Source organism: Streptomyces sp. NPDC051020 (assembly GCF_040683105.1).
In the GTDB taxonomy this organism is placed as follows: Bacteria; Actinomycetota; Actinomycetes; order Streptomycetales; family Streptomycetaceae; genus Streptomyces.
The window spans coordinates 1-57671 of record NZ_JBFBCG010000049.1; the positions used below are offsets into that span (position 1 = coordinate 1).

General features: G+C 70.0%; 45 protein-coding genes and 2 tRNA genes (1 of these 47 running past the window's edge). 29 read left to right on the forward strand and 18 right to left on the reverse strand.

The window, feature by feature from the left end:
- Positions 1 to 246: 246 nt before the first annotated feature.
- Positions 247 to 1707: an AarF/ABC1/UbiB kinase family protein gene (locus tag AB0N06_RS24755; protein ID WP_366136858.1), complete on the reverse strand. Its 1461-nt coding sequence runs from the start codon at positions 1705 to 1707 to the stop codon at positions 247 to 249.
- A 41-nt stretch (positions 1708 to 1748) separates the two neighbouring features.
- Positions 1749 to 2894: a ThiF family adenylyltransferase gene (locus AB0N06_RS24760; protein WP_366136859.1), complete on the reverse strand. Its 1146-nt coding sequence runs from the start codon at positions 2892 to 2894 to the stop codon at positions 1749 to 1751.
- A 263-nt stretch (positions 2895 to 3157) separates the two neighbouring features.
- Between AB0N06_RS24760 and AB0N06_RS24765 the strand changes: the two genes are divergently transcribed.
- From AB0N06_RS24765 to AB0N06_RS24780, 4 genes are all read left to right on the forward strand, one after another.
- Positions 3158 to 3781, forward strand: a complete 624-nt coding sequence (locus AB0N06_RS24765; protein WP_366136860.1) for a M48 family metallopeptidase — start codon at positions 3158 to 3160, stop codon at positions 3779 to 3781.
- A 107-nt stretch (positions 3782 to 3888) separates the two neighbouring features.
- Positions 3889 to 5463, forward strand: a complete 1575-nt coding sequence (locus AB0N06_RS24770; protein WP_366136861.1) for a TerD family protein — start codon at positions 3889 to 3891, stop codon at positions 5461 to 5463.
- A gap of 11 nt (positions 5464 to 5474) precedes the next feature.
- Positions 5475 to 6155 (forward strand): AIM24 family protein, encoded by a 681-nt coding sequence (locus AB0N06_RS24775; protein ID WP_366136862.1) that lies wholly within the window; start codon positions 5475 to 5477, stop codon positions 6153 to 6155.
- 19 nt (positions 6156 to 6174) lie between these two features.
- A complete protein-coding gene (locus tag AB0N06_RS24780) occupies positions 6175 to 6930 on the forward strand; it encodes an AIM24 family protein (RefSeq protein WP_366136863.1) in 756 nt (251 codons plus the stop codon).
- A gap of 84 nt (positions 6931 to 7014) precedes the next feature.
- Here AB0N06_RS24780 and AB0N06_RS24785 read toward each other — a convergent pair whose 3' ends face one another.
- The gene (locus AB0N06_RS24785) at positions 7015 to 7563 is read right to left on the reverse strand and encodes an NUDIX hydrolase (RefSeq protein WP_366136864.1); all 549 of its coding nucleotides are present in this window, start codon (positions 7561 to 7563) and stop codon (positions 7015 to 7017) included.
- Entirely contained in the window at positions 7560 to 9002 is a 1443-nt protein-coding gene (locus AB0N06_RS24790) for a zinc-dependent metalloprotease (protein ID WP_366136865.1), read from the reverse strand. The genes AB0N06_RS24785 and AB0N06_RS24790 overlap by 4 nt, the downstream gene beginning before the upstream one ends.
- 190 nt (positions 9003 to 9192) lie before the next feature.
- On the opposite strand from AB0N06_RS24790, the gene AB0N06_RS24795 reads away from it, so the two are divergent.
- The 4 genes from AB0N06_RS24795 (at position 9193) to AB0N06_RS24810 (ending at position 12544) form a co-directional block, all read left to right on the forward strand.
- The gene (locus tag AB0N06_RS24795) at positions 9193 to 10335 is read left to right on the forward strand and encodes an SDR family oxidoreductase (protein WP_366136866.1); all 1143 of its coding nucleotides are present in this window, start codon (positions 9193 to 9195) and stop codon (positions 10333 to 10335) included.
- A gap of 215 nt (positions 10336 to 10550) precedes the next feature.
- Positions 10551 to 11012 (forward strand): molybdenum cofactor biosynthesis protein MoaE, encoded by a 462-nt coding sequence (locus AB0N06_RS24800; protein WP_366136867.1) that lies wholly within the window; start codon positions 10551 to 10553, stop codon positions 11010 to 11012.
- 128 nt (positions 11013 to 11140) lie between these two features.
- Positions 11141 to 11311 carry a hypothetical protein gene (locus AB0N06_RS24805; protein WP_366136868.1) on the forward strand — a complete coding sequence of 57 codons (171 nt, stop codon included), beginning with the start codon at positions 11141 to 11143 and terminating at the stop codon, positions 11309 to 11311.
- A gap of 144 nt (positions 11312 to 11455) precedes the next feature.
- The gene (locus AB0N06_RS24810) at positions 11456 to 12544 is read left to right on the forward strand and encodes a PDZ domain-containing protein (RefSeq protein WP_366136869.1); all 1089 of its coding nucleotides are present in this window, start codon (positions 11456 to 11458) and stop codon (positions 12542 to 12544) included.
- 52 nt (positions 12545 to 12596) lie between these two features.
- Here the strand turns inward: AB0N06_RS24810 and AB0N06_RS24815 are convergent, their stop codons facing one another.
- Positions 12597 to 13166, reverse strand: coding sequence for a PPA1309 family protein (locus AB0N06_RS24815; RefSeq protein ID WP_366136870.1), 570 nt, complete (start codon positions 13164 to 13166; stop codon positions 12597 to 12599).
- Positions 13167 to 13293: 127 nt separating this feature from the next.
- Here AB0N06_RS24815 and AB0N06_RS24820 point away from each other — a divergent pair, with 127 nt between their 5' ends.
- The 4 genes from AB0N06_RS24820 to AB0N06_RS24835 all read left to right on the forward strand — a co-directional run bounded on the left by AB0N06_RS24820 (position 13294) and on the right by AB0N06_RS24835 (position 18923).
- Complete coding sequence (locus AB0N06_RS24820) at positions 13294 to 16155, forward strand: UPF0182 family protein (RefSeq protein ID WP_366136897.1); 2862 nt, start codon at positions 13294 to 13296, stop codon at positions 16153 to 16155.
- Between the two features lie 54 nt (positions 16156 to 16209).
- A tRNA-Met gene (locus AB0N06_RS24825) sits at positions 16210 to 16283 on the forward strand.
- Between the two features lie 212 nt (positions 16284 to 16495).
- Positions 16496 to 18577: a sel1 repeat family protein gene (locus tag AB0N06_RS24830; RefSeq protein ID WP_366136871.1), complete on the forward strand. Its 2082-nt coding sequence runs from the start codon at positions 16496 to 16498 to the stop codon at positions 18575 to 18577.
- 272 nt (positions 18578 to 18849) lie between these two features.
- Positions 18850 to 18923 (forward strand) — tRNA-Met (locus AB0N06_RS24835).
- A 198-nt stretch (positions 18924 to 19121) separates the two neighbouring features.
- Here the strand turns inward: AB0N06_RS24835 and AB0N06_RS24840 are convergent.
- The gene (locus tag AB0N06_RS24840) at positions 19122 to 19541 is read right to left on the reverse strand and encodes a Fur family transcriptional regulator (protein WP_366136872.1); all 420 of its coding nucleotides are present in this window, start codon (positions 19539 to 19541) and stop codon (positions 19122 to 19124) included.
- A 151-nt stretch (positions 19542 to 19692) separates the two neighbouring features.
- Between AB0N06_RS24840 and AB0N06_RS24845 the strand changes: the two genes are divergently transcribed.
- Positions 19693 to 21162 carry a catalase gene (locus AB0N06_RS24845; protein ID WP_366136873.1) on the forward strand — a complete coding sequence of 490 codons (1470 nt, stop codon included), beginning with the start codon at positions 19693 to 19695 and terminating at the stop codon, positions 21160 to 21162.
- A gap of 191 nt (positions 21163 to 21353) precedes the next feature.
- Here AB0N06_RS24845 and AB0N06_RS24850 read toward each other — a convergent pair whose 3' ends face one another.
- Together AB0N06_RS24850 and hisN are read right to left on the reverse strand one after the other, a co-directional pair.
- Positions 21354 to 21755 carry a CBS domain-containing protein gene (locus tag AB0N06_RS24850; RefSeq protein WP_366136874.1) on the reverse strand — a complete coding sequence of 134 codons (402 nt, stop codon included), beginning with the start codon at positions 21753 to 21755 and terminating at the stop codon, positions 21354 to 21356.
- A 182-nt stretch (positions 21756 to 21937) separates the two neighbouring features.
- Positions 21938 to 22774: a histidinol-phosphatase gene (gene hisN / locus AB0N06_RS24855; RefSeq protein WP_366136875.1), complete on the reverse strand. Its 837-nt coding sequence runs from the start codon at positions 22772 to 22774 to the stop codon at positions 21938 to 21940.
- 122 nt (positions 22775 to 22896) lie between these two features.
- On the opposite strand from hisN, the gene AB0N06_RS24860 reads away from it, so the two are divergent.
- Positions 22897 to 23505, forward strand: coding sequence for a TetR/AcrR family transcriptional regulator (locus tag AB0N06_RS24860; RefSeq protein ID WP_366136876.1), 609 nt, complete (start codon positions 22897 to 22899; stop codon positions 23503 to 23505).
- Positions 23506 to 23595: 90 nt separating this feature from the next.
- Here AB0N06_RS24860 and AB0N06_RS24865 read toward each other — a convergent pair whose 3' ends face one another.
- The 4 genes from AB0N06_RS24865 to AB0N06_RS24880 all read right to left on the reverse strand — a co-directional run bounded on the left by AB0N06_RS24865 (position 23596) and on the right by AB0N06_RS24880 (position 27325).
- Positions 23596 to 23919, reverse strand: coding sequence for a multidrug efflux SMR transporter (locus AB0N06_RS24865; protein ID WP_037689010.1), 324 nt, complete (start codon positions 23917 to 23919; stop codon positions 23596 to 23598).
- 90 nt (positions 23920 to 24009) lie between these two features.
- On the reverse strand, positions 24010 to 25026 hold the full coding sequence (gene rsgA, locus AB0N06_RS24870) for a ribosome small subunit-dependent GTPase A (RefSeq protein WP_366136877.1): 1017 nt from the start codon (positions 25024 to 25026) through the stop codon (positions 24010 to 24012).
- Positions 25027 to 25029: 3 nt separating this feature from the next.
- Positions 25030 to 26346 (reverse strand): 3-phosphoshikimate 1-carboxyvinyltransferase, encoded by a 1317-nt coding sequence (gene aroA, locus AB0N06_RS24875; protein WP_366136878.1) that lies wholly within the window; start codon positions 26344 to 26346, stop codon positions 25030 to 25032.
- A gap of 265 nt (positions 26347 to 26611) precedes the next feature.
- On the reverse strand, positions 26612 to 27325 hold the full coding sequence (locus AB0N06_RS24880) for a M50 family metallopeptidase (RefSeq protein WP_366136879.1): 714 nt from the start codon (positions 27323 to 27325) through the stop codon (positions 26612 to 26614).
- A gap of 52 nt (positions 27326 to 27377) precedes the next feature.
- Between AB0N06_RS24880 and AB0N06_RS24885 the strand changes: the two genes are divergently transcribed.
- From AB0N06_RS24885 to AB0N06_RS24945, 13 genes are all read left to right on the forward strand, one after another.
- Complete coding sequence (locus AB0N06_RS24885; protein ID WP_366136880.1) at positions 27378 to 28193, forward strand: SOS response-associated peptidase; 816 nt, start codon at positions 27378 to 27380, stop codon at positions 28191 to 28193.
- Between the two features lie 9 nt (positions 28194 to 28202).
- Complete coding sequence (locus AB0N06_RS24890) at positions 28203 to 28862, forward strand: alpha/beta family hydrolase (RefSeq protein ID WP_366136881.1); 660 nt, start codon at positions 28203 to 28205, stop codon at positions 28860 to 28862.
- Positions 28863 to 29205: 343 nt separating this feature from the next.
- Positions 29206 to 29862, forward strand: a complete 657-nt coding sequence (locus tag AB0N06_RS24895; protein WP_266990480.1) for a sigma-70 family RNA polymerase sigma factor — start codon at positions 29206 to 29208, stop codon at positions 29860 to 29862.
- Positions 29859 to 30170 (forward strand): mycothiol system anti-sigma-R factor, encoded by a 312-nt coding sequence (gene rsrA / locus AB0N06_RS24900; RefSeq protein ID WP_366136882.1) that lies wholly within the window; start codon positions 29859 to 29861, stop codon positions 30168 to 30170. The genes AB0N06_RS24895 and rsrA overlap by 4 nt, the downstream gene beginning before the upstream one ends.
- 200 nt (positions 30171 to 30370) lie before the next feature.
- Positions 30371 to 31849, forward strand: a complete 1479-nt coding sequence (locus AB0N06_RS24905) for an HD-GYP domain-containing protein (protein WP_366136883.1) — start codon at positions 30371 to 30373, stop codon at positions 31847 to 31849.
- On the forward strand, positions 31846 to 33117 hold the full coding sequence (locus AB0N06_RS24910) for a metal-dependent phosphohydrolase (RefSeq protein WP_366136884.1): 1272 nt from the start codon (positions 31846 to 31848) through the stop codon (positions 33115 to 33117). The genes AB0N06_RS24905 and AB0N06_RS24910 overlap by 4 nt, the downstream gene beginning before the upstream one ends.
- 92 nt (positions 33118 to 33209) lie before the next feature.
- Entirely contained in the window at positions 33210 to 34202 is a 993-nt protein-coding gene (locus AB0N06_RS24915) for a hypothetical protein (protein WP_366136898.1), read from the forward strand.
- Between the two features lie 124 nt (positions 34203 to 34326).
- A complete protein-coding gene (def, locus tag AB0N06_RS24920; RefSeq protein WP_366136885.1) occupies positions 34327 to 34965 on the forward strand; it encodes a peptide deformylase in 639 nt (212 codons plus the stop codon).
- A 476-nt stretch (positions 34966 to 35441) separates the two neighbouring features.
- A complete protein-coding gene (locus AB0N06_RS24925) occupies positions 35442 to 36809 on the forward strand; it encodes an extracellular solute-binding protein (RefSeq protein WP_366136886.1) in 1368 nt (455 codons plus the stop codon).
- A gap of 4 nt (positions 36810 to 36813) precedes the next feature.
- A complete protein-coding gene (locus AB0N06_RS24930; RefSeq protein ID WP_366136887.1) occupies positions 36814 to 38199 on the forward strand; it encodes a sugar ABC transporter permease in 1386 nt (461 codons plus the stop codon).
- Between the two features lie 97 nt (positions 38200 to 38296).
- Positions 38297 to 39172: a carbohydrate ABC transporter permease gene (locus AB0N06_RS24935; protein WP_366136888.1), complete on the forward strand. Its 876-nt coding sequence runs from the start codon at positions 38297 to 38299 to the stop codon at positions 39170 to 39172.
- 182 nt (positions 39173 to 39354) lie between these two features.
- Positions 39355 to 41688 (forward strand): bifunctional glycosyltransferase family 2 protein/CDP-glycerol:glycerophosphate glycerophosphotransferase, encoded by a 2334-nt coding sequence (locus tag AB0N06_RS24940; RefSeq protein WP_366136889.1) that lies wholly within the window; start codon positions 39355 to 39357, stop codon positions 41686 to 41688.
- 72 nt (positions 41689 to 41760) lie between these two features.
- Positions 41761 to 43962, forward strand: coding sequence for a bifunctional glycosyltransferase family 2 protein/CDP-glycerol:glycerophosphate glycerophosphotransferase (locus tag AB0N06_RS24945; RefSeq protein ID WP_366136890.1), 2202 nt, complete (start codon positions 41761 to 41763; stop codon positions 43960 to 43962).
- 44 nt (positions 43963 to 44006) lie between these two features.
- On the opposite strand, the gene AB0N06_RS24950 is transcribed toward AB0N06_RS24945, so the two are convergent.
- The 5 genes from AB0N06_RS24950 to AB0N06_RS24970 all read right to left on the reverse strand — a co-directional run bounded on the left by AB0N06_RS24950 (position 44007) and on the right by AB0N06_RS24970 (position 53121).
- Positions 44007 to 44381 (reverse strand): hypothetical protein, encoded by a 375-nt coding sequence (locus AB0N06_RS24950; protein WP_366136891.1) that lies wholly within the window; start codon positions 44379 to 44381, stop codon positions 44007 to 44009.
- An 82-nt stretch (positions 44382 to 44463) separates the two neighbouring features.
- Positions 44464 to 45981: a bifunctional glycosyltransferase/class I SAM-dependent methyltransferase gene (locus tag AB0N06_RS24955; RefSeq protein ID WP_366136892.1), complete on the reverse strand. Its 1518-nt coding sequence runs from the start codon at positions 45979 to 45981 to the stop codon at positions 44464 to 44466.
- Positions 45982 to 46011: 30 nt separating this feature from the next.
- The gene (locus AB0N06_RS24960) at positions 46012 to 47253 is read right to left on the reverse strand and encodes a hypothetical protein (RefSeq protein WP_366136893.1); all 1242 of its coding nucleotides are present in this window, start codon (positions 47251 to 47253) and stop codon (positions 46012 to 46014) included.
- Positions 47254 to 47491: 238 nt separating this feature from the next.
- Positions 47492 to 51034 (reverse strand): bifunctional glycosyltransferase family 2 protein/CDP-glycerol:glycerophosphate glycerophosphotransferase, encoded by a 3543-nt coding sequence (locus tag AB0N06_RS24965; protein WP_366136899.1) that lies wholly within the window; start codon positions 51032 to 51034, stop codon positions 47492 to 47494.
- Between the two features lie 95 nt (positions 51035 to 51129).
- Complete coding sequence (locus AB0N06_RS24970) at positions 51130 to 53121, reverse strand: bifunctional glycosyltransferase family 2 protein/CDP-glycerol:glycerophosphate glycerophosphotransferase (RefSeq protein ID WP_366136894.1); 1992 nt, start codon at positions 53119 to 53121, stop codon at positions 51130 to 51132.
- Positions 53122 to 53223: 102 nt separating this feature from the next.
- On the opposite strand from AB0N06_RS24970, the gene AB0N06_RS24975 reads away from it, so the two are divergent.
- Positions 53224 to 56679: a CDP-glycerol glycerophosphotransferase family protein gene (locus AB0N06_RS24975; protein WP_366136895.1), complete on the forward strand. Its 3456-nt coding sequence runs from the start codon at positions 53224 to 53226 to the stop codon at positions 56677 to 56679.
- On the opposite strand, the gene AB0N06_RS24980 is transcribed toward AB0N06_RS24975, so the two are convergent.
- Positions 56666 to 57274, reverse strand: a complete 609-nt coding sequence (locus AB0N06_RS24980; protein WP_366136896.1) for a TetR/AcrR family transcriptional regulator — start codon at positions 57272 to 57274, stop codon at positions 56666 to 56668. The genes AB0N06_RS24975 and AB0N06_RS24980 overlap by 14 nt on opposite strands.
- A gap of 219 nt (positions 57275 to 57493) precedes the next feature.
- Here AB0N06_RS24980 and AB0N06_RS24985 point away from each other — a divergent pair, with 219 nt between their 5' ends.
- A protein-coding gene (locus AB0N06_RS24985; RefSeq protein ID WP_366136900.1) for an ABC transporter permease crosses the window boundary here: on the forward strand, positions 57494 to 57671 show its 5' end (the start). Its footprint extends 701 nt past the window's final position; the window shows 178 of its 879 coding nt (coding positions 1-178); it begins with the start codon at positions 57494 to 57496; its stop codon lies beyond the right edge, outside the window.

Here is a 57671-nt window from a genome sequence, read left to right on the forward strand (position 1 = left end):
ACGCTCGCTGCGTTGTCGGGCTCGCCCCGATACGCCCAGTATCGGGGCGACCCTCCGCCTTGCGATCGCACGCACCAGACGCCGCCCGGCCCGCCTTACGGGCGGACGACGCTACTTTCGAAACACGCCCTAGGAGTGCGCTGACGATCTTGGAATCGCGCCCGACTTGCATCAGATTGCCCCGATCAACATTTACTGGCGAAGCGGGGCAAGTCAGGCAGTCGAAGCAAGATCTTCAGCAAACTCCTAGGCCGGCCGGTCGTCGAGCAGCTCATCCGCGGTCAGCTCCTGGCCGGTCAGTTCCTGATCCGGGAACTCCAGATCCCGGTGCTGCTGATCGGGCAGGTCCTCGATGGGCCGGAACCCCGGGACCCAGGATTCCAGCTCGTCCCGCAGCCGCACCGTCGCACCCAGCTGGCACAGCACCCCGATCGTGCTCAGCGTCACCCGGTGTATCAGCAGATAGGCGGGCGGTAGATTCAGCTGCTTGCCCAGCTGGTGGGCGGGGGAGCGGGGATCCGCTATCCGGGCCGCCTGATTGCGCATCCAGCTGCGGGTGAAGGTGAACTCCTCCACCTGTGCCGGCTCGATGATGGGCAGGAGGTAGTCGAGTACCTCATCCGGGTCGAGGGCGATGGATTCCTTGACGAAGCCCTCCTCGCGCAGCAGTTCGTACACTGCTTCCGCGTCACCCGCCAGCGTCAGCCGCAACGAGTCCCCGATGGGCTGAGGCAGGCCGCCCGGCAGCCGGTCCACCGTGCCGAAGTCCAGCACCCCGAGCCGCCATGGCCCGCTCCCACCGCCTTCCGCCTCCCCGTCCGCTTCCCCGCCCCCGGGCAGGAGCCGGAAGTTGCCGGGATGCGGGTCGGCATGCAGCAGATTCGTGCGCGCCGGACCCGAGAAGAGGAATCGTGCCAGCAGCTGACCCGCCCGGTCCCGTTGCTCCTGGGTGCCCTCGGCGATCACCTCGGCCAGCGGGACACCGTCGATCCACTCCGTCACCAGCACCTGGTCGGACTGGTGCACCACGCCGGGAACCACCACATCGGGGTCGTTCGCGAACTCCTCGGCGTGTTCCCGCTGCGACTGCGCCTCCAGTTCGTAGTCCAGCTCCTCCGAGACCCGGTCGCGCAGCTCCGCGATGAGCGGCTTGATATCCATTCCGGGGATCAGCGGGCCGAGCAGCCGGGCGAAGCGGCTGAGTTGGGTCAGGTCCGAGAGCAGGGCCTCCCCGGCGCCCGGATACTGCACCTTCACGGCGACGGCCCGCCCGTCGTGCCAGACAGCCCGGTGCACCTGCCCGATCGACGCGGCGGCCGACGGCTTGTCGTCGAATTCGAGGAACAGCTCCCGCCAGTCCTCACCGAGCCGCTCCGTGAGCACCGCGTGGACGGTGCGGGTCGGCATGGGGGGAGCGGCTTCCTGGAGTTTGGTGAGCGCCGCCCGATACGGCCCGGCGACATCGTCGGGCAGCGCCGACTCGAAGACGGACAGGGCCTGACCGAGCTTCATGGCACCCCCCTTCAGCTCGCCCAGCGTGCGGAACAGCTGGTCCGCCGTGCGCTGCTGGAGTTCACGGGCCACTATCTCCGCGGACTTGCCGCCGATCCGCTTGCCCAGCCCCCACGTGGCACGACCGGCGAAGCCGAGTGGCAGTGCGGCCAACTTTGCTGTACGGGTGACCGCTTTCCGGGGAAGATCAGACATACGCCCCTCCAAATCCCAGACTGCCGTGCCGCGTGCGGCGGTTACCCGGCCATTGTGTCCTGCGCCGCACCGAGCCCGGAGGTGCGCTCCCTCCCAGTGTGCCCACTCGCCCCGCAGGAACAGTCGAGGTGTGGCCCGATCCGCTCCGACCGCCAGTCCAACAGCGGCAGGGCGGCCTCGCATCTGGCTCCCGTGCCGACGGGAAGTTCGCCATCGAGAAACGCCAGCGCCTGGGCCGCCGCGAGACCGGCCACCGCTGTCGCCAGCCCCAGGTCGCACGCCTGCACGGCGCTGCGCCGCCCGGACCGCCACTGCGCAAGCATTCGCGGCCACTGCGGATCCCGATCCGCGCGGTGCAGGTCCAGGCATCCCGCGCAGGCCGTACCGCCGGGCAGTACCAGCGGACCGACCACGCCGGTGGCCTCGATCACTCCGGCATAGAGATGAGGAGTGCCCGAAGCGATCCATGGCTCGGCTGCACGCGGGTCGGGGGCGTACGCCGCGAGACCGTCCCGCGGAGCGACCACGACCAGGGACAGCCCGGGACCACCACGCGACGGGGAGCGGTCCGGCCCCGTCGACCGGGGGGCGGGACCGACAGCGGATCGTCGCACCAACTGCCGGGCGGCGGTGTCCCTGCGCTCACCGACCGCAGTGGCCGGAAGCCCGCCGGGTGCGACGTCCGACTGCTCGGTGACCCCACCGTCCAGGACTTCGACCAGACCCACACCGGACCCGGACAGCACCGCCGCGACTGCCGCACCGACCCGGCCGGAGCCCCGCACCTGGACCCGCATCGCGCGACGGGCCGCCAGCCGTCTCAGCCCGCCCCCGGGTTCGGGGTGCACGACCGAGAGCGACGCGAGGTCGGGGCGCTGTCGCTCCAGTACGTCGGCCCGGTTCCGTAACGCATCGGCTTCCGGCCCGCCTGCCCGGACATCGTCGATCAGTCCCGCTTCCGCCAATCGCGCCACCAGGATGTCAACGTGATGGTCCGACAGGTCCAGTCCCCTGGCTTCCTCGCGCAGCAGCGGCAGGCCGCGCGTTCCGTCGAGCAGTTCCAGGAAACTGCGCGTGGCGATATCCATCGGCCCGACCTTCACCGCGTGAGCGGGCGTCACCCCGAATTGCACGGTGTTCGTTCCACACCACGCTCGGCGCAGTGCGGGTTTCAACATCGGATGCATGGCTTCCCCCGGTTCGTGTTCGTCCTGCTGCTGTCGCTGTTCCGTGTGATCTCCGTGCGGTCCGGAGTGATCTGCGTGCGCCGGCCGCGGACCGGAGCTTCGCGAGATCCGTTGTCAGAATGCAGGCCGGCGCCGAAGCGTGCAGAAAGTTATCCACAGGCATGGGGTATTAGTCGTTCAAATGGTGCGTGCCATGGAACGGATCACGCGCAAACCATCCCGGAGGCGGGACTTCCCGCACTGACAGCGGGTACCGTCGGGGCGTGCCCGCCGACCCGTCACCCGGCTTCGCCGGGGAGACCCCCGCGCGCAGCGCCAAAGACCATCAGCGCAGCGCGGCCAGCCATCCGCCCGGTGTCTCGGTGACGAGCGCGGTCGAGGTCCGCAGGAGCACTCGCCGTAGCAGAACGGTCTCCGCGTACCGGGAGGGCGACCGCACCATCGTGCTGATCCCCGCCAGGATGTCGGAGGCGGAGGAGCGGCGCTGGGTGACCGTGATGCTTGACAGACTCGCGGCCCAGGAGCGCAAGCGCATCCTCGGCGACAGCGAACTCGCCGAGCGGGCCGAGCGGTTGTCCGCCCAGTATTTCGAGGGCCGCGCCAGGCCCGCCTCGGTGCGGTGGGTGACCAACCAGAACACCCGGTGGGGGTCCTGCACCCCGGCGGAGGGCAGCATCCGTCTGTCGCACCGTCTGCAGGGTATGCCGGAGTACGTCGTCGACTACGTGCTCGTCCACGAGCTGGCGCATCTGCTGGTTCCCGGTCACGGTCCGCGGTTCTGGCGGCTGTTGGAGGCGTATCCGCGTACCGAGCGGGCCCGCGGTTACCTCGAAGGAGTGGTGGCGGCGGACCGGCTGCCTCATCTGCCCGCCGCGCGTGGTGAGTGACGTTCAGTGATTCTGTACCGGGTGTGTACCGACTTAGCTCAATGTCGGAGTTTGCGGTTAGCCTGGCGCGACGCATTCACATTCGGGATGGGGGACGGTCGTTACGCATGGCCAGGGAATTCCAACGCGGCCACAAGGCCAAGATCAGTGATCTCACGCCGGGGACGGATCTGTACGTAGGTGTGCAGATCTCCGGTCCTGGACTGACCTTCGACATCAGCTGCTTCGGCCTCGATGCCCATGAGCAGCTCTCCGACGACCGGTATTTCATCTTCTTCAATCAGCCGAAATCACCCGAGGAGTCCATTCAGCTCCTCGGTGCCCAGTCCGGTGACACCGAGTCGTTCCGGGTCACTCTGGACCGCATTCCGGCGAACATCCACAAGCTGTCGTTCACTGCGACGGTCGACGGCGCAGGGCAGATGTCGCAGATCGGTCCGGGATACATTCGGATCGTCGCGGGTGGCGAGGAAGTCGTCAGGTACGCCTTCACCGGCTCCGAGTTCACCACTGAACGCGCGGTGATGCTCGGCGACTTCTACCTGAAGGACGTCTGGCGGTTCGCCGCTGTCGGACAGGGCTTCGACGGCGGCCTCGACGCGCTTCTGAAGAACTTCGGTGGTGAGGTCGCCGAGGAGGCGCCCGCCGCACCGCAGCCGCAGGCGGCGGCCCCCTCGTTCGCCCCGCCCGCGCAGGCCCCGGCGCCCGCTCCGTCCTTCGGCGTCCCGGCCGCGCAGGCCCCCACTCCGCAGCAGCTGATGCATGCCGCGCCGACGATCGCGGCGCCGATGGCACCGCAGGGTGGCACCGCCCCGCCGCCCGCGCCCGCCCCCGCTCCCTACGGTCAGCCGGGACAGCCGCCCCAGCAGCCCCAGTTCGGGCAGTTTCCCGGCCAGGCCATGCCGGCCGCTCCTTACGGTCAGCAGGCCCCGGCACCGTACGGTCAGCAGGCCCCGGCTCCCTACGGGCAGCAGCCCCCCGGAATGCAGCCGGGCATGCCCCAGGGTGTGCCGCAGACCGGCGCCGGTCTGCAGGCCGCGCTCCAGCCGTACAAGGAGACGGCCACCGGCCAGCGTTGGACGCCGCAGAACCAGCAGCTCATGCGGGTCGACCTCACCATGGGCGGTACACCGGTGCTCGCCCGTCAGGGCTCCATGGTGATGTATCAGGGCAAGGTCGACTTCAGTTACAAGGGTGCCGGTTTCGCAGGCCGCATGGTCGGGAATGCCACCGGCCAGGAAATGCAGCTGATGCGCTGTACCGGTCGCGGCCAGGTCTTCCTCGCCGAAGACGGTGCCCATCTGCACTCCATCGAACTGCAGGGTGACGGCATCTGCGTCTCCGCGGAGAGCGTCCTCGCCTTCGACGAGTCGCTGCAGTACGAGGTCCGCAGGATCGAGGGTCACGGCATCCCCGGCGGCGCCCTGTTCACCATGCAGTTCCAGGGCAGCGGCACGGTCGTCGTCAAGACCCACGGAGTCCCCGTCGTCCTGCCGGTCACGCCGACCACGTTCGCCGACTGCAACGCCGTCGTGGCGTGGTCGTCCGCGTCCCAGGTGATCATCTCCAGCCAGGTCCGGCTGCGCCGCAACGCGTACCCGGGGCACAGCGGAGAGACCGTGAACCTCCAGTTCCGGGGAGCCCCCGGCAACTTCATCGTCGTCCAGCCCTACGAGGTCTGAGGGAGCCCATCATGAACCAGCAACTCGCGGGCTTCGCCCCGACCCCCGTCACGGCCCGTATGGAGAACCACGGCCATACGATGCTCAAGGTCGCCATGGCCACGGGCCAGGACCTCTACGCACGTACCGGCTCGATGGTGTCCTACGAGGGCTTCATCCAGTACGAGCCCAACCCGCCGGCCGTCCGGCAGATCGCCTCCCAGTGGATCACCGGCGAGGGCGCGCCCCTGATGAAGTGCTCCGGTGACGGGCTGCTCTACCTGGCCGACTACGGCGCCGATGTGGTCGTCGTCAATCTCAACAACGACTCCCTCTCGGTCAACGGCACCAACGTCCTGGCCTTCGACGGCCACCTCACCTGGGGCGTGGAGCGGGTCAAGGGGCTGGCGAAGTTCGCCGGCCAGGGCCTGTGGAACGTCTGCATCGTCGGCACCGGCTGGGTCGCGATCACCTCGCGCGGCACGCCGATCGTCGTCGACTGCGGACGCGGCGAGGACGAGACCTATGTCGACCCGGACGCCCTCGTGGCGTGGTCCCCGAACCTCAAGGTGAAGGGCAAGCGCAGCTTCAAGGCCTCCTCGCTGATCGGGCGGGGAAGCGGAGAGGCGTTCCAGATGGCGTTCTCCGGCCAGGGCATCGTCGTCGTCCAGCCGAGCGAGGACAGTACGGACCGCCTGCGGGTCCGGAACTGAGGGGGAGCGAGAGCACACCATGCAAAGTCCGCTTTTCAACCACACGGAACAGCAGTCCCAGGACCGGTACACCCTGCAGAACCCGCAGCTCCTGCGGGTCTCGCTGACCGGCCACGACGACGTCCTCGCCCGCAAGGGAGCCATGGTCGCGTATCAGGGGCTGATGGAGTTCGACGGCGAGTACCAGTCGAACAGGCAGCGCCGCGCCCGCGCGAACACCGGTGAGGGCCTCGACCTGATGCGCTGCTCAGGGCAGGGCACCGTCTACCTCGCCAACCTCGCGCAGTACGTCCATGTCGTGGACGTCGACCAGGACGGCATGACGGTGGACAGCGCCTATGTCCTGGCGCTCGACTCGTCGTTGCACACCGAGGTCATCGCTGTGGACAGCCAGTACGGCATCTCGGGCACGGGAAAGTACCAGCTCAACATCTCCGGCACCGGCAAGGTCGCCCTGATGACGTCCGGACAGCCGCTGATGATGCAGGTCACGCCCGACAAGTACGTCAACGTCGACGCCGACGCGATCGTCGCCTGGTCCAGCTCGCTGCGCGTGCAGATGCAGGCACAGACACACTCCTCGGGCGTCTGGCGGCGGCGCGGCAACACCGGCGAGGGCTGGGAGCTCAGCTTCCTCGGACAGGGCTTCGCCCTGGTCCAGCCGAGCGAGGTGCTGCCCCCGCAGAGTGCCCAGATCGGCCAGGGGCTGCGCGCGCAGTACGGCATGGGCCAGCAAGGAGCGCACGGCCAGAACCAGAACAACGCCTGGAACTGAGCGCACGGGCACGGGTGAGGGGCGACTTTGTGAGAGGCCACCCCTCACCCGTTGACGTGCCGGTGCCCGGGGCCGTCGGTACGGCTATCGGCCGCCTTCCAGCGCCGCGCGCGTACGTGCCACCAGCCGCACCACCGAGGTGTCGGCCACCTCGGCCACCTCGTCGTAGGCGAACCAGCGCAGATCCAGCGACTCGTCGCTGATCTCTTCCGTCGCGCCCGACGGCGCCAGCGCCGCGTACTGCACATCCAGATGCCAGTGGCAGGGCGCCGGGATCGCATGCCGGTCCAGCACCACCGGGCCGCCCGCCAGCAGCGTCAGACCGCTGATGCCGGATTCCTCGGTGGCCTCACGCAGCGCCGCGCCCGCCAGCGTGGCGTCCTCGGGTTCGCAGTGGCCGCCCATCTGCAGCCACATCTGCAGCTTCCGGTGCAGTGTCAGCAGCACCCGTTCGCGCTCCGGATCGACGACCAGCGCGCTGGCCGTCAGATGCCCGGCCCCGCACGCCTTCCACATGCCGTCCGGATGCTGTGCCAGATGGTCGAGATAGGTCTGCCGCAGCTGCTCCTGATCAGCGTCGGCCCCGTCCTCGTACCTCTTCAGTACGAGAACGGCGTCGTCGTACAGGCTCACTGGTCGGTGTCCTCCGTGCCGTCGCTGTCGCCGGTGGCGCCGGTTTCCTCGCCCTTGTCGTCCGCGGGCTTCCGGGGACCCTTGGCGGCCTCGCCGAGCATCTTGTCCAGCTCGGAGAAGTCCAGCTGCTCGTGGTGCACGAACCCGTCCGGGTCGTCCAGGTCATGCGCGGTCGGCAGCATGTCCGGGTGCTCCCAGAGCGCGTCGCGCCCGTCGAGACCGCGCGCGTCCGTGAGTGACGCCCACAGCCGCGAGGCGTCCCGCAGCCGCCGCGGCCGCAACTGCAGCCCGATCAGCGTGGCGAACGTCTGCTCGGCCGGGCCACCGGAGGCACGGCGCCTGCGCATCGTCTCGCGCAGTGCGTCCGCCGAGGTCAGCCGGGACTTCGCAGCCTCGTGGACCACCGCGTCAACCCAGCCCTCGACCAGCGCGAGCGCCGTCTCCAGCCGGGCCAGCGCCGCCTTCTGCTCCGGTGTGTCCTCCGGCTGGAACATGCCCTGCTGAAGGGCGTCCTGAAGCTGCTCGGGCTGCGACGGATCGAACTGGCCGACCACGTCCTCCAGCTTGCTGGTGTCGACCTTGATGCCGCGCGCGTACCCCTCGACAGCACCGAACAGGTGCGAGCGCAGCCACGGCACATGGGCGAAGAGCCGCTGGTGGGCAGCCTCGCGCAGGGCGAGATAGAGCCGCACCTCGTCCTGCGGCACGCTCAGGTCCTTGCCGAACATCTCGACGTTCAACGGAAGGAGCGCGGCCTTGCCCGCCGGGCCGAGCGGCAGCCCGATATCGGTCGAACCGACCACCTCACCCGCCAGCACACCCACGGCCTGCCCGATCTGCTGACCGAACATCGCGCCGCCCATCGACCTCATCATGCCGATCAGCGGGCCGGCCATGGCCTGCATTTCCTCGGGCAGCACATCGCCCATGGCCATGCCGACACGTTCCGCCACCGGGTCGACCAGCTTCTGCCAGGCGGGAAGGGACGCCTCGACCCACTCCGCGCGGCTCCATGCCACGGTCGAGACCGCACCAGAGGGCAGCGACGTCACGCCGTCCAGCCAGTGATCCGCCAGGCGCAGCGCCTCGTCGACCGCCGACCGCTCGGACGGGCCGACGCTCGCGTCCTTCGTTCCGTCCGGCGTGCCCTGCGAAACCGTCTGGCGGGCGATCTGCTTGGCCATGTCCCAGTTCACGGGACCGCCCTCGTAGCTCAGCATCTGGCCGAGCTGCTGGAAGGCGGCTCCCAGGTCGTTCGGGTTCATCGTGCCGAACATCGCCGCGAACGGGTTGTCCCCGCCCGCGCCCGGACCGAAGCCGAACGGGTTCGCCGGACCGCCCGAACCCTGCCCACCTCCGGTGGGGTCCTTCTTCTTGCCCTCGTCGCCGTTCTCCGGCTCCTCCGGCGGAAGGCCGAATCCGAATGGGGTGTCACTCACGGGTTTCCTCGGCTCGTAGGGCCGCCGGCTCGAACCGACGGCGACTGCCCGACATCACCATCCAGCGTAGACACCATGTCCGCTCAGGGCCTCAGTGCTCCGCCGGGTCCCGGCCTGCGGCAGGATGGATGCCACCTGGTACGCACGCGTCATTCGGGTACGTACTGAAGACAACCGCTGGAGACGCCCGGTGAGTTCCCCAGATCCTCAGGTTCGCGCAGCGCGAAACCTGGCCGACCCTTCGCACGAGAGCACGCCCTCGAAAAGCCGCTCCAAGAGCCGCGGCCCCGTCGTCGCGGTCACCGGTGCCGCGACCGGCGTCGGTGAGCTGCTCACCGCGCGCCTCGCGGCATCCGAGGAGATCAAGCAGGTCATCGCCATCGACGAGCGCCGCGGCGAGGTCTCCGATGCGACCTGGCACATTCTCGACGTGCGCGACCCCGCCATCGCCGAGAAACTGCGTGGCGCAGACGTCGTCGTCCATCTGGCACTCGATCTCGACCTGGAGACCGACCCCGCCGCCCGTACCGCGTACAACGTCCGCGGCACCCAGACCGTGCTGACGGCCGCCGCGGCCGCCGGAGTCCACCGGGCGGTGCTCTGCACCTCGGCGATGGTCTACGGGGCGCTGCCCGACAACGACATCCCGCTCGCCGAGGACGCAGAGCTGCGCGCCACGGCCGAGGCCACCGGTGTCGGTGACCTCCTGGAGATCGAACGGCTCGGCCGCCGCGCACCGCGTGCCCATCCCGGGCTCAACGTCACCGTGGTCCGTCCCACCGTTCTGGTCGGCGGTACGGACACGGCGCTGACCCGTTACTTCGAGTCGCCGCGCCTCCTCGTCGTCGCCGGATCGCGCCCCGCCTGGCAGTTCTGCCATGTCGACGACCTGGTCACAGCCCTCGAGTACGCCGCGCTGGAGAAGATCGACGGGGAGTTCGCAGTCGGCTGCGACGGCTGGCTGGAGCAGGAGGAGGTCGAGGAGCTCAGTGGTGTACGCCGGATGGAGCTGCCCTCCGCAGTCGCCCTCGGCGCCGCAGCACGGCTGCACCGGATCGGTCTCACCCCGTCCCCCGCGGGCGACCTCGCATACACGATGCACCCCTGGGTGGTCAGTGTGAGCCGACTTCACGACGTCGGCTGGCGTCCCCGGTGGACCAACGAGGAGGTGCTCGCCGCGCTCCTCGAAGAGGTCGAGGGCCGCCACACCGTCGCCGGACGCCGGCTCGGCCGCAAGGACGCCACCGCTGCCGGTGCCGCAGGTGCGACCGTCGCGCTGCTCGGCACGGCCGCCCTGGTCCGTCGCGCCCGCAAGGCGCGCCGTCGCATCTAGTGCCCCTCCTGGCAAGCTTTGCCCCGTCGCGCCGCCCGGCACGACCGCTCGCACCGGACGGCGCTCCTCATGGGGCAGACATCGCCGGTCACGGCACTGGGGTCTTTTGTTCGGATCATGCCGGTCGGGTCTGTAGAAGGCTCCAAGGCTGTCGATGGTCCGCCGGTGGAAAGGGCTGTTCCGCGATGTCGGCGCGGTACGGCACGATAGGCGGCATGGCACCCACCCACGACCACCCCGGTGAGCAGGCAGCGCAGGACCCGATCCGGCTGCTGGAGATCCGCGAGACACCGTTGTCGGTCGACGAGATCTTCCGCGCCGTCGGGGACGACGCCGCGGGCGGCACCGCCCTCTTCGTCGGCACGGTGCGCAATCACGACGGCGGACAGGACGTCGGCGCGCTGGGCTACTCCTGCCATCCGTCGGCGCAGGACGAGATGCGCCGGGTGGCCGAGAAGGTCGCGGCCGAGTTCCCGGTCCGGGCGCTGGCGGCAGTACACCGTGTGGGTGAACTGAAGGTGGGAGATCTGGCCGTCGTCGTCGCCGTCTCCTGCCCGCACCGCGCGGAGGCGTTCGCGGCGTGTCGCAAGCTCATCGACGATCTCAAGCACGAGGTTCCGATCTGGAAACACCAGCGGTTTTCCGACGGCACGGAGGAGTGGGTCGGTGCCTGCTGAGCTCAAACCAATCCGGCGGTCATCCGCCCCGATTTGCGTAACCGCACCCCTGCCATGAGCGTTGAATCTGCAGATGGCTAATCTGCTGATTGCGCGGTTGCGGTCGCTCATGGGGTAGGGAGGTCGTCATGGCAGCACTTGCCTGGTTGCTGATTCCGCTTTTCGCTGCTCTCGGCGCTGCGATATGGGGGAGCTGGGCCGCCAGAAATCGCACGACCGGCGATGTCACCGAACTCGCCGGGTATGCCCGGTTCCGTGAGGCGATGGAGAAATCTCACTCCGGTTCCGACGCTGCCTGAGGCAGCACCGTACGTACGCAGTTGCCGATCCGCATCGCGGCGCCGGCAGCCCACGCCGATCGGCACAGCACCTCACCTGGCCCTCCGCCCCTTACGGACCGGCCCCGGCGGTGCACTGACAGACCCTTCCCGTACTGTCGTTCCATGCCACGCCGCACCGCGACGATGCTCGCCTCCACGCTGATCCTCATCGCGCTGCTCTGCGCGGGCGTGCTGATGAAAGTGCCGTACTCGGAGATGTCCCCCGGTCCGACGGTGAACACGCTCGGCAAGGTCGGTGGGGAACCGGTCCTGCAGATCTCCGGGCACAAGACGTACAAGACGTCCGGCAACCTCAATATGACGACGGTGCGGGTCACGGGCGCCGACTACAACATGAACCTCGTCGAGGCCGTCTACGGCTGGCTCGCCCACGACAGCGTCGTCGTCCCGCACGACACGCTGTATCCGAACGGCAAGACCGAGCAGCAGTCGACGCAGGAGAACGCCGAGGAGTTCAGCCAGTCCCAGGAGAGCGCCAAGGTCGCCGCCCTCACCGAACTGGGCATCCCGGTGACCTCGCGCGTCGTGGTCTCCACGGTGATCAAGGGCAGCCCCGCGCAGGGCAAGCTGCACGCGGGCGACGTGATCAAGGCGGTCGACGGTACGGCGGTCAGACAGCCCGAGGACGTCGCGAAGCTCGTCACCAAGCACAAGCCCGGTGAGAACGTCACGTTCACGGTGATCCCGGCCAAGACGGCGGCCGCCGCCGAGAAGGCAGGCAAGGAGCCGCAGGGTTCCGAGAAGATCATCATCACGACGGCGAAGGCGGCCAAGGAGAACCGGGCGATCGTCGGCATCCAGGCCGGGACGGATCACACGTTCCCGTTCCCGATCGACATCAAGCTCGCCGATGTCGGCGGCCCGAGCGCCGGTCTGATGTTCTCCCTGGGTATCATCGACAAGCTGACGCCCGGACAGCTGACCGGCGGCAAGTTCATCGCGGGCACCGGCACCATCGACGACCAGGGCAAGGTCGGCCCGATCGGCGGCATCACCATGAAGCTGGTCGGCGCGCGCAACGCGGGCGCCAGGTACTTCCTGACGCCGGACGACAACTGCAGGGCCGCCGCGTCCGACACCCCCAGCGGGCTCACGCTCGTGAAGGTCAAGACGATCGACGACGCGAAGAAGTCGCTGGAGCAGATCCGAACGGGGGACACGGCCGCTCTGCCGAGCTGCTCGGCAGGCTGACCGTGCCCCCACGGTGACGGCGGGCGCGATGCCGCCCGCCGTGGCAGGACTCTCAGGACTCGAACGTGGCTGCCAGCGCCTCGGCCAGCCCCGGTACCAGACCTGCGCCGGTCAGGACCTCGCTCGCGGAGTCCTTCTCGCGGAGCCGTACGGCGGACTCCCGCGCACCGTTGCGCAGGACGGCCACGGTCATCCGCACCTCCTGCCGGTCGGGGTGCCGGGCGACCCACTTCGTCAGCTGGGCGTCACTGAGCCCGTCCGGTACGGAGGCCTCGGCGGACGGCGGCAGCATCAGGCGCTCCACCGTCAACGCGCATCCGGCCACGGCGTCGGGCCAGGCAATGGTGGCGAGGAACTCGTCCAGCGCCTTTCCGCGGGGGATCTCCTCCTGCTCGATCGGGGTGAGTGCGGCGGTCGTCGACTCCGGGCTGTCGAGACCGAGCTGGGCGGCGAGCCCCGGTTCCTGGGCGCGCAGCTTGGCGGTGTCGACGAGAGCGAAGAGCCGGGCGGGCTGGTCCCAGCCGAGGCCGGCGGCGTACTCGTCGATTTCGAGCACGGCGACGGTGAGGGGGCTTGCGGCCATCGGGGGGCCTGAGGGGGAAACGTTGGGCATGTCCAACATCCTGCCTCCTTCCGCCCCGGTAATGGGAACTAGGTAAAGCCTCAGTAAGTTGCATAGGTGGGCTCTACGATCGCTGGGCCCGCTTCACACGACCGCGAACTTCGAGGTGCGCACGTTGGCTTTCCAGATGCCGGACCGTGGCGGAGGCCCGACCGGGCCACGGATCAGAGTCGGCCGCCCGTCCCGGCGCGCCCGTACCCTGCTCATGACACTCGGCGTCCTGGCGATTCTCGCCATGGCGTTCGTCATGTTCGCCGGGTTCTGGACGGACTGGCTCTGGTACCGGTCGGTCGCATATTCGTCCGTCTTCACCACCACCCTGTGGACCAAGATCGGGCTGTTCCTCGTCTTCGGACTGCTGATGGCGATCGCTGTCGGCCTGAACATCTGGCTCGCGCACCGGCTCCGGCCGCCGCTGAGCGCGATGTCCCTGGAGCAGCAGAGCCTGGACCGCTACCGGATGAGCATCGCCCCGTACAAGAGGTGGGTACTGCTCGCGGTCACCGCGCTCGTCGGGCTGATCGCCGGAGCGTCCGCATCGGGCCAGTGGCGCACGTGGCTGATGTACGTGAACGGCGTGGCGTTCGGGCAGAAGGACCCCCAGTTCCATCTGGACGTCTCCTTCTACGCCTTCGACCTTCCGTGGTACCGCTTCCTGCTGGGCTTCGGCTTCGCGGCCACGGTGCTCTCGCTGATCGCCGCCGCGCTGACCCACTACCTGTACGGCGGGCTCCGCATCACCAGTCCCGGCGCGCGGGCGACCGGCGCGGCCACCGGCCATCTGTCGGTGCTGCTCGGCGTCTTCATCTCGCTGAAGGCCGTGGCGTACTGGCTCGACCGGTACGGGCTGGCGGTGAAGTCCAGCGACTTCAAGGCGACGGACAACTGGACGGGCCTGCGGTACGTCGACGCCAACGCCTATCTGCCGGCGAAGACGATCCTGTTCTGCATCGCCGCGATCTGCGCCGTGCTGTTCTTCGCGACGCTGTGGCGCCGCACCTGGCAGCTCCCGATGATCGGCTTCGGTCTGATGGTGCTCTCCGCGATCCTGATCGGCGGGCTGTACCCGGCGATCGTGCAGAAGTTCCAGGTCCAGCCCAACGAGCAGGCCAAGGAAGCCCCGTTCATCCGGAAGAACATCCAGGCGACGCGTGACGCGTACGACATCGACAACGCCCGGGTGACCGACTATTCGGGCAAGAGCACCACGACGGACGACGCGAAGCTCCGCGCGAGCGCGGACGACGCCGCGAGCTACCGGGTGATGGACCCCAACGTCGTCTCCCCGGCCTTCCAGCAGCTCCAGCAGAAGCGGAACTACTACCAGTTCCCCAAGACTCTGGACGTCGACCGCTACAAGGACGCCGCCGGCAAGGACCAGGACACGGTCATCGGTCTGCGCGAGCTCAACCTGGACGGCATCCCCAAGCGCAACTGGATCAACGACCACTTCACGTACACCCACGGCTACGGCGCCATCGCCGCGCGGGGCACCACGACGGGCAAGAACCCGAAGGGGTCCCCGGACTTCACCGAGTCGGGTCTGCCGACCACCGGCGAGCTCGGCACGTACCAGCAGCAGATCTACTACGGCGAAAAGACCGAGCAGTACTCCATCGTCGGCGGGCCCCAGAAGGAGCTCGACTACGAGGAGGACGGCGAGAAGACCACCAGCTACAAGGGCAACAGCGGAGTCAGCCTCTCCAACGCGTTCAACCGCGCCGCGTACGCGGTCTCGTTCAGCGAGCCGCAGATCCTCTACTCGGGGGCCATCGGCGAGGGCTCGCGGATCCTCTACAACCGCACGCCCAAGGAGCGCGTCGAGGCGGTCGCCCCGTGGTTGACCATCGACGGCGACGCGTACCCGGCGGTGGTGAACCACCGCATCCAGTGGGTCGTCGACGCGTACACCACCACCAACGGGTACCCGTACGCCTCGCGCACGACGCTCGGTGACACCACGGCCGACTCGCTGACCACCAATCAGCGCGCGGTCGTCGCCCAGCAGAATCAGGTCAACTACATCCGCAACTCTGTGAAGGCCACCGTCGACGCGTACGACGGCAAGGTCACGCTGTACGAGTGGGACACCAAGGACCCGGTCCTCAAGACCTGGCGCAAGGCGTTCCCCGGGACGGTGAAGCCACGGGCTGACATCCCCCAGGACCTGATGGCCCACCTGCGGTACCCGCAGGACCTGTTCAAGGTGCAGCGCGAGCTGCTCACCCGCTACCACGTCACCAACCCCGCACAGTTCTACAGCGGCAGTGACGCGTGGCAGGTCCCGGACGACCCGACGAAAAAGGAGTCCGGCGCCGTCCCGCCGTACTACCTGAGCATAAAGATGCCGGATCAGCCGGCCCAGAAGTTCTCGCTGACCACCACGTTCACCCCGAAGGGGCGGCCCGACCTCGGGGCGTTCATGGCGGTGGACGCGGATGCGGCCAGCAAGGACTACGGCACCATACGGTTGCTCAGAGTCACCACGACGGTGAAGGGCCCCGGGCAGGTGCAGAGCGAGCTCAACGGCAACGACGATGTCGCCGAGTTCGTGAGAAACCTCAAGGGAACCGACTCCGACATCGAGTACGGCAACCTGCTGACGGTGCCGCTCGACGGGGGCTTCCTCTACATCGAGCCGGTCTACACGCGCGGTGGCACGCAGAACTACCCGCTGCTGCGCAAGGTGGCTGCCTCGTACGGTTCGAAGACCGTCTTCGAGAACAGCCTCGGGGAGGCGCTCAACGCGGTCTTCGGGGTGGAGGGCACCGAAACCACGCAGCCGCCGGGTGAGACCACGAAGCCACCTGCGACCACCGGCGACGCCGCGCTCAAGCAGGCGATCGCGGATGCGCAGAAGGCCTATGCGGAGGGTGAGGCAGCCCTGAAGAAGCAGGACTGGACTGCCTACGGCAAGGCCCAGGCCGATCTGCAGGACGCGCTGAAGCGTGCGGCGGCGGCCGCGCCCAAGGCGGACAAGGGCAGCTGAGCAGTTGCTGGTAAAGCCCCACCTCCGCGTCGTGGTAAGGTTTGAACACAACGACGCGGGGTGGAGCAGCTCGGTAGCTCGCTGGGCTCATAACCCAGAGGTCGCAGGTTCAAATCCTGTCCCCGCTACTGAAAGACGAAGGCCCGGATCCTTTCGAGGATCCGGGCCTTCGTCGTGCCGTGAAACCTTCCCATGTGGTGGGCGTGAAGTGCGGTTCGCAGGGCACGAGTTGGGTCCGGACGTGTTTGACTTATCTCTCTGTGGGCATGTCGACAAAACGCTGAAGTGACCTCACTGGCCGCGGTATACCAGGTGTACGCGGGTTGCAGGTGGTGGGACGATGGTATTTATGGGGGACAGGGCAACTCTGTTGGAGACAGGGCGGTTTGTGCAGCTGCACGTCCATGGGGTGGAAAACGTGACGGACGCGGCTTTTGTCGCTGACGCTGCGAGTAACGCCGTGACCGTTGAGAACACCGAGACCGTGGAAGGTGTCGAGGTCGCGGGGGCGGCCGGGACCACGGGAGTCGCCGGGACCGTGGCGGCTTCCGGCGAAGCCGAGAGCACGGAGAGTGCCGAGACCGAAGCGCGGCACCGCCGCGCCGCCGACGCCGGGGACACCGCGTCCATGAGCGTCCTCGGTGCCCTGTTGCTGCGCCGTGGTGATCTGAACGCCGCCGAGCCCTACCTACGGGGAGCCACGGCCGACGGCGACCGGGCCGCCGCCAACAACCTGGGTGTTCTCCTCCACCAGCGCGGCTATGCCGACGAGGCGGCCGGCTGGTGGCGTATTGCCGCCGTCGCCGGTTCCGCCGCCGCCGCGCACGCCCTGGGCCGCCACTACCGCGAGCGCGGTGACGAGCCCGGCGCCGAGTACTGGCTGCGCCAGTCCGCCGAGCAGGGCCATGCACTGGGCGCGTACGCCCTTGCCGACCTGCTGGAACACCGCAGCGACGTCGGTGCCGAGCGCTGGTTGCGCGCCGCAGCCGAGCAGGGCCACCGCGAGGCCGCCTACCGCCTGGCACGCGCCGTGGAGCGCAGGGCTGCCGCCGACCGGCACGACGCGTTCGGCCGTCCCGGAGCGGACGTGGGGCTCGGGATGGGCATGGGGCCCGGTCTGGGGGCGGCCGGTGGTCCAGTGACCGGTACGCGTAAGGCGGGCGGGACCGCCGCACGCAAGGACGACGGACCCGTGGCCGGTTCCGCCACCGGACAGGTCGGTGAGGCCGAGCAGTGGTACCGGCAGGCCGCCGCGCGCGGACACCGTCGCGCCGCCCTGCATCTCGGCGCCATCCTCGAACGGCGCGGCGAGCTCAAGGAGGCCGGCCGCTGGTACCTCACCTCCGCCAAGGACGGTGAGGCACGGGCCGCCTGCGCGCTCGGATTCCTGCTGCGCGATGCGGGCGACGAGGAGAGCGCCGCCGTGTGGTGGCTGCGCGCCGCCCAGGACGGTGACGGCAACGCCGCCAACGCCCTGGGTGCCCTGCACGCCGCCCGCGGCGAGCAGCAGACCGCCGAGCGCTGGTACCGCGCCGCCATGGACGCGGGCGACGTCAACGGCGCGTACAACCTCGGACTGCTGTGCGCCGCCCAGGACCGTACGCCGCAGGCCGAGCAGTGGTACCGCCGTGCGGCATACGCCGGTCATCGCGAGGCCGCCAACGCGCTGGCCGTACTCCTGCTCCAGGCGGGGGACGCGACCGGTGCGGAGCCCTGGTTCTCCAAAGCCGCCGAGGCGGGCAGCGTCGACGCCGCCTTCAACCTCGGCATCCTGCACGCAGGGCGCGACGAGGACCGGGCGGCGCTCAGCTGGTACGAGCGGGCCGCCGCCGCCGGGCACACGGAGGCGGCGCTCCAGGTCGGTATGGCGCTGCTGCACCGCGGCGAGGAGCAGGAGGCCGAGCGTCATCTTCGCTGCGCCGCGGGCGGCGGCAGCGCCGAGGCCGCCTTCCGGCTGGCCGGGGTGCTGGACTCGCGGCAGCCGCCGCCGGGACCGCCCGCGCTCGGAGAGCCGATGCCGGAGAAGACCGAGTGCGAGGAGTGGTACGAGCGGGCCGCCGAGCAGGGGCATCGCCGCGCCCAGGTGCGCGTCGGCATGCTCGCCGCCGCTCGCGGCGATGTGGACAGCGCCGCCCGCTGGTACCGCGAGGCGGCCGAGGCGGGCAGCCGCAACGGGGCCTTCAACCTCGGGCTGCTCCTCGCCCGCGAGGGCAGCGAGCGCGAGGCCGCGTTGTGGTGGAGCCGCGCCGCGAACGACGGGCACGGGCGGGCCGCGCTGCGCCTCGCCCTGCTCGCCGCCCGCCGCGGCGAACTCACCGAGGGACAGCGCTGGTGCGCACGGGCGGTCGAGTTGGGCCCGGCGGAGGTCGCCGAGCGGGCAGCACGGCTGCGCGAGGCGCTGCACCAGGAGCTGACCGCGTAGGGGAGCACCACCGGCGCGGTACGGGGCGTGGCGCCGGCCCTGGCGTTCCACCCGTCCGAGCCGGTGCAGGATCGCCGGACATGCCGCACGGCACGGGTATGTGCCGGCGGGCCCGGCGCCGTGCCGCAGTCGGCCCCGTCACTCGCGATCCCTGCCCGAGCCCCCCGGCTCCCTGTGCGGGCCGGTACGCCGAGTCTCCGCGGGCCGCCGCCCCACCCAGCGGAAACGGATTTGCGCCGGTCGGGGGCGTCACGTAATGTTGTGTTCACCGACGCGGGGTGGAGCAGCTCGGTAGCTCGCTGGGCTCATAACCCAGAGGTCGCAGGTTCAAATCCTGTCCCCGCTACTGAAAACAGAGGGCCGGATCCTTTTACAGGGATCCGGCCCTCTGTTCATGTCCGAGGCCATTGCCTCAGAGCATGTGGCCCATCGCTTCCCCGTGCATCGCTCTTGCCGGTCACGAGGTCCACCTCGTGATCTTCCGCTTCTTCGCCGGCGGCACCGGAACCCGGGGTCTCGCTCGCACCGGGCCTCTCGCGGAGTCTCAGGCCGTTGTCGCGCAGTTCGGGCAGATGCCGCGGTACGTCACCTCGACACCGGAGACCGTGAAGCCGAAGCGCTCGTCGGCCGGCAGGTCCGCCAGCGGATCGCCCGCCGGGTGCACGTCACGGATGGTGCCGCACCGGGCGCAGACCAGGTGGTGGTGGGGGCGGTGCGCGTTCGGGTCGTACCGCTTCGCTCGGCGATCCGTGGAGACCTCGATGACCTCGCCGAGGGTGACCATCTCACCGAGCGTGTTGTAGACGGTGGCGCGGGAGATCTCCGGCAGTTTGGCGACGGCCCGGGCGTGGACCTCGTCGGCCGTCAGGTGCACATGGTCCCCGTCGAGGACTTCGGCCACGACGCGCCGCTGCGCAGTCATGCGCCAGCCGCGTCCGCGGAGCCGTTCCAGCAGGTCACTCATGGAAACAAGCCTAACAGTGAGGGGGCCCTGGTCCTGAACGAGTGTGACTTTAGATGTTTACTTGACTTGGACTTAGTCCATTGTAGGATCGGAACCGGCATACGCCAAGGGACAGGCTGTGCGGACATCAGGACATGACGGATGTGCAGGAATGACGCAGGAGGCGCACGTGACGCAGGGACCGCTCACCACGGAGGCCGGCGCGCCGGTCGCCGACAACCAGAACAGTCAGACCGCGGGCGTCGGCGGTCCGGTCCTGGTACAGGACCAGTCGCTCCTGGAGAAGCTCGCGCACTTCAACCGCGAGCGCATTCCGGAGCGCGTCGTGCACGCCCGCGGCGCCGGTGCGTACGGCACGTTCACGCTGACCCGCGACGTCTCGCAGTGGACGCGGGCGAAGTTCCTCTCCGAGGTCGGCAAGCAGACCGAGACGTTCCTGCGTTTCTCCACCGTCGCGGGCAACCTCGGCTCCGCCGACGCGGTGCGTGACCCCCGCGGCTTCGCGCTGAAGTTCTACACCGAAGAGGGCAACTACGACCTCGTCGGCAACAACACCCCGGTGTTCTTCATCAAGGACGCCATCAAGTTCCCGGACTTCATCCACACCCAGAAGCGCGACCCGTACACCGGCTCGCAGGAGGCGGACAACGTCTGGGACTTCTGGGGTCTGTCGCCCGAGTCCACCCACCAGGTGACCTGGCTCTTCGGCGACCGCGGCATCCCGGCCACGCTGCGTCACATGAACGGGTACGGCTCGCACACCTACCAGTGGAACAACGAGGCCGGCGAGGTCTTCTGGGTCAAGTACCACTTCAAGACCGACCAGGGCATCAAGAACCTCACTCAGGCCGAGGCGAACAAGCTCGCCGGCGAGGACCCGGACAGCCACCAGCGCGATCTCCGCGAGGCGATCGAGCGCGGCGACTTCCCGTCCTGGACCGTGCAGGTCCAGATCATGCCCGCATCCGAGGCGGCCACCTACCGCTTCAACCCGTTCGACCTCACCAAGGTGTGGCCGCACGCGGACTGCCCGCCGGTCGAGATCGGGAAGCTGGAGCTCAACCGCAACCCGGAGAACATCTTTGCGGAGACCGAGCAGTCGATCTTCAGCCCCGCGCACTTCGTGCCGGGCATCGGCCCGTCCCCGGACAAGATGCTCCAGGGCCGCCTCTTCGCGTACGGCGACGCCCACCGGTACCGCGTCGGCATCAACGCCGACCACCTGCCGGTGAACCGTCCGCACGCCACCGAGGCGCGGACGAACAGCCGGGACGGCTACCTGTACGACGGTCGCCACAAGGGTGCGAAGAACTACGAGCCCAACAGCTTCGGCGGTCCGGTCCAGACCGACCGTGCGCTGTGGGAGCCCACCACGGTCACCGGTGAGACCGGTACGCACGAAGCCCCGAGCCACGCCGAGGACAACGACTTCGTACAGGCCGGCAACCTCTACCGGCTGATGTCCGAGGACGAGAAGGCCCGGCTGATCGACAACCTCGCCGGGTTCATCGCCAAGGTTTCGCGCGATGACATCGCCGAGCGCGCGATCAACAACTTCCGTCAGGCCGACGGCGACTTCGGCAAGCGACTCGAAGCGGCGGTCCAGGCCCTGCGCGCCTAGGGCGTGTTTCGAAAGCCCCGTCTGCCAGGCGGCGCCTGGCACGCACCAGTGCCCCTCCCGGCAGGCTTTGCCCCGTCGCGGGGCACGCATTGCCGGTCACCGCACTGGTTGCGCTGCCCCGGCCGACGATGGGCCTGTCCCCCTCTTCACCGAGGGGGACAGGCCCATCGGCCGTACGTACGTAGGGGCGCTCAGCCGACCAGCTCCGCCGGGTGGCGCCGGGCCGGTGCCCAGCAGCGGATGATGTCGCGGACCGAGACGATGCCGACGGGTCCGTGGTCGTCCAGCACGATCAGATGGCGGAATCCGCCGTGTGTCATGGCCTCCGCGGCCTCTTCCAGGGTCCAGTTGGGCGCGGCGAAGACCACATCGTGGGTGGTGTGGGTGGACGCGGTTTCGGTATCGGGGTTCTGGCCGGAGCCGACCGAAGTCAGGATGTCGCGCTCGGTGAGGATGCCGATCCCGCTGGTGTCCCGGTCGAGGACAACTGCTGCCCCGATGTGGCGCGCCGACATCAGTTGGGCCGCCTGGCGGAGCGTATGGGTGGGGCCGATAGTGAGGACCATCGTGCTCATGGCGTCACGGACGAGCATGAAGGGAGCCACCTCCTTCGTGAAGCGACTGCGTGAGCCGATTCACAAGTTCACAAGTGGGGGGACTCTCAGCGTTGCATCCTTGGGGGAGTCCAACAAGGGGTGCGTGGAGACCAACCGAGGGGCGCGCGGTAGTGCACCACACGCCCCTCGGAGTCCGCGCGCCTCCTGACGGCCCGGGATCAGTAGCGCTGGTTGAGATACCCCAGCAGCTCGTGGTGGAGCAGGCCGTTCGAGGCCGCCGCGTTTCCGCCGCCCGGACCGGAGATTCCGTCCAGGCTGGTGAACCGGCCCCCCGCCTCCTGGACGATGATCGCGTTCGCCGCCATGTCCCAGAGCGAGAGCTCCGGCTCCGCGCAGATGTCGACGGAACCCTCGGCGACCATCATGTACGGCCAGAAGTCGCCGTACCCACGCGTACGCCAGCAGGCCCGCGTCAGGTCCATGAAGCCGTCGAGCCGGCCCTGCTCCTCCCAGCCGGTCATCGAGGAGTACGCGAACGAGGCGTCCGCGATCCGCTCGACCTTCGAGACGTGCAGCCGGGTCGCGGAGGTGAGGCTGCGGCCGGAGTACGCCCCCGCGCCCTTCGCCGCCCACCAGCGGCGGCCCAGCGCGGGCGCCGACACGACACCGACCACCGGCTGGAACCCTCCCCCACTCTCGGCTCCGCTCGAGCGGGAGGTGCCCCCTCCGCCCGCCTCCATCAGCGAGATGAGGGTCGCCCAGACCGGGACACCGCGGACGTAGTTCTTGGTGCCGTCGATCGGGTCGATGACCCAGCGGCGCGGACCGGTGCCCTCGATCCCGTACTCCTCGCCGAGGATCGCATCGCGCGGACGTGCCCGATGGAGGTGGCCGCGGATCAGTTCCTCGGCAGCCTTGTCGGCCTCGCTCACCGGCGTCATGTCCGGCTTGGTCTCGACCTTGAGGTCCAGAGCCTTGAACCGGTCCATCGTCGCCGCGTCGGCGGCGTCCGCCAGTACGTGGGCGAGGCGTAGATCATCGTGGTAATCGGGCATGTCGTCACAGTATCGACCGCAGGTGAACAGGGCCACATGGCCCCGGAGGCTGCTCGAGGTCTTGACAGTGCCCAGCGGCGCGTCAACTCTGAACCGCAGAGTCCCTGGCGTGGGAGGCGACGATGCCGACAGCGCGCGAAGCATTGCTGGACGCCGCCCTCTCGGCGCTCACCACCCGGCCCTGGCCGACCGTACGGATGGTCGATGTCGCCTCCGCCGCCGGAGTCTCCCGGCAGACCCTCTACAACGAGTTCGGCAGCAAGGACGGCCTGGCCCGGGCCCTGGTCCGGCGTGCTGCCGACGGCTATCTCGCAGGTGTCGAACGGGCGCTGGGATCGCCCGGCGGCACGGGGGACAGGCTGGCTGCGACCGCCGCCTGGACGGTGTGGGCGGCCCGTACGAACGCCCTGGTCAGGGCGTTGCTCACGGGGTGCTGGAGCGAGCGATTACCCCGTCCCGTGCGCCTGGCGGCGCCGGCCGGTTCGTCCGTACCGGCGCAGCGGCGGGCCGATGCCGGACCGCCGACCCCCGTCGAACTGCTCGGTCTGGTGTGTGACCGTGCGGTGGCCGCGCTGGACGAGGGGCGCCTGCCGCGTGACTCGGCGGCACTGGCCACGACCTGTGAGGTCGCGATGCGGCTCGCGCTCTCGTACGCGGTCGCCGCGTCCGTCCTCCCCGCGGACGCGGCGCCGCTGGTGCGCGAGGCGGTGGAGCGGTGGCCCGCGGCGTGACGGGCGGGCCACCGGCGCCCCGGAGCACGAGCGCCGCGGGCGCGAGGTGCCGGCCGTGGAAGCCGCCGGGCACTGTGCCGCTTGTCACCGTCAGTGGGACGAGCCCGACAGCTGGAGTCCGATCACACCCAGGATCACCAGCGAGATCGACACCAGCTTGAGGGTGGAGACCACATCGTCCAGGAAGACCATGCCGTAGATCGCGGTGCCCGCCGCACCGATGCCTGTCCAGACGGCGTAGGCGGGCCCCACGTCGAGCTTCTTCAAGGAGAGTGTCAGCAGACCGAAGCTGCCGAGCGCGAAGACGGCGAACGCGATGGTCGGCCAGAGCCGGGTGAACCCGTGGGACAGCTTCAGACAGACGGCGAAGCCGGTCTCCAGAAGTCCTGCGACCACGACCAGCAGCCACGCCATCGTCAGTGCCCTTCCACGTCGGTGACTGCGCCGTCCCGCTGAGCGCGATTATGCACTTACCGTCAGCGGCAGGTCGCAAACGTACCCGGATCAGTCGCCTTCGCGGCGCTCCCGGGTGGCCAGCAGCCGGTGCAGGGAGTCCAGCCGCGCCGGATCGGCGTGCCCGGCGGCGACCCAGGCGCCCAGCGCGCATTCCGGTTGGGTGGCGTCATGGGTGCAACCGCGGGGACAGTCCTCGGTGCCCGGCTCCAGGTCGGGGAACGCGTGGATGACCCGCGAGGGGTCGATGTGGTTCAGCCCGAAGGAGCGCACCCCGGGGGTGTCGACCACCCAGCCGCGCCCGTCCGGCAGCGGCAGCGCGAGCGCCGAGGTGGTGGTGTGACGGCCGCGGCCCGTGACCGCGTTGACGACACCCGTGGTACGCCGCCGGTCCTTCGGCACGAGGGCGTTGACCAGGGTGGTCTTCCCGACGCCGGAATGCCCGACAAAGGCGGTCACCCGGTCGTTCAGCAGCTCGCGCACCCGGTCCGCCGCGTCGCCGTTCTCCAGCTCCTCGCGGCTGGTGACGATGTACGGGACCCCCAGGGGGGTGTACGCCTCCAGGAGCTTGTCCGGCGATGCGAGGTCGGACTTGGTCAGGACCAGGAGCGGGGAGAGCCCGCCGTCGTACGCCGCCACCAGACAGCGGTCGATCATCCGCGGGCGGGGCTCCGGATCCGCCAGCGCGGTGACGATCGCCAGCTGGTCGGCGTTGGCGACGACCACCCGCTCGTACGGATCGTCGTCGTCCGCCGTCCGGCGCAGCACCGAGCGGCGCTCACCGATCCGGACGATGCGCGCGAGGGTGTCCTTGTCGCCGGACAGATCGCCGACGATCGAGACGGTGTCGCCGACCACCGCGGCCTTCCGGCCCAGTTCCCGGGCCTTCATCGCCACGACCGTACGGCCGTCGACGAGGCACGTCAGGCGGCCGCGGTCCACGGTGAGGACCATGCCTTCCTCGGCGTCCTCGTGCCTGGGGCGGGTACGTGTACGAGGCCGGTTGCCCTTCGGGTTGGGGCGGAACCGGATGTCGTCCTCGTCGGGGTTCTTGCCGTAGCGACGCATGATTCAGGCCCCGAGCATTCGGGTCCACATCTGCGGGAAATCCGGCAGGGTCTTGGCGGTTGTCGCCACGTTCTCGATCTCCACTCCGGGGACGGCAAGGCCGATGATCGACCCAGCGGTTGCCATCCGGTGGTCGTCGTACGTATGGAAGGTACCGCCGTGCAGCGGGCGCGGCTCGATGTGCAGCCCGTCGGCGGTCTCGGTGACGTTGCCGCCGAGCTCGTTGATCTCCTTGGTGAGCGCGGCCAGCCGGTCCGTCTCGTGCAGCCGCAGATGGGCGACACCGCTCAGTGTGGAGGGGGAGTCGGCGAGGGCCGCGACCGCAGCGATGCCGGGGGTCAGTTCGCCGACCTCGCCGAGGTCCACGTCGATGCCGTGGATACGCCCCGATCCGGTGAACGTCAGACCGCGTTCGGTCAGCTCACAGCTGCCGCCCATAGTGGTGAAGATCTCGCGCAGCGTGTCACCCGGCTGGGTGGTGTGCTCCGGCCAGTCCGGGATCGTCACCCGGCCACCGGTGACCAGCGCCGCCGCGAGGAAGGGCTGGGCGTTGGAGAGATCCGGCTCGACCGTCAGGTCGCGGCCGAGCAGCGCCGACGGGGACACCCGCCAGACATTCGGCTCGCCGCCCGTTTCGGGCTCGTCGACCTGGGCGCCGACGGCCCGCAGCATGTCGACCGTCATCCGGATGTGCGGCATCGAAGGCAGCCGGGAACCGGTGTGGCGTACCTCCACGCCCTGGTTGAAACGCGGTGCCGACAGCAGCAGCGCCGAGACGAACTGGGACGACGAGGAGGCGTCGATCGCCACCGGGCCGCCGTCCAGTGCCCCGCCGCCGTGCACGGTCATCGGCAGCGAACCACGCCCGTCGTCGTCGATCCGGGCGCCGAGCAGCCGCAGCGCGTCGATCACGCCGGTCAGCGGCCGCTCGTACGCACGCGGGTCGCCGTCGAAGCGGATCGGACCGTCGGCGAGGGCGGCGACCGGCGGCAGGAAACGCATCACCGTTCCGGCGTTGCCGACGTCGACCGTGGTGGGGCCGTGCAGCCCGGCCGGAATGACCCGCCAGGCCTCGCCGGAGCCTTCCGGGCCGACGCCCTCCTCGATGCCGACGCCCATCGCACGCAGCGCCTGCGCCATCAGCAGGGTGTCGCGGGAGCGGAGCGGGCGGCGCAGCCAGCCCGGCTCGGCGGCGAGGGCGGCCAGGACCAGCGCCCGGTTGGTGACCGATTTCGATCCGGGCACGGTGACGGTCGCGTCGACGGCCCCGGTCGCATGGGGGGCGGGCCAGAGGGCGGGGTGCACGGAACTTTCGGTCATGGACCTCACTTTAGACCGACCGGCACATGGGGGGTGGGAGTAGGAGCGGGGCTGGGTGCGGGCAGATGCGAGGCGGAGGATTGAGCCATGGCGGAGCCATGGTGATGGACGACAACGCGGCAGATGTGCGTGCCCAGCCCCGCGCCGCTGCCCCCATGTGCCGGTCGGTCCTGGTGGCTCGCCGCAATCCCAGATCTTGATCAAACAGGCCGAAACTGGGGCGTAAGAGAAGGCGTGATGGGCGCCGCCGCGGGCTGTCCTCCCCTCACCGGCTGAGCAACCAGCGGCCGCCGCCGATCAGCGAGCAGATCGACACCGCATGGAAAAAGCCCAGCCACAACATGGCCGGCACATCCGTGAGGCGGGACAACTGGTCCGCATCCGAGTCCGGCGCCCCGCCGCGCCGGCGCTTCGACTGCAGCTCGAACGCCGGACGCACACCCCCGAGCAGCAGGAACCAGACCACGGTGTACCCGAACAGCGACTGCACCGCGGGTGAAGCCAGCCAGGACACCAGCAGGAACGCCGTACCGGTGAAGATCACCGTGAGCGCCCCGTACAGATTGCGGATCATCACCAGCATCACCGCGAGCAGCGCGGTCGACACCCACAGCAGCAGCGTGATCCGGCCGTCGGCGAGCAGCCAGGCGCCGCCGAGTCCCAGCAGTGGCGGCGCGGTGTAGCCCGCTGCCGCGGTGACGATCATGCCTATGCCGGTGGGCCTGCCGCGGCTGACGGTCAGCCCGCTGGTGTCCGAGTGCAGCCGGATGCCTTCCAGCCTGCGCCCGCTGACCGTGGCGATCAGCCCGTGCCCGCCCTCGTGGGCGATGGTGATCGCGTTGCGCGAGAGGCGCCATAGGACGTTCGGTACGACGGCGCTGAGCGCGACCGTGGCCGTCACGACCACCAGCCACTGCTCGGGTGCGGGCTGGGTACCGAAGACGCGATCCCACAGATTGCCCAGTTCGGTGCTGTCCATGTGCGGGCGGCTCCTTGCGGTCGTGGCGGTGGATCGTGGCAGTCTGGCACTTATGTGCGGACGGTATGCAGCGAGTCGGCGGCCCGAGGATCTGACCGGACTCTTCGGCGTCGAGAAATGGGAACCGGCGGAGGCGCTGGAGCCCGACTACAACGTGGCGCCGACCAAAGAGGTCTACGCCGTACTGGAACGTCCCGTGAAAGACGCGGATGATCAACGTCCGGTTCGCCAGTTGCGCGCGCTGAAGTGGGGACTCGTCCCCTCGTGGGCCAAGTCGCCCGACGGCGGAGCCCGGATGATCAACGCCCGGGCGGAGACCGTCCACGAGAAGCCGTCCTTCCGCCGCCCCTTCGTCTCACGCCGCTGCATCCTGCCTGCCGACGGCTACTACGAGTGGGTCACCGGCGCCGACGAGCGGCAGCTGGAGGAGAAGGGGAAGAAGAAGCGGCCGCGGAAGCAGCCGTACTTCGTGACGCCCGCCGACGGATCGGTCTTCGCGATGGCCGGACTGTACGAGTTCTGGCGTGACCGGACGCTGCCGGACGATCACCCGCAGGCCTGGTGGGTGACCTGCTCCGTGATCACCACCGAGGCGGAGACCACCCCGCTCGCCGTCGCCCCCGCCGAGGGCCCGGGCGCGCTTGCCGACATCCACCCCCGGATGCCGCTGATGCTGACCCCGGACCGCTGGGACGCCTGGCTGGACCCCTCGCGCACCGACATCGGGGAGCTGCGAGCGCTGCTGGCACCGCCGCCCGGCGGACTGATGCGGGCGTACCCGGTGGCCACGGCGGTCAGCAACGTCCGCAACAACGGGCCCGAGCTCCTGGAGGAACTGACCGCGCCGGAGGTCGGCACGCTCTTCTGACCGGGCAGGATGGGCGCTGTGAGTCGTAGAGAGACAGCCCCGACGGCCGAGACGGTCGACACCGCCACCGGGCCCGCCCGGATCACCTGGCTGCCCGCGCGAAGTCCCCACCTGGTGCTCGCCCTCAGCCACGGCGCCGGCGGCGGCATCGAGGCCCGCGACATCCAGGCGCTGGCCGCCGTGCTGCCCGCACGCGGCGTGACCGTCGCTCTGGTGGAGCAACCCTGGCGGGTCGCCGGGAAGAAGCTCGCGCCCGCCCCGAAGACCCTGGACACCGGCTGGCGCGGTCTGTGGCCCGCTCTCACCGCACCCGGGCTGCCCGTCGTCGCCGGTGGACGCAGCGCAGGCGCGCGGGTGGCCTGCCGCACGGCGGCCGGGCTCGGCGCGCACGCCGTCCTCGCGCTCAGTTTCCCGCTGCACCCGCCGGGCAGACCGGAGAAGTCCCGCAAGGACGAGTTGCTCGGCGCGGGCGTGCCCACGCTCGTCGTGCAGGGCGGCCGCGACCCGTTCGGGCGGCCGGCCGAATTCCCTCCGGGGGAGTACGAGATCGCCGAGGTGCTGTACGGGGACCACGGCTTCGCCGTTCCGAAGAAGTCCGGACTGACCGAGGACCGGGCGATGGAACTTCTCACCGCCGCCGTGACGGAATGGCTGGACCGGCTCCCGTAACTCCGGACCGACTCTCGTCACTGAGGCCCGCACATCCCCAGGTGGATCGGATCACACCCGGGGACGACCCGGCGCACCCCGGGAATGTTGTGTCGGGGACCACTGTTGTTGGGGACATCGGTACATCAACGTCGTACGTGGAGAGGGAGTCCGTCGCATGGGTTCGACCATCTGCCCGCGCCGCTCGAACGCCGCTGACCTGGAGTGGACGGTGCTGCACGCGGCGAAGACCACACCCGGGCGGGCACGGAGCGGATCGGAACGACAGCCCGCGTCGAAGCAAGGTCGACTATTCTCCGATTCGAGCGGGTCCGGTCTTGGAACCGCCACAGCGTTGGAGGAGGTGGGTCCGGTCACCGGTACCGACACAGGGACCGACGACGGCCGCGCGGAGGAGACGACCGCCGAGCGCAATGCGCGCTTCGAGCGGGACGCCCTCGGTTTCCTCGACCAGATGTACTCGGCCGCGTTGCGCATGACGCGCAATCCCGCAGACGCCGAGGACCTGGTTCAGGAGACGTATGCGAAGGCGTACGGCTCCTTCCACCAGTTCCGCGAGGGGACGAACCTCAAGGCGTGGATGTACCGCATCCTCACCAATACGTTCATCAACTCGTACCGCAAGAAGCAGCGCGAACCCCAGCGCAGTGCCGCCGAGGAGATCGAGGACTGGCAGCTGGCGCGCGCCGAGTCGCACATGTCCACAGGTCTGCGCTCCGCCGAGTCGCAGGCGCTCGATCACCTGCCGGACTCGGACGTGAAGTCCGCGCTGCAGGCGATCCCCGAAGAGTTCCGTATCGCGGTATATCTCGCCGATGTAGAGGGCTTTGCCTACAAGGAGATCGCGGACATCATGGGGACTCCCATCGGTACGGTGATGTCCCGACTGCACCGGGGCCGCCGCCAACTGCGCGGCATGCTGGAGGACTACGCCCGTGAACGCGGGCTCGTCCCGGCCGGTGCCGGAGAGTCGGACGATCGGAAAGGCTCGGGCTCATGAGCTGCGGAGAGCCGCACGAGACAGACTGCTCAGAGGTCCTCGATCATCTCTACGAGTTTCTCGACCATGAGATGCCCGACAGCGACTGCAGCAAGTTCGAGGTGCACTTCGAGGAGTGCTCCCCGTGCCTGGAGAAGTACGGGCTGGAGCAGGCGGTGAAGAAGCTGGTCAAGCGCTGCTGCGGTCACGACGACGTGCCGGCCGACCTGCGCTCCAAGGTGATGGGCCGGATTGATCTGATCCGTTCCGGGCAGGCCGTGCCGGACCAGGACGTGGTGGCCGAGCTGCCGAGCGCCGCCACGGAGTGACCGGCGGCCACCCCTGAACTCGGGGCCTTTTCTGCACGATGAGGGCGTACCGCGACTGTCGCGGCGCGCCCTCGCCCGTACCACCGCCAACGCATGCACTTCACCCGAACGTGCTAATCGGGCTCAACCATGCTCGACCAAGTGCCCAACTCGCTAGCGTGGCGCCTCCATTGACCTAGTTCGGGGGGCGGGCAGGGCGGGTGAGAGGCACCGGGGCTGCGGCGCTCGCGGTCATTCTGGCCGCCGCGGTCTGCGCTGTCCTCTGTGTGCGGCCAACGCTGCCGCCCGGCGGTACGGGCGTGCCCTGGGGCACCGTCGGCCTGCTCACCGGGCTCTATCTGGCCTGTGAACTGCCCGGACGCCGCCCGTTCTTCGGCAGCTCCGTGCCGATCAGTGCCGGATCGTTCTTCCCGCTGCTGCTCGCGGCGGCGTTCCTGTTGCCGCCCGCTGCCGCGGCGCTGGTCCCGATCCCCGGCTCACTCGTCGGCCGGGTGGAGAACGCGCCCGTCGCGGTCCGCCGCGTCTGGCGCATGGCCCAGCTGGTGATCACTGTCTGGGCGGCGTCGACGGTCCACGGCCTGCTCGGCGGCGGCGGCACGCTCGGCGGGCCCGGCCCCGGTCTGCTGCCCGACTTCCCGTACGCCGTCCTGCCCGCCAGCGTCGCCGCGCTGGCCTTCAGCCTCGTCCTGACCGCCCTGGACGGCTCGATCCTGGCCGCGGCCGAACGGCTGCCCGTCCGGCGCGCCTGGAGCGGGCTGCTGCCGAACTCGCTCGGACCGCACCTGGTGCACGGGCTTTCCGGACTGATGATGGCTCTGCTGTGGCGCAGCTCGTACGGGCCGCTGTCGGCGCTCTTCGTCCTGCTGCCGATGTACATCTCCTGCTGGGTCTTCTCCCAGTACCACCGCCAGCAGGCGGCACACCGCGCCACCATCCGAGCGCTGGTGCAGGCGGTCGACATCAAGGACACCTACACCCGGGGGCACAGCGAGCGCGTCGGGCAGGCCTCCGTGCTGATCGCCAGGGAGCTGGGCATGGCGGAGGACCGGCTCGAAGTGCTCCGGTTCGCCGGGATCCTGCACGACGTCGGCAAGCTCGGCGTGCCGACCCGGGTGCTGCGCAAGGAGGGGCCGCTCACCCAGGAGGAACGGCGCGTGATCGAGCTGCACCCGGAGTACGGCCACGAGATCGTCCGGGGCATCGGTTTCCTGGGTGAGGCGCGGGCGGCGATCCTGCACCATCACGAGCGGCTCGACGGCAGCGGCTACCCCTACGGGCTGAGCGGGCGGGAGATTCCCGAGTTCGCACGGGTCGTCGCGGTGGCCGACGCCTTTGACGCGATGACGTCGACGCGGTCGTACCGCAGGGGACGGCCGGTGCCGGTGGCGGTGGAGGAGCTGAAGCGTTGTGCGGGGACGCAGTTCGATCCGCAGATGGTGCGGGCGCTGGCGCGGGCGGTGGAGCGGTACGGGTGGGCCGCGGAGACGGTGGCGGTGACGGCGGACGAGGCAGTCCCGTCGCCGGGTGCGGGTGCGGGTGCGGGTGCGGGTGCGGGTGCGGGCGCGGGCGCCGGGTTCGTCCCGCAGGCGTCTCGTCCTCGGCCCCCGGACGGGCTGGGTGGCGCCGACGGGCTCGACGGTGCGGACGGGCTCGACGCTGCCGCGGAACGTCCCCGGTGACCGGCGCCGTCGCTGCCGTCCGTGGCGGTGCCGTTGTGCTTGCCCTCGGGGGGCTGGCCCACACTCTCTGGCACGGAGTTCATGAACCCGGGCATGCCCTTGCCTTCGGTGCGCTCATCACCGTCGGCGAGCTCGCCCGCTGGGGTGCGCTGCCCGGGGAGCGGGAGCCCGCGCCGCTCGGGGCCGCCGGCGCGCTCGCGTACGCCCTGCTCGGCCGCAGTGGCGGGCAACCCACCACCCACGGGGTCCTCCAGGTCATCGCCGTCCTCGTCGCCGCGCAGCTTGTCGCCGCCGTGCCCCACGTGGCGCGCGGCAGCGGGCCCACCGCCGATCAGCTCGCCCGGCGGATCGTCACCGTCTCGTTCGCCGCCGTGTGCTTCCTGCCGCTCTACAACTCCGGCCGGACCGCCGACTGGTTCGGCGACGGTCCGTTCTTCGCGCTCTTCCTCCTCGTCCTGCTCGGGCTCACCGCCCTGTGCGACGCCGTGCTCGGAGCCCTGTTGCTGCGCTCCGGCACCCTCCCTCACGGCTTCAGGAGCAGGGGTGGCACCTCCATCCCGTACGGGCCGCTGCTCCGCGACGAGCTGCGCGCCCTCCTCGGCATCGGTTCGGCGGTCTGTGCGACGGGTGCGGTGATGGCTCTCGGGGTCGCCGTCGCCGGGCTGTGGGCGCTGCCCGTGCTCTGCGTACCGCTGCTGCTGACCCAGGTGTCGTTCCGTAGGTTCGTCGCCGTGCGCACCACCTACCGGCAGACCATCGCCTCGCTCGCCCGGTCCACCGAGATCGCCGGCTACACCCCCCACGGGCATGCCCGCAGGGTGGCGGTCCTCTGTACGGCCGTCGGCCGGGAGCTGGGGCTCTCCGGGGCCGAGCTCACCGTGCTGGAGTACGCCGCACTGATGCACGACATCGGTCAGCTCTCCCTCGTCGACCCCGTGCCCGACGGGGCGACCGCCCCGCTGCCCGCCGCGGAGCAGCGCCGGATCGCGCTGCTGGGCGGGGCCGTGGTCCGGCAGACCGGTGTGGACTCGGGGATCGCCGTCGTGGTGGAGCGGCAGGCCGACCCGTACCGCGAGCAGCCGCTGCCCGCCCGGATCGTCCGCGCCGTCAACGCATACGACGACCTGTGCGGGGAAGGTCTCAGCGGCCCGCTCGGCGCTCTGGAGAGGCTCCGGCTCGGCACCGCCCACGACTACCAGCCGGAGGTGGTCGAATCGCTTGCCAGGGTCCTGGCCCGGGGCGGTCTGACCCCCGTCCCACCTGGGTAACCCATGGGTAATGAGCGGGCGTCCTGCCAGGCATGGTTGGATGCGAAGGAGAGCGCAAGAACGAGGGTGTCCAGTCGGGACAGGCGGGAATCGTGAGGATCTTCGGGAAGGTACGGCATCGGCCCTCCGCCTCTTGGCGGCAGGCCACGGACCGCGCGTTCACGCTGATCGGCGACGGCCGGTACGAGGACGCGGGCGCACTGCTGACACGCGCGGCGGACCTGGAACCCTGGCTCTCCGAGTCATGGTTCAACCTGGCGCTGCTGCACAAATTCCGGCATGACTGGGAGCAGGCGAGAGCGGCCGGGCTGCGCGCCGTCGCGCTCCTCGACAAGGAGTCCGGCGCCCCTGACTGGTGGAACGTCGGGATCGCCGCCACCGCGCTGCAGGACTGGCCCCTGGCCCGCCGCGCCTGGCAGGCGTACGGCCTGAAGGTGCCCGGCGCCGGCCAGCACACCGCAGCGGCCAACAGCGAGCCGGTCGGTATGGAGCTGGGCAGCGCGGCCGTGCGCCTGTCGCCCGAGGGCGAGGCCGAGGTCGTCTGGGGCCGCAGGCTGGATCCGGCCCGGATGGAAGTGCTGTCGATCCCGCTGCCCTCCTCCGGGCGGCGCTGGGGCGAGGTCGTCCTGCACGACGGGGTGCCGCACGGCGAGCGGGTCACCGCAGCCGGCCCCTCGTACCCCGTGTTCGACGAGATCGAGCTCTGGGCTCCGTCCCCCGTACCCACCTGGGTGGTGCTCCTCGAAGCTGCCACGGAGGCGGACCGGGACGCTCTGGAGCAGCTGGCGTCCGATGCCGGATTCGCCGCCGAGGACTGGTCGTCATCCGTGCGGTTGCTCTGCCGGGCCTGCTCCGAGAGCCGGATGGAGAGCGACGAGGGTGACGGCGAGCATCTCGACCCGCACGACCACAGCGAGCCCGGCCATCCGGGACCGCTCGGCCACCGCACCGCCGGAGGTCTGTGGGTGCCGGAGCGCGAGTGCGGGATAGCGGCACCGGCCGGGCTGGTGCGGGGACTGCTGGACGGCTGGGTGGCGGACAGCCCGGACAGCCGTGAGTGGCGGGATCTCGAAGAAGTCTGCTGAGCTGTGCGTCCGCGGCCCGGCCGGAACGGCCTCCCCCACGATCGGGAGCCCGCTCCCCGCCGCGGGGGAGGCCGTTACGCTGTACGGGCATCGATTCGGGTTTTGAGGAAGGCGTACGGCGGACATGGCGCAGCAGGAGACGGACGAGCAGATCAGCGTCGACGACGAAGGCTTCGTCGTGGACACCGAGGACTGTGAGGCGCGCGAGGCGGCGTACCGCGAGCGCGGTACCTCCCGTCCGATCACGGTCGTGGGCAACCCGGTGCTGCACAAGGAGTGCAAGGACGTCACCGAGTTCGGCGACGAGCTGGGCCGGCTGATCGACGACATGTTCGCCAGCCAGCGGACGGCGGAGGGCGTGGGCCTGGCCGCCAACCAGATCGGCGTGGACCTCAAGGTCTTCGTCTACGACTGCCAGGACGACGACGGTGTGCGGCATGTGGGCGCCGTCTGCAACCCGGTGCTCGAAGAGCTGTCGCCGGAGGAGCGCATCCTCGACGACTCCAACGAGGGCTGTCTCTCCGTCCCGACCGCGTATGCCTCGCTGGCCCGCCCGGACTACGCGGTGGTGCGCGGCCAGGACGCCAAGGGCAACCCGGTCAAGATCCGCGGCAACGGCTACTTCGCGCGCTGCCTCCAGCACGAGACGGACCATCTGTACGGCTACCTGTACATCGACCGGCTCTCGAAGCGGGACCGCAAGGACGCGCTGCGGCAGATGGCGGAGAACACGCCGCGCTACGAGATCGTGCCGAACGATTAGGGCGTGTTTCGAAAGTAGCGTTGTCCGCCCGTAGGGCGGGCCGGGCGGTGTCTGGTGCGTGCGATCGCAAGGCGGAGGGTCGCCCCGATACTGGGCGTATCGGGGCGAGCCCGACAACGCAGCGAGCGTGCGTGCCAGACACCGCCTGGCAGGCGGGACTTTCGAAACACGCCCTAGTCCTGAGGCGTCCTCGCCCCGGTCGCCGGTGCGTCCTCGGTCCCTCCCATGGCCTCAGGGGCATGGGAGGGACCGCCTTGACGGGCTTCATCCGCCAGCCCGTCCGACGATCAGAAGACAACTGACCTCACGTCACGAGCCCATCACAATCGATCAGTTGGAGCTGAAAGCGGTATTGCGGCGTCCACGCACCGGGCGTAGGACTGGTGCGCACAGGACGACCTGATGGACGAGCGGCACCGCCGACCGACCGGCGGTCCCACCCGTCCGTTCACGCGCACAGGAGAGACGGGGCAGCGATGCGCACAACGCTTCGGATTCGCAGGGCCGCGATGGTGTTCACCGCCGTCGGCGCACTGGCCCTCACCGGCTGCGGCGACGACGGCGGCAGCGGAAAGGGAAAGACGGGAGGAGGGTCCGGCAGTGACGAGCCGAGCTCCTCGGCCGTCGCACTGCCCAAGCTGGACGGCGAGAAGATCTCGGTCGCGGCCGTCTGGACCGGGCCCGAGCAGGCCAACTTCATGAAGGTCCTCAAGGAGTTCGAGAAGCGCACGGGGGCGACGGTCACCTTCGTCCCGGCGCAGGACCCGATCGTCAACTTCCTCGGTACGAAGATCGCGGGCGGCCAGCCGCCGGACGTCGCGATGATCCCGCAGGTGGGTGCGATCAAGCAGGCTGTGGAGAAGAAGTGGGCCAAGCCGGTCGGCGCCGACGCGAAGGCGCAGCTGGAGAAGAACTACGCGAAGGTCTGGCAGGACCTCGGCGCGGTGGACGGCACCCAGTACGGCGTCTACTTCAAGGCCGCCAACAAGTCCCTGATCTGGTACAACGCCAAGGCGTTCGAGAACGCGGGGGCAAGTGAGCCGAAGACCTGGAAGGACTTCATGGCGACGGCCGAGACGGTCTCCGCCTCGGGTGTCACCCCGGTCTCGGTCGGCGGCGCGGACGGCTGGACGCTCACCGACTGGTTCGAGAACATCTACCTCTCCCAGGCGGGTCCGGAGAAGTACGACCAGCTGGCCAAGCACGAGATCAAGTGGACGGACCCGTCCGTCAAGGACGCGCTGACGACGCTCGCCGAACTCTTCGGCAAGCCGTCCCTGATCGCGGGCGGCGCCGACGGTGCCCTGCAGACGGAGTTCCCGGTCTCGGTCACCCAGGCCTTCACCGGCGGTGACCAGCCGAAGGCCGCCATGGTCTTCGAGGGCGACTTCGTCGGCGTCAACATCGCGCAGACCAAGGCGAAGATCGGCACGGACGCCAAGGTGTTCCCGTTCCCGGCGGTCGGCGCCGAGTCGCCCGTGGTGACGGGCGGCGACGCGGCAGTGGCGCTGAAGGACAGCAAGGGTGCCCAGGCCCTGCTGACCTGGCTGGCCTCGGCCGATGCCGCGAAGATCTGGGCTGAGCAGGGCGGGTTCATCTCGCCGAACAAGTCCCTGGACACCGCCGCGTATCCGAACGAGGTGCAGCGCACCATGGCGAAGGCGCTGATCGCGGCCGGTGACGCCGTCCGGTTCGACATGTCCGACCAGGCCCCGCAGTCGTTCGGCGGGACGCCCGGGAAGGGCGAGTGGAAGACGCTCCAGGACTTCCTGAAGAACCCGAAGGACCTCGCGGGGACCCAGGCGACACTGGAGTCCGACGCGGCCAAGGCGTACAAGAGCTGACGGGATGACGACAGCGACAGCGGGGGGCGCCGACTCGGTGCTCCCCGCCGACAAGCGTCCCCCCGAGCGCTCCGGGCGCCCTGATCCCACAGGCCCGCGCCGGAGCGTGACCGGTACCCGGAAGATCATCGCAATGCTCTTCCTGCTGCCCGCGCTGGTGCTGCTCGGTGCACTCGTGGTCTATCCGATCGTGTACTCCGTCTACCGGTCGTTCTTCGACCAGGCGGGTACGGGCTTCGCCGGCCTCGACAACTACAAGGCGCTGTTCACGGATGACACCATCCGCACAGCGGTCAAGAACAACGCGATCTGGGTCGTCTTCGCGCCGACGATCTCCACCGCGCTGGGGCTGATCTTCGCGGTGCTGACCGAGCGGATCCGCTGGGGCACGGCGTTCAAGCTGATCGTCTTCATGCCGATGGCGATCTCGATGCTGGCGGCGGGCATCATCTTCCGGCTGGTGTACGACCAGGCGCCGGAGCGGGGCGTCGCCAACGCCGTCTGGGTGGGCGTGCACGACACGTTCGCGGAGTCGGCCGGCTATCCGAAGGCGCATCCGCTGCCGGTCCATCCGCTGAAGGCGGGCGGCGGCGGGTCGTTCGTCACGAAGGCGCCGGCACAGGCCGGTGTACCCGTGCGATTGCCGCTGGTCGGTGTGGCGCCCGCGAAGATGCCGACGGACGCAAAGCCGGCGAAGGCAGCCCCGCCCGAGTCCGGGAAGGTCACCGGCACCGCGTGGCTGGACTTCACCAAGGGCGGCGGCGGGAAACCCAATGTCGTCGACGCCAAGGAACTCGGCCTCAAGGGGCTGAAGATCGAGGCGGTGAAAAACGGCAAGGTGGTCGGCTCGGCGACGGCGGCCGCGGACGGTACGTTCACCCTGCCCGCCTCCGCCGAAGGCGCCCTGCTCAGGCTTCCCGCATCGAACTTCAGGGAGCCGTACAACGGGGTCGACTGGCTCGGCCCGTCCCTGGTGACGCCCGGGATCATCGGGAGTTACGTCTGGATGTGGGCGGGCTTCGCCATGGTGCTGATCGCGGCGGGCCTCGCAGGTCTGCCGCGTGAACTCCTCGAAGCGGCCCGGGTGGACGGGGCGAACGAGTGGCAGGTGTTCCGCCGGATCACCGTGCCGATGCTCGCGCCCGTCCTGGCGGTGGTGCTGGTCACCCTGATGATCAACGTGCTGAAGATCTTCGATCTGGTCTTCATCATCGCGCCGGGCTCCTCCCAGGACGACGCGAACGTCCTGGCGCTGCAGCTGTACCGGTCCTCGTTCGGCACGGACGCGGATCTCGGGATCGGCAGCGCCATCGCCGTACTCCTGCTGCTGCTGGTGATCCCGGTGATGATCTTCAACATTCGCCGGATTCGTAGGGAGGGGCGCCGATGACGACTCCGTCGACCACGGCCGCCTCCGGCCGGTGGCCCGGGTGTTGCCCCCCGGAAAAACACAGCGACATTCGCCGGATCGGGAAGGAGGGGCGCCGATGACCACCCCTACGGCGAAGGCGACGCAGTCCCTCGGCTCACGGATCGCGGCCCGCACCGGCGGCGGCGCGATGCGGTTCTTCCTCGTCCTGGTCGGCCTGTTCTGGCTGATGCCGACCATCGGGCTGCTGCTCTCCTCGTTGCGCGGCGCCGACGACATCGCGGCGACCGGCTGGTGGAAGGTCTTCACCGCCCCGTCCGAGCTCACCTTCGACAACTACAGCCGGTTGCTGGACAATTCGACCATCACCCATTCCCTGCTGAGTACGGTCATGATCACCGTACCCGCGACGGTCCTGGTCGTGGTGATCGGTTCACTGGCCGGGTACGCCTTCGCCTGGATGGACTTCCCGGGCCGCGACTGGTGGTTCCTGCTGGTCGTCGGGTTGCTGGTGGTCCCCGTGCAGGTCGCCCTCGTCCCGGTCTCCAAGCTCTTCGGTGACATCGGGATCTTCGAGACGACCTTCGGCGTGATTCTCTTCCACACCGCCTTCGGGCTGCCGTTCGCGATCTTCCTTCTGCGGAACTTCTTCGCGGAAATCCCGCGTGAACTCCTGGAGGCAGCACGGCTCGACGGGGCCGGCGAGATCCGGCTCTTCACCCGGGTCGTGATGCCACTGGGCGGCCCGGCGATCGCCTCGCTGGGGATCTTCCAGTTCCTCTGGGTGTGGAACGACATGCTGGTCGCCCTGATCTTCGCGGACTCCGACTCCCCGCCGATCACCGTGGCGCTGCAGCAGCAGGTGCGGCAGTTCGGCAACAACATCGATGTGCTGGCGCCCGGCGCCTTCGTCTCGATGGTGATTCCGCTCGCCGTGTTCTTCGCCTTCCAGCGCCAGTTCGTCTCCGGCGTGATGGCGGGTGCGGTCAAGTAACCGCACACCGGACCGACCGCGGTCCACCCGCTGTACGTCAACGTGGGGTGGGTCCCGTTACCCATAACGGGACCCACCCCACCTGCCGCTTCGCACGAACGCCACGTTCGGCGTAACCCTCCCACTCCATCGGCCGTTTGCGGACCACCCGCCCGCGCCAGCGAACGACCCATGGATGTGATGTGCCCCGGTTCAGTGTCATCGTGCCCGCGTACCGGGTTCAGGCGTATCTGGACGAGAGCCTGGACTCGGTGCTGACCCAGTCCTTCGAAGACTTCGAGATCATCGCGGTCGACGACTGCTCCCCCGATTCCTGCGGCGCGATCATCGACGGGTTCGCCGCCCGCGACAGCCGGGTCCGGGCCCTGCACCTGCCGGAGAACGTGGGTCTTGGCCTCGCCCGCAACGCCGGGATCGCGCAGGCCACCGGCGACTATCTGATCTTCCTGGACAGCGACGACACCCTCGCCCCCGGCGCCCTGCGGGCCATCGCCGACCGGATCGGGGAGACCGGCGAACCGGACGTCCTGGTCTACGACTACGCCCGGACGTACTGGACCGGCGCGAGCGTACGCAACACGTTCGCGGAGCATCTCGCCGAGACCGGCCCTGTCACGTTCACGCTCGCCGACCGGCCCGGACTGCTGAAGGTCCTGATGGTCGTCTGGAACAAGGCGTACCGCCGAACGTTCGTCGAGGCCGAGGGGTTCACCTTCCCGCCCGGCTACTACGAGGACACCCCCTGGACCTACCCGGTGCTGATGGCCGCCGGTTCGATCGCGGTCCTCGACCAGGTGTGCGTCGGCTACCGGCAGCGGCGTCAGGGCAACATCCTCTCCACCACCAGCCGCAAGCACTTCGACATCTTCGACCAGTACGACCGGGTCTTCGCGTTCATCGACGCCCGCCCCGCACTCGCCGCGTGGCGGCCGGTGATCTTCCGCAGGATGCTCGACCACTTCTCGACGCTGTTCACCACCCGCGGCAGGCTGGCGCACGGCAGCCGCACCGAGTTCTTCCGCCGGGCCCGCGCCCACTGCGCCCGCTACCGCACCCCTGGCGCCCCCGTCCCGTGCCGCGCCCGGCTGCGCCACGCACTGATCCGGGTCGGCGCCCACCGCACGTACCGTGCCCTGTGGACCGCGAAGCTGCTGCTCGGGCGGCTGCGCCGACTCACCGGGGCCGTGCGCCGGGTGGCGCGGGCCGCCTCGCTCCAGGCCTATTACCGCATCCAGCTGCGGCTGCCGGTCCGCGCGGACCGGGCGGTGTTCGCCGCGTACTGGCACCGCGGCTACGCCTGCAACCCGGCGGCGATCGAGGCGAAGGCCCGCGAACTGGTGCCCGGGCTGCACACGTCCTGGATCTGCGGCCCCGAGGACGCGCACACCGTCCCCACCGGGACCCGTCCGCTCGCCCCGGGGACCTACCGCTACTGGCAGGCGCTCGCCCGCTCCAAGTACCTGGTGAACAACGTCAACTTCGACCGGCGGCTGGTGAAGCGGCCCGGTCAGGTGCTGCTCCAGACCCATCACGGCACCCCGCTGAAGACCATGGGCCTGGACCTTCGGGACCGCCCCGCGGCGGCCCGCTCCATGGACTTCAAGCGGCTGCTCGCCAACGTCGACAAGTGGGACTTCTCCCTGTCCGCGAACCGGCACTCCACCCTCGTATGGGAGAAGGCGTATCCGTCAGGATCCGCCGGCTGCACGACGCTCGAGTACGGCTATCCGCGCAACGACCTCTTCCAGCGGGCCACCGCCGCCGATGTGGCGCGGCTGCGCGAGTCGATCGGCGTCCCCGAGGGCGCCACCGCCCTGCTGTACGCCCCCACCCACCGCGACTACCGGCGCACCCAGCACCTCGGCCTCGACCTGGAACGGTTGGTCCGGGAGCTCGGTCCGGGCTTTGTGATCCTGACCCGCGCGCACTACTCGTACGAGGCTCCGCTGGTCCGCGAGCCGCACCCGCGGATCATCGATGTCAGCGGCCATCCGTCGGTCGAGGCGGTCGCGCTCGCCTCCGACGCGCTGGTCACGGACTACTCGTCGCTGATGTTCGACTACGCCAATCTGGACCGGCCCATCGTCATCCACAGCAGCGACCGGGAGGCGTACGAGGCGGCCCGCGGCACCTACTTCGACCTGCACTCCTGCCCGCCGGGCGCGATCGCGCACAGCGAGGACGAGCTGCTCGACGTCTTCGCCACCGGCCACTGGCGCGGCTCCCGCTCCGCGCAGTTGCGGGCGGCGTTCCGGGCACGGTTCTGCCCGTACGACGACGGGCACGCGGCGGAGCGAGTGGTGCGCCGGGTCTTCCTGGGCGACACCGACGTGCGGGTGACCGCGGTCCCGCCGGCGGAACAGCGGCCGGTGCCCGTCGTCGTACCAGCGCCCGCCACGGATCCGGCGCCGCCTGCCGTCCCCGCCGCCGCGGGTTCCGGGTCCGCTCCGGCGGACCGGCAGGCGGCGCCCGCCGAGCGCGGCCTCGCCGGGGCGCAGTCCGTCAACGGGACCTGATCGCCCTCTCTCCTCCCAGTGCCGTGACCGGCCTTGTCTGCCCGCTGTGCCAGTGACCGAGAAAGAGCGCGTATGCCCCGACTGAGTGTCATCATCCCCGTCCGTCGCGCCCGCGGACATCTGCGCGAGTGCCTGGAGTCGGTGCTCTCGCAGTCGTTCACGGACATCGAGGTGATCGGTGTCGATGACGGGGCGCCGGACGGCTCGGGGCTGCTGCTCGACGAGTTCGCCGCCCGGGACGACCGGGTGCAGGCCGTCCACCTCCCGGCGGACGAGGGTGCGGGCGCCGCCGGTCGGCGCAACGCCGGGGCGGAACGGGCGCTCGGCGACTACTTCCTCTTCCTGGAGGGCAACTTCGTCCTGTTGCCGGGCGCGATGCGGGCCGTCGCCGACCGGCTCGATGCCACGGGCGACCCGGACCTGCTGCTGTTCGGCCACCACAAGCGGCCGTTCCGCGGCCGCCCCCAGCCGACCCGGTCGCTGGAGTTGCTGCGCGAACTGCCCGCGGGCCGGCTCACCCTCGCCGAGCATTCCGGGCTTCTCGACATCGCCCCGGTCTCCTGGAACCGGGCCGTGCGCCGCAGCCTCCACGAATCGGAGAAGCTGGCCTTCGGACCGGGACAGCACGGGGAGCGGATGTACGCGCTCCAGACGCTGGCCGCCGCCGCATCGGTCGCCGTTCTCCCGCTCGCCTGTGTCGAACACCGCCGGCAGCGCTATCTGCCGGACCTTGCCGACGAGTCGGAGCCGACGGACGGCACGACACCGCTCCAGCTCGTGGAGGCGTACGCCGGGCTGATGACGTTCCTCGGGGAACGGCCGGTTCTGCACCCGCTGCGTGCCCTGCTCTTCGACCGGGCCGCCCAGGAACTCCTCGGCGGGTATCCGTCGGTGAAGCGGCGGCGCAGGCGGTACGTACGGTCCGTGGCCGCGTTCCACCGTACGCACCGGCCCGAGGGGCATCGGTTCCCCGGCGGCACCAAGGGACTGCGGCCGCGGCTGATCGGCGCCGGCCGGTACGTGGGGCTCGGCGCCCTCGACACCGTGCTCGCCCTGCGCCGGGGTGCGCGCTCCGCACCCGCCGCACTCCGCGCGCGGGCCAGGCGCACGCTGTCCGCGCGCTACTACTGGTGGCAGCGCAGACGCCCGCTCGACCGCGGGCTCGCCGTCTACGCCGCGTACTGGAACCGCGGCGTCAGCTGCAATCCGGAAGCGATCTTCCGCAAGGCCCAGGAGCTGGCTCCCGGAGTGCGCGGGGTGTGGGTGGTCTCGAAGAACCAGGTGCACGCGGTGCCGCCCGGCATCGACCACGTGGTGCCGGGGACCCGTCGCTACTGGGCGCTGCTGGCCCGCGCCACGTACTTCTTCAACAACGTCAACTTCCCCGACCACCTGGTCAAACGCCCAGGCCAGATCCATGTCATGACCCACCACGGCACCCCGTTGAAGATCATGGGCCTGGATCAGATGGAGTATCCGGCGGCGGCGCAGGGCCTGAACTTCGACCGGCTGCTCCAGCGGGTCGACCGGTGGGACTGGAGCGTCTCCGCCAACCCGCACTCCACGGAGGTGTGGGCCCGCGTCTACCCGAGCGCCGCGCGCTCGCTGGAATCCGGCTACCCGCGCAATGACGTCCTGACGACCGCCACGGGCGCACAGATCGCGAAGATCCGGGCCGGGCTCGGTATCCGGCCCGGGCAGCGCGCCGTGCTGTACGCGCCGACGCACCGCGACTACGAGGCGTCGTTCACCAGCCGGATCGATCTGGAACGGCTCGCCGATGCGCTCGGCTCGGGCACCGTGATCATGGTCCGCGCGCACTACTTCTACGACGGTGCCGGGCTGCCGGACCGTCCGACGCTCCTCGATGTCTGCGACCATCCGCGGATCGAGGAGCTGTGCCTGGCGGCCGACGCGCTGGTGACGGACTACTCGTCGGTGATGTTCGACTACGCGGCGCTGGACCGCCCGATCGTGGTGCACGCCCCGGACTGGGAGACGTACCGCACGGTCCGCGGGGTCTGCTTCGATCTGCTGTCCGGGGCGCCGGGCGACACCCCCGGGGCGGTCTCCACCAGTACGGAGGAGCTGGTCCGGATCTTCCTCGACGGCAGCTGGAACAGCGCGGAGAACGGGGCGCTGCGGGCAGCGTTCCGGGCGCGGTTCTGTCCGTACGACGACGGGCAGGCGGCGGAGCGGGTGGTGCGGGCGGTGCTGCTGGGGGAACCGGCAGCGCCCGGCGGGCGTGTGCCATCGATCGCCGGACGGGCTTGATCGTCCCGCCCGGCGAGGAGGTCCCTCCCCTGTGCGGGTCGGTCTCAGCGTTGCTGGCCCGCCATGACCGTCGCGAGGCCGATGACGACGAGCAGTGAGCCGCCCCAGGTCCACATCGAGGTCCGCTCGTGCAGCACCGTCGATCCGGCCATCACGATCAGCAGGTAGCCGACTGCGTTGAACGGGTACGCGATGCTGAGCGGCACTTTGGCCAGTGTCGCCATCCAGGCGAGCGCGGAGACCGCAAAGACGACCAGCCCGAGGATGACCCACGGGCTGGTCGCGGCGCGGATCGCGAGCGATCCCCCGTCGCGCCCGGCCGTCGCCGCGGCACCCTTCATACCGTGTTTGAGCATGATCTGGCCGCCCGCCGACGCGAACACGGCGAACAGGAGCAGCGTCAGACTGGGCAGGGTCAAGGTCTTGCTCCTGACTGCGGGGGCGGGCGGCGGCCCGGGAGCGCGTGCGGGGGCGGGCACGGAGGCGGCGGGAGCCGCGGTCTCAGACCCCGACCCGGTCGGCAAGGACGTACTGTCGGTTGAGGATGTCCTGAACATCGACGTGCTCTCCAGCGATGATCGTCTCGGCCGCATGCGGGGTGAGCAGTGCGACGTGCTGATAGCCGAACAGCGTCGGCCGGATCCGGGTCAGCAGCTTCGAGAGCCCGCTGAGGATCGCAGGGAGGGGGCCGCGGCCGCCGAGGAGGGACCAGAACGGCGCCCCGGTGGAGGCGATGTCGAGGACGTCGTAGCCCGCGTTCCGGACGGTGCGGCGCAGGCTGGCCCGGGTGAAGAAGCGCAGATGCGTTTCGTCGAGGATGCCACGCCGGTCGTAGTCGAAGATCCCGAGCGCGACCCGCAGCCGTGAGTACCAGTGGCTGAAGTTCGGTACGGAGAGAAGTACCTGACCGCCCGGCCGCAGCACGGTCGCCACCTCGGAGAGGACCCGCTCGGGGCGGGAGAGGTGCTCGATGACATCGCCGGCGACCACATAGTCGAAGCCGGCGCCGATCTCGGCGGGCAGCCCCTCCTCCAGGTTGGCGAGATGGAAGTGTGTGCACTTCTCGCGGACCCCCGGCACCTCGATGTAGTCGACGCCGGTCACTTCGTGGCCGAGGGTTTCGAGGCGTTGGGCGAACAGCCCGCCGGAACAGCCGAGATCGAGCACCCGGCCGGGCGGGAGCGCCCGCATCTTCTCCAGGATGACGGCGTGCGAGGAGCCGTCGCCCTCCTTGAAGGCGTACTCGACCGGCTTGGGGATCCAGGCGCACGTGCCGAATCCCTTGACGGCGAGGCGGTATTCGAGGACGTCCTTGATGACATCCTTCGCGTACTTCATGCCGTTGACGTAGCAGATCTCGTCGCCGTAGTACGTCGGTACGGGGATCTCCTTGATCCGCATTCCTTCGTTGAGCAGCTGGACGATGATCTGCGTGTCGAAGTCGAACGCGTCGGTGTTCCGGCCGATCGGCAGCTTCTTGAGTGCCGCGACGCTGTAGGCGCGGTAGCCGGAGTGGAATTCGGTGAGCTGCGAGCCGAGGAGCCCGTTCTCCAGCCGGGTGAGAATGCGGTTGCCGAGCCATTTGTACATCGGCATGCCGCCCTTGAGGGCGCTGCCGGACTTCATCATCCGTGATCCGAACACGGCTTCGCATTCGCCGCGTTCAATGGGGTCGACCATGTCGGGAAGCAATTCGGGGGCGTACTGTCCGTCGGCGTGCAGCAGCACGATGATGTCGAGTCCGTGTTCGGCTGCCAGCGCGTATCCGGCCTTCTGGTTCCCGCCGTATCCGAGGTTCTTGGTGTGCCGCATCACGACGGTCCGGGGCATCCCCTCCGTCTGGGACCAGCGGCATCCTGCGGTGAAGGTCGCGTCATGGCTCGCGTCGTCGAGAATGAGGACCTCCGAGATCCGGGACCGGAAATCCTCCGGAATTCGGTCGAGAGTGTTCTCCAGCGTCGTCTCGGCGTTGTACGCGACCACCAGGATGCCGATCCTGGGGCTGGTGCTTTCCTTCACGAAAGGTTCTCCAGTTGTGCTCGGGTGTGGTCAGTTGCCGGCGGAACCGGACGGCTGTGAGGCACGGGGCGCCGTGACCGACGCCCGTTCGGTGGAGGTCGACGAGGGCGCGGTCGGCGGGGCGGCGAGGATCTTGCGGACGCCGATGACCAGTCCGATCGCGAGCACGAACCACCCGGCGGCGCCGAGCTGCAGCACCGTTTCGCTCCAGCGCACGGCGGAGCGTCCCTGGTAGCCGAGGACGGCCGTCCAGCCGAGCAGGCAGCTGTACGCGAGTCCCTCCCAGAACCCGATGACGAACATCGCGGCTGCCGCCCAGGTCAGGTACTGGAGGGCGGAGGCGGTGGAGAGGAGGAGCAGCAGGCCCATCGTCACGGCGACGACCACGGGCAGCTGCGCGGGCCGCACCCAGGCCAGCCAGACACCGACGGACACGCAGATCAGCACGAAGAGGAAGTGGCCCTCGCCGCGGATGAAGGTGATGAACGGCTCCGGCAGACCGAGCACATCGGCGAACCGGACGAGCCCCCAGAGGCGGTAGTTGCCGCCCGCGTACTCCAGGACGTTCTCCTTGAGGTTCTCCGGCACGGTCACCAGGACCGGCCCCCAGACGAGGGCGACCAGGGCGGTGAACCCCGCGGTGAAGCGGACGAACACCGGCCGCCCGCCGCGCAGCGCGACGACGAACAGCGCGGGGATCACCACGACAGGGATGAACTTGACGCTGATGCAGAGCGCGGCGGCCACCCCCGCGGCCAGCGGCGCCTTCCGGTCGGCCAGCAGATACCCGGCAGCGAGGGCGGAGGTGATGGCGACCGCGTCGGTGTTGCCGTGGTACCCGGAGGTGGCGATCAGCACGGGGCTGAGGGCCACGCCCGCCCCGCAGGCGACCGCGGTACGGAGAGAGCCGCGCCGCCGGACGATTTCGAACACGACGAGCGCGCAGAAGAAGTCGGCGATCGAGGCAGGTGATCGGATCAGCGTCCCGAACGGAATTCCGAGTTCGGCGAGTTCGTTCAACCCGAGAAGTATCCATCCGGCCAGTGGCGGATGGTTGTAGACAGGCAGGCCGGGCAGCGGCTGCTCATAAATGCGAATGGGGCCGTGAACGGTGATGGCCTTTGCGAAACCTTGGAAGATGCGCACGTCGGCGGGGCCCGGCGTGTTTGCCGCGATCAGCATTCTGATGAGCAGCCCGACGGCTGCGGTGACGAGCACGACAGCTCTTGCGCGTCGTACGCTCCAGGTGTCGCACCACATTCGGATACCCATGAAAACAGAACGTAGCAACCAGAGGCCGCTATGCAGCGCACCGATCAACATACTTAAGCAGGCTGGTAATAGATTCCCTGCCGAACTGCACCCGCACCGGATGGTGCGAATCACTCGAACGGTTCATCCAGCCCGCATTCCCACGAGCCCGTTCGCGATCACGGCCGCTTCACCGCCGAGCCCGATGCCGGTCCCCCCGGCGTACGGGGGCCGGCACCGGGGAACACCGCTGCGCCGCCTACAGCATCCGGTCGACCACCCGCTGCGCCGCGTGCCCGTCGTCGAGATCGCAGAAGTCCCGCCGAAATGCCGCGTACGCCTGCGCGTGTCCCTCGGTGGCCCGGACCGGATCACGCAGCGCCTCGACGAGGTCGGCGGAGTCCGGGATCAGGGGACCGGGGGCGCGGTTCTCGAAGTCGAAACAGAAGCCGCGCAAGGTGTCGCGGTAGTGGGCCAGGTCGTACGTGTGGAACAGCATCGGGCGTCCGGTCTGCGCGAAGTCGAACATCAGCGAGGAGTAGTCGGTGACCAGCGCGTCGCTGATCAGCATCAGCTCGCCGACGTCCCCGTAGCGCGAGACGTCCCGCACGAAGCCGCTCCCGGTGTCCGGGAGCCGGTCGGTGACCAGATAGTGGCGGCGCACCAACAGCACACTGTCGGAGCCGAGTTCGCGTTCGGCGGCCGCCAGATCGAGCTGAAGGTCCAGGGCATACCTGCCGCCGCCCTGCGGCCGGTCCTCGCGCCAGGTCGGCGCGTACAGCACGACCCGCCTGCCCGGGGGGATCCCCAGCCGCTCCCGCACCGAGGCGGCCACCTTGGTGCGGTCCGAGGCGTGGAAGAGGTCGTTGCGGGGGTAGCCGCACTCCAGCATCTCCCCCCGGTAGCCGAAGGAGCGCCGCAGGACGGGGGTGGAGAAGCTGTTCGGGGAGACGAGGACGCTCCACTGACGTGCGCGCTGTTCAATGGTGGCGATGTAGGCGGCGTTGGCCTGAGCGGTGCCCGCGAGGTCGAGGCCGATGCGCTTGAGGGGGGTGCCGTGCCAGGTCTGCACGACGGTCTGGCCGTCGCGCCGTTCGAACCAATCGGGCAGCTGGCTGTTGGTGACGATGTGTCGGCTGCGGGCCAGCGCCTCGTGCCAGGCAGCGGAGCCGTGGACGACGGCGGTGACGCCCGCCGGGATGCGGGCCTGCTGATCACGGACGACCCACAGGTGCTGGAATTCGGTCGTACGGGCGGCCAGTTCCTCGTAGATCGCCCGCGGTGAGTCGGAGTACTGGCGGCCGTCGAAGCTGCTGTAGAGCACGGCCTCGCGCAGGGGTGCCGCCGTGCGCTGCCGTCCGTACGCCTCGCGCAGCAGCCGCTTGCCGCGGACGCCGCGTTCGGCGGCGGTGAGCACCGACGCACAGTCGATGAGCAGCTGGTCGTGGTAGCGCCGCTCGATGACGTACCGACGCCCCGCAAGGGTTCGCGTGGCGGGGAGGGTGCGGTGGGCGGCGGCCGGGATGCGCAACGGCAGGTCGAGCGCATCGTCGGTGGCGCCCTTCTCGCGAAGGAAGAGGTACCAGTGGCCCTCGCCCAGCGGCAGTGCCCCGTCGGGTGCCTCGACGGCGTCGGGCCGCAGCTCGGCCCGGAACCGGCGCTCCTCGGCGGGCCCGGAGAGGGCCACCGGAAACACGGCCTCCTCCTGGTGTCCGCTGTGCCGGGCGACCAGCTCGACGGGGCGGTCCGGTTCGTCGGGGAAGGTGCCCTCCAGGAGCAGCAGGCCGTCCTCGGTCCAGCTCGCCAGCTCGCAGACGGGCTGTACGGTCCGGTCGCTGATCAGCAGATTGCCGCGGGAGCCGACGGTGAGAGCGAGCTCCCGCCTGCCACCGTCCGCGCCGCGCGCGACCGGGTAGCGGCCCGGCAGGACGGGACCCGGCACATCGATCGGTGTCCGGCGGCCGTCCGGTCCGACGAGATGGAGGCTGTACGGGACGGTGCCCGCGCCCGTCGACGGCCGGGCGTCGGTCAGCGCGCCGAGCGGGATCTCGGCGGTGAAGCGCCGCCAGCCCGCCGCCGACGGCACGACGCCCTCGTGGACCGCCGCCGGACAGTCGAAGGCGGTGCCGGACGGCCGGTGGGTGAGGCCGATCCGCAACGGGCCCGTGCCGAGGCGGTCGCGGATCATGCCGTCGATCACCACGGTGCGCGTCCCGTCGCCCGCGTCGCCCTCCCGGTGCGTCTCGAACCGGGCGTCGATCCGCTCGGCGTGCAGCACCAGCTTGCCGCTCTCGAAGGCAGGCACGATCCGGTGGTCGCCGTCCGGCCGGTGCACGGGCGGCGCCGCCGCCGCCTCGTCGGTGGAGACGGCGGAGCGGCGCAGCATCCCGTGCCCGGCGATGCCGATTTCGAGCCGCCAGGTGAGCCGTTCGGCAGGGCCGCCGGGATCGATCCGGAGCCTGGCCGGGTCGACGACCGTCTCAAAGCCGGACCGGTCGTAGTCGTGCAGGCTCTGCCGGGAGCGTGCGGTGGCCTCCGGCTCGTCGACGGTACGCAGCCGCAACGGCACCAGATGCCGTCGGCCGGCCCGTAGCCAGCCGGCCCGGAACTCGCTGCGCCGCGAGGCGGCGGGCAGGTTGCGGATGTAGGCGTACCCCTTGAGGTGCAGCTTTCCGCCCTTCCAGTGCGCCTCGCGCAGCCGGGCGGTGAGCGGCAGGTCCCGGTCGCCGACGCGCAGCACCGACCGCGGCACGGGCCGCGTCAGTCCCGGGTACGAGGCGCTGCGGCGCCGCACGCCCCGTACGGCGAACGCGCCCGGTTCGGCCTTGTCATGGGCGAGCAGCGCCAGCAGTTCGTCGGTGCGCCGTTCGCGTACGAGATGCCACATCAGGCGCAGGCGCAGCGGCAGCCCGTCGAGGACGGTGGGGTCGACCTGGTCGGTGAACTCGTTGGCGTACGTGAGGAAGGCGCGGCGGTACTCGTCGTCGCCGTCGGGCAGCACCTCCATGAAGTACCAGAGGTCGTTGGCGAGGACATGCGCCTCGTAGCGGCGCTTGTCGGCGGCGCTGCGGTGCTCGTCGAGAAAGGTGGCGACGCCCAGTACGTGCGAGGCCCGGTCCTGGATGCCGCGGACGACGGCGCGGCGGGCGGTGATCGAGCCCGCCCGGTCGCGCCAGTGGTAGACGGGGTCCTTGACGACGTCGACGGTGCGGGCCAGGAAGTGGGCAGGGAGGACGACGGGAATGTCCTCGTAGAGCGCGCCGACCGGGAAGGCGAAGGCGTGCTCGTTCCAGAAGGACCGGCGGAAGACCTTGTTGCAGGCGATCCGGTCGGCGGCCAGGTCCCAGTCGCGGGAGATGTGGGTGCGCAGCCGGGTGCTCGCCATGGGTTTGCGGAAGTTGGGCGACTGCTGGAGCTTGCCGGAGGCGCGCAGCCGGAGCACATTGCCGGACGCGAGGTCGGAGCCGGTCTCGTCGAGTGTGCTGACGAGGAGTTCGTACGCGCGGGGCGGGAGGGTGTCGTCGCTGTCCACGAAGGCGAGGTAGCTGCTGCCCGGGTCGCAGTTGCGGACACCGGTGTTGCGGGCGTGCCCGAGTCCGCCGTTCTTCTGGCTGACCAGCCGGAAGCGGCTGTCCTGAGCGGCGAATGCGGAGGCCAGGGCAGCACTGTCGTCGGTGGACCCGTCGTCGACCATCACCACCTCCAGATCGGCCATGGTCTGCTCCGCGAGGGACTTCAGGCAGTCCGTCAGATAGAGCTCGACGTTGTGGACGGGGACGACGACACTGAGCCGTGGCGGCATGTTGAGCACGTCCGTTCATCGGGGGCCTGGTTGTCCGTATGGCTCAACCCCGTGAACGCCCGGGGGTCACCGGTTACGGCCTCGAACGTGTGACATTAGGCGCCGTCCAGGAACAGTCGTCGCACCACGCGTTCGGCGGCGCGCCCGTCGTCGTACGGACAGAACCGCTCCCGGAACGCGGCCCGGAGCGCGGCGGTCTCGGCCGACCGCCACTCCCCCGACCTGAACACCTCGAGCAGTTCGTCCTCGGTGGTGGCGACGGCGCCCGGGGTGTCGCCGGGGCGGCCGGACAGCAAGTCGAAGTAGGTGCCGCGCGAGGCCCGGTAGGCGGCCCAGTCCGGGGCGTAGCTGACGATCGGGCGGTCCAGGCAGGCGTAGTCGAACATCAGGGACGAGTAGTCGGTGATCAACACGTCGGAGGCGAGGCAGAGTTCCTCGACGGACGGGTGCCCGGTCACATCGATCACACGGGCGCCGTGCAGCTGCGCGGAGCGGCCGTAGAAGTAGTGGGCGCGCACCAGCACCACATGATCCGGACCGAGTTCGCGGGCGAGACGTTCCAGGTCGAGGCGGGGGACGAAGCCCTTGCGGTAGTCGCGGTGGGTCGGTGCGTACAACAGTGCGGTCTGTCCGGGGGCGAGGGAGAGCCGGTCCCGGAGTTCGGTCCGCTGCTCGGCGGTGGCGGTGAAGAAGATGTCGTTGCGCGGGTAGCCGAGGTTCAGATGCTCGTACGAGGACGGGTAGACCCGGTCCCAGATCTCGGTGGTGTGCGGGTTGGCGGAGAGGGAGAAGTCCCATTGGTCGGCGTGGGCGACGATCTTCTCGAAGCTGATGCCGTTGGTGAGGGCCGGGAAGGGGCGCTGGTCGAGCCCCATGGTCTTGAGCGGGGTGCCGTGATGGGTCTGGAGGTAGACCTGGCCGGGGCGTTTGGTGAAGCCGCCGGGGAAGCTGGAGTTGTTGATCAGATACGTGGCGGTGGCCATGGCTCGCCAGTAGGCGCGGGAGCCTTCGATGACGTACGGGGTCCCGGGCTCCATCCGGTCGCGGTGGCGGGACGAGACGACCCAGACGCCCTGGACGTGCGGGGCGAGTTCGCGCGCCTTGGCGTGGATCGCGGCAGGGTTGCAGGCGACGCCCCGGTTCCAGTAGGCGCCGTACACCGCGAGGTGGGGGTCGAGCGGCCGGTGCAGGTCGGTGCGGTAGGCGGCGCGCATGACGCGGGCGCGTAGCGTCTTCTTCCGGCGGCGCAGGGCGGCCGTGGTCCGGGCGCGCCGGTCGCGGGCGGCCTGCTGGGCGCGGTGGGCGGTGTAGCTGCCGGGGAGGCCGGCGGCGCGGTGGAAGGCGGGGCGGTCGGGCGGAGCGATCCGGCCGGGGTCTGCGAGCACGGCGCGCAGATGGCGGGTGCGCGCCTCCTCGACCCGCGGGTCGTGGTCCGTCTCGGTGCGCAGCCGCTCGTACGCGTCGATGACCGCGAAGTGGTGGCGGCCGGGGGTGGTGGCGAAGGTGCCGGTGCGGCGGATGCGGTGGCGGACACAGATCCGGTCGAGCTCGGCGAGGGTGCCCGCGTCGGCGGCGAGGAGTTCGGCACGGTGGACGGGGAGGACGTCCTCGTAGGGTCCGTCGGTGAAGTGGAGGCCGTGCCCGGTCCAGAACTCCCGGCGGAAGAGCCGGTTGCGGACGGACGGGAGACCGTCGGCGGGGGCGGTATCGCCCCACCAGTCGATGCGGTCGTGCCCGAGGAGCAGTACGTCGGGCTCGCTCCGGGCGAGCCGGTCGGCGATCGCTTCCGGTGCGCCCGGTCGCAGCAGGTCGTCCCCGTCGAGGAAGAGCAGGTACGTGCCGCGCGCCTCAGCGGCCCCCGCGTTGCGGGCCGGTCCCGCACCGCGATGCCCGGGAAGGCTCACCACCCTTGCCCTGTCGTCGCGTTCCGCGAACTCGGCGGCGATCTCGGCGCTGCCGTCCGTCGATCCGTCGTCGACGACGATCAGCTCGGTCCATGCGTCCGACCGGTCGAGCACGGACTCCAGGGTCTCCCTGAGATATCCCTGAACGCGATGGACGGGCACGACGACACTGAGACGGAGCATGGCAGCCGAGCGTAACCGCGCACGGACCGCGCGCCGAATCACGTGTTCACCCGTTCGGGTCAGTGCCGGTGACCCGGGGCGTCCGCCCGGGTTGACCCGGGCATGAAGCCTCGTCTCAGTGTCGTCGTCCCCGTCCACAACGTCGAGGAGTATCTGGAGCCATGCCTGCGGTCGGTGGCCGAGCAGTCCGTCGACGCCATCGAGGTGGTGCTCGTCGACGACGGCTCGACGGACGGCAGCACGGCGATCGCCGAGGCCTTCGCCACCCAGGACCGGCGCTTCCGCTATGTCCGCCAGCCCAATGCGGGGCTGAGCGCGGCCCGTAACGCGGGGGTGCGGCACACCACCCCCGGCGTCCCGTATCTGGCGTTCGCCGACAGCGACGACATCGTCGTCCACGACGCGTACGAGCGGATGCTGGCATCGCTGGAATCGACCGGATCGGACCTGGCGACCGGCAATGTCTGGCGGCTGACCGAGCAGGGCAGGCAGCAGGCCTGGCAGTACCGCTGGCTGACCGGGACCCGCGCCCGCACCCACATCAGCCGAGATCCCCGGCTGCTCGCCGACCGGGTCGCCTGGAACAAGGTGTTCCGGCGTTCGTTCTGGGACCGGCACTCCTTCGTCTTTCCGGAGGGGAAGCTCTACGAGGACACCCCGGTGATGATCCCCGCGCACTTCCTCGCCGGTTCCGTCGACGTGCTGCACGAGCACGTCTACTACTGGCGGGTGCGGGAGGGTTCGATCACCCGGCGGCGTACGGATGTGAAGGGCGTACGGGACAGGATCGCGGCCTGCGAGGAGGTCAGCGCGTTTCTCGGCGGACGGGAGGCGAACAGGGCCGCGCGCCGCCGCTACGACACCTCCTGCCTGCGCGACGACTTCGTGTACTTCCTGGAGGGGCTGCTGATGGGCGGTCCCGAGTACCGGGACGCGTTCATGGCCGGTGCGGGCGCGTTCCTCGACCGTGCGGGGCCGGCGGTCCTCGACGAGCTGCCCGTGGAGCTGCGGATCAAGTGGCAGCTGGTGAGGGAGCGCAGGACGGCCGAGCTGCTGTCGGTACTCGCCTTCGAACGGGCCAATGGTGCGGGGACGTTCGCGGTCACGGGTGTGCCGGGACGGCGGCGGGCGTTCTTCCCCGGCGTGCCGGAGAGCGCCCGCTTGGCCAGGACCGATCTCCCCGCGGTTGCGCGGCTGCTCGGGGCTGAGTGGGGCGGCGACGGGAAGCTCCGGCTGCGCGGATACGCGTACATCCGGAATCTGTCGGCCTCGGCGCCGCGCCACTCGCTGAAGATGGGGATGGTGCGCGCGGCCCGCGGCACACAGCTGCGGAGCGTGCCGGTGCGGACCGTTACCGCCCCCGAGGCGACCATCGACTCCGGCCAGGAGTTGCACAGTTATGACCGGTCCGGCTTCGAGCTGGTCCTCGACCCGAGGCGGCTGCGGCCGGGCAGCTGGCTGGTCGGCGTGATGGTCGCCGGGCACGGTGTGGTGCGGCGCGTCGCCGTGCGGGCCGTGGAGGCGGGTGCGGTCCAGCCGCTGGTCCACGACCTGGGCGACGGGCGGCGGGCGGTGCTCGACTACCGGGGCGGGCGGCTGCAGCTGACCGTGGCACAGCTGTCCGCCCGGTGCGAGGCCCATCGCACCGGGGAAGAGCTGGAGTTGACGGGACGGCTGTTCGGGGGTGCGCGGCCGAAGTCGCTGGTGCTGACGTGCGACGGGGCGCTGGAGAGCGAGTACCGCTACCCCTTCGAGTGCCGGGCCGACGAACGCTTCACGGTACGGATCCCCCTCACCGACCTCGCCCGCATGGCGGACGCATACGGCCCGCCGCACCGGGCGCCACGCGAGGTCGAGGCGGAACCCGGCGGGCGGTGGCAGGCCCGGCTGATCCTTGCGGACGGCTCCCGGGTGCCGCTCCCCGCAGCACCGGACCTGCCGCTTCCGGCGCTCGCCGACGCGAAGGGCGAACTGGTCCTGGATCTGACCGGGCAGCCGGTCGTGGACCGGGCCGAGTGGACGGCGTACGGGGCGCTGCGCCTGGAGGGCGCGGCAGGTTCGGTAAAGAACGCACCCCTGCTCGTCCTGCGGCATGAGGCGCTGCGCGAGACGGTGACCATCCCGGTGACGTACGAAGAGACGCCCAGGGGCCGGCGCGAGGCAGGCCGTTTCACCGCGTTCCTCGCGCCGTCGGTCGCGGCGGGTCTGCACGAGGGGCGCTGGGAATCGCATCTGGGCGGGCTGCCCGTCCGGGTGCTGACCGCGCTCACCGCGCGGCTACCGCTCCGCAGGAAGAGCGAACCCGCCGACTCTGCCCGGGAGTTCACTCTCGACCGCCGGCACGGCAACCGGCTGACCGTGCACGCGGGCCCGGTCCTCGCACCCACCGAACGGGGCGCGTACCGCCAGGCCGCCCTGCGTGGCGCGTACTACCCGGCGCAGCGCGCCCTGCCGCTGCGCGACACCGTTCTGTACACCGGAGGCGACTCCCCGCGCGCCGTCCACCGCGAACTCGTGCGACGGGGCGTGGAGTTCGAGCACCTCTGGGTGACGGACGGGCGGCAGGGAAACCTGCCGCCCACCGCCGTGCCGGTCGTCGAGCACAGCACCGCCTGGTACGAGGCCCTGGCACGGGCGCGCCGGATCGTCACCGCCGACCAGCTCCCCGAGTGGTTCGAGCGGCGCCCCGGGCAGACGGTCGTGCAGACCTGGCACGGCGCCCCGCTCGGCCGCTTCGGCACGGACCTCACCGACTCCCTCTACGCCGACCACCGCCACCTGGCGTCCCTGCCGCACCGCGCCGCCCAGTGGTCCGTCCTGGTCTCCCCCAGCAGCTGGGCCACCCCCCACCTGCGCCGCGCGCTCGCCTACGACGGCGAGGTCCTGGAGGCCGGCTCGCCCGCCAACGATCTGCTCTTCGCCGCCGACCGGGAGAAGACCGCCGAGCGGGTACGACGAAGGCTCGGCATCCCGGCCGGGCGCCAGGTGGTGCTGTACGCACCGACCTACCGGGCCCACCTGGCCCATGCGGCCGCCGACGCCGGATCCCACCGCTGTCGCTGGGATCCGGCGCTCGACACCTCGGCCCTGTCGGAGGCGCTCGGCAACACCCACACCGTGCTGGTGCGCAGGCATCCGCGGGTGACCGGCTCCGTGCCCGACGGCCCCCTCGTACGCGATGTGTCCGCGCACCCGGACACCGCCGAGCTGCTGCTGATCGCCGATGTCCTGGTCACCGACTACGCGGGGCTGATGTTCGACTTCGCGCACACCGGCCGGCCCATGCTTTTCCACACGTACGACCTGGAGCACTACCGCGACACCGTGCGCGGCTTCTGCCTCGACTTCGAGACCCGTGCCCCCGGCCCGCTACTCGTCGGCACGGACGAGATCGCCCGGGCGCTGCGCAACCCCGGCACCCTGGCCGCGTCGGCGCAGCGGCATACGGAGGCCTGCAAGAGCTTCCGCAGGGACTTCTGCGACCTGGACGACGGCAGGTCGGCGGCCAGGGTCGTGGACCGGCTGCTGGCGGCGGAGGGGGCGGTCAGTTCTTCTTGAGCGCGGCGACCGCCGAGGCGGCGAGATCGTCCAGGTACCCCTTGGGCAGGTCACCGCGGACGACCGCGAGCCGCCAGTAGAGCGGTCCGACGATCAGGTCCAACGCGCGGTCGGGGTCGCTGCCCTCGGGCAGCTCGCCGCGGGCGACGGCGTCCCGGACGACCACGGCAGCGACGCCCTGCTGCGGGTCCAGCAGGGCCGCCTTGATCGTGTCCGAGATCTCCGGGTTGCGTGCCGCCTCGACCAGCAGGTCCGGGATGACCTGCGAGGCGACGGGGTGACGCAGGGCGTAGGCGGCCAGTTGCAGGACGGCGCGGACGTCCCCGTACAGCGAACCGGTGGCCGGAGCCGGCATGCCCTGGACCGCGACGGCGGAGACCAGGTCGAGAACCAGCGCCAGCTTGGACTTCCAGCGCCGGTAGACGGCGGTCTTGCCGACACCCGCGCGCCGGGCGATGCCCTCGATCGACATCCGGGCGAAGCCGACCGCCGCCAGTTCCTCGAAGACGGCGCTGCGAATGGCATCGGTGACGTCCTCGCGCAGCACAGCGGCTCCGGCGGGGACGCGACGGCGGGTTCCCGGGTCGGTGGTCATGGCCAAATGATAGTCCGTAACGACGAAACGGTTGCGTTGCGACGTATTCGCGTCCTACCCTCGACGTAGCGACGATACGGTTCCGTTCCGGCGATCGCGATTGTTCCTGCCCTCCCGTCGAAAGCGATCGTGGTGAGCCAGACAACAGCCTCAGCGACCCTGCCGGCCGCATCCGCCCAGGCGGTGACCGATGCGGTCCCCGCCCACGCGCTCCACCCGGTGTACGAACCGGGCGAGCTCGCGGCGCTCGCGTCCCGGCACGGGCTGACCGTGAGCGGCGCCCGGCCGACCCTGGGCGCCTACATCCGGCAGCTGTGGGGACGCAGGCACTTCATCACGGCGTTCGCCACCGCCAAGCTCACTGCCCAGTACAGCCAGGCGAAGCTCGGCCAGATCT

Coding starts and splice junctions, on each gene's coding strand:
- AB0N06_RS24755 (WP_366136858.1), bottom strand. CDS start 1,707: ATGTCTGATCTTCCCCGGAAAGCGGTCACCCGTACAGCAAAGTTGGCC.
- AB0N06_RS24760 (WP_366136859.1), bottom strand. CDS start 2,894: ATGCATCCGATGTTGAAACCCGCACTGCGCCGAGCGTGGTGTGGAACG.
- AB0N06_RS24770 (WP_366136861.1), top strand. CDS start 3,889: ATGGCCAGGGAATTCCAACGCGGCCACAAGGCCAAGATCAGTGATCTC.
- AB0N06_RS24775 (WP_366136862.1), top strand. CDS start 5,475: ATGAACCAGCAACTCGCGGGCTTCGCCCCGACCCCCGTCACGGCCCGT.
- AB0N06_RS24780 (WP_366136863.1), top strand. CDS start 6,175: ATGCAAAGTCCGCTTTTCAACCACACGGAACAGCAGTCCCAGGACCGG.
- AB0N06_RS24800 (WP_366136867.1), top strand. CDS start 10,551: ATGGCACCCACCCACGACCACCCCGGTGAGCAGGCAGCGCAGGACCCG.
- AB0N06_RS24805 (WP_366136868.1), top strand. CDS start 11,141: ATGGCAGCACTTGCCTGGTTGCTGATTCCGCTTTTCGCTGCTCTCGGC.
- AB0N06_RS24810 (WP_366136869.1), top strand. CDS start 11,456: ATGCCACGCCGCACCGCGACGATGCTCGCCTCCACGCTGATCCTCATC.
- AB0N06_RS24815 (WP_366136870.1), bottom strand. CDS start 13,166: ATGTTGGACATGCCCAACGTTTCCCCCTCAGGCCCCCCGATGGCCGCA.
- AB0N06_RS24820 (WP_366136897.1), top strand. CDS start 13,294: ATGCCGGACCGTGGCGGAGGCCCGACCGGGCCACGGATCAGAGTCGGC.
- AB0N06_RS24830 (WP_366136871.1), top strand. CDS start 16,496: ATGGTATTTATGGGGGACAGGGCAACTCTGTTGGAGACAGGGCGGTTT.
- AB0N06_RS24840 (WP_366136872.1), bottom strand. CDS start 19,541: ATGAGTGACCTGCTGGAACGGCTCCGCGGACGCGGCTGGCGCATGACT.
- AB0N06_RS24845 (WP_366136873.1), top strand. CDS start 19,693: ATGACGCAGGAGGCGCACGTGACGCAGGGACCGCTCACCACGGAGGCC.
- AB0N06_RS24850 (WP_366136874.1), bottom strand. CDS start 21,755: ATGCTCGTCCGTGACGCCATGAGCACGATGGTCCTCACTATCGGCCCC.
- hisN (WP_366136875.1), bottom strand. CDS start 22,774: ATGCCCGATTACCACGATGATCTACGCCTCGCCCACGTACTGGCGGAC.
- AB0N06_RS24860 (WP_366136876.1), top strand. CDS start 22,897: ATGCCGACAGCGCGCGAAGCATTGCTGGACGCCGCCCTCTCGGCGCTC.
- AB0N06_RS24865 (WP_037689010.1), bottom strand. CDS start 23,919: ATGGCGTGGCTGCTGGTCGTGGTCGCAGGACTTCTGGAGACCGGCTTC.
- rsgA (WP_366136877.1), bottom strand. CDS start 25,026: ATGCGTCGCTACGGCAAGAACCCCGACGAGGACGACATCCGGTTCCGC.
- aroA (WP_366136878.1), bottom strand. CDS start 26,346: ATGACCGAAAGTTCCGTGCACCCCGCCCTCTGGCCCGCCCCCCATGCG.
- AB0N06_RS24880 (WP_366136879.1), bottom strand. CDS start 27,325: ATGGACAGCACCGAACTGGGCAATCTGTGGGATCGCGTCTTCGGTACC.
- AB0N06_RS24885 (WP_366136880.1), top strand. CDS start 27,378: ATGTGCGGACGGTATGCAGCGAGTCGGCGGCCCGAGGATCTGACCGGA.
- AB0N06_RS24890 (WP_366136881.1), top strand. CDS start 28,203: ATGGGCGCTGTGAGTCGTAGAGAGACAGCCCCGACGGCCGAGACGGTC.
- rsrA (WP_366136882.1), top strand. CDS start 29,859: ATGAGCTGCGGAGAGCCGCACGAGACAGACTGCTCAGAGGTCCTCGAT.
- def (WP_366136885.1), top strand. CDS start 34,327: ATGGCGCAGCAGGAGACGGACGAGCAGATCAGCGTCGACGACGAAGGC.
- AB0N06_RS24925 (WP_366136886.1), top strand. CDS start 35,442: ATGCGCACAACGCTTCGGATTCGCAGGGCCGCGATGGTGTTCACCGCC.
- AB0N06_RS24930 (WP_366136887.1), top strand. CDS start 36,814: ATGACGACAGCGACAGCGGGGGGCGCCGACTCGGTGCTCCCCGCCGAC.
- AB0N06_RS24935 (WP_366136888.1), top strand. CDS start 38,297: ATGACCACCCCTACGGCGAAGGCGACGCAGTCCCTCGGCTCACGGATC.
- AB0N06_RS24945 (WP_366136890.1), top strand. CDS start 41,761: ATGCCCCGACTGAGTGTCATCATCCCCGTCCGTCGCGCCCGCGGACAT.
- AB0N06_RS24960 (WP_366136893.1), bottom strand. CDS start 47,253: ATGGGTATCCGAATGTGGTGCGACACCTGGAGCGTACGACGCGCAAGA.
- AB0N06_RS24965 (WP_366136899.1), bottom strand. CDS start 51,034: ATGCCGCCACGGCTCAGTGTCGTCGTCCCCGTCCACAACGTCGAGCTC.
- AB0N06_RS24970 (WP_366136894.1), bottom strand. CDS start 53,121: ATGCTCCGTCTCAGTGTCGTCGTGCCCGTCCATCGCGTTCAGGGATAT.
- AB0N06_RS24975 (WP_366136895.1), top strand. CDS start 53,224: ATGAAGCCTCGTCTCAGTGTCGTCGTCCCCGTCCACAACGTCGAGGAG.
- AB0N06_RS24980 (WP_366136896.1), bottom strand. CDS start 57,274: ATGACCACCGACCCGGGAACCCGCCGTCGCGTCCCCGCCGGAGCCGCT.